47 protein-coding genes (2 of these 47 only partly in view) are annotated in these 57671 nt (G+C 69.0%); 37 read left to right on the top strand and 10 right to left on the bottom strand.

Translation table 11 applies throughout. The features are described 5' to 3' along the window. Positions 1 to 344, bottom strand: partial view of a cadherin-like domain-containing protein gene (locus A3M1_RS0110445; RefSeq protein ID WP_018388915.1) — the start only. The gene continues 5794 nt to the left of window position 1, outside the view; only the first 344 of its 6138 coding nucleotides appear in the window; its start codon is at positions 342 to 344; its stop codon lies beyond the left edge, outside the window. A 416-nt stretch (positions 345 to 760) separates the two neighbouring features. Between A3M1_RS0110445 and A3M1_RS0110440 the strand changes: the two genes are divergently transcribed. Beyond that, the gene (locus A3M1_RS0110440) at positions 761 to 1663 is read left to right on the top strand and encodes a LysR family transcriptional regulator (RefSeq protein WP_018388914.1); all 903 of its coding nucleotides are present in this window, start codon (positions 761 to 763) and stop codon (positions 1661 to 1663) included. On the opposite strand, the gene A3M1_RS0110435 is transcribed toward A3M1_RS0110440, so the two are convergent. From A3M1_RS0110435 to A3M1_RS0110420, 4 genes are all read right to left on the bottom strand, one after another. Beyond that, entirely contained in the window at positions 1617 to 2984 is a 1368-nt protein-coding gene (locus A3M1_RS0110435; protein WP_018388913.1) for an HlyD family type I secretion periplasmic adaptor subunit, read from the bottom strand. The two genes, A3M1_RS0110440 and A3M1_RS0110435, sit on opposite strands and share 47 nt — an antisense overlap. Then, entirely contained in the window at positions 2981 to 4687 is a 1707-nt protein-coding gene (locus tag A3M1_RS0110430; RefSeq protein ID WP_018388912.1) for a type I secretion system permease/ATPase, read from the bottom strand. Before A3M1_RS0110430 ends, A3M1_RS0110435 begins: the two co-directional genes overlap by 4 nt. A 250-nt stretch (positions 4688 to 4937) precedes the next feature. After that, positions 4938 to 10925, bottom strand: coding sequence for a cadherin-like domain-containing protein (locus tag A3M1_RS0110425; RefSeq protein ID WP_018388911.1), 5988 nt, complete (start codon positions 10923 to 10925; stop codon positions 4938 to 4940). A 279-nt stretch (positions 10926 to 11204) separates the two neighbouring features. Further along, positions 11205 to 12098 carry a LysR family transcriptional regulator ArgP gene (locus A3M1_RS0110420; protein WP_018388910.1) on the bottom strand — a complete coding sequence of 298 codons (894 nt, stop codon included), beginning with the start codon at positions 12096 to 12098 and terminating at the stop codon, positions 11205 to 11207. A 73-nt stretch (positions 12099 to 12171) separates the two neighbouring features. Between A3M1_RS0110420 and A3M1_RS0110415 the strand changes: the two genes are divergently transcribed. From A3M1_RS0110415 to A3M1_RS0110350, 14 genes are all read left to right on the top strand, one after another. After that, positions 12172 to 12801 carry a LysE/ArgO family amino acid transporter gene (locus tag A3M1_RS0110415; RefSeq protein ID WP_018388909.1) on the top strand — a complete coding sequence of 210 codons (630 nt, stop codon included), beginning with the start codon at positions 12172 to 12174 and terminating at the stop codon, positions 12799 to 12801. A 122-nt stretch (positions 12802 to 12923) separates the two neighbouring features. Continuing rightward, entirely contained in the window at positions 12924 to 14297 is a 1374-nt protein-coding gene (locus A3M1_RS0110410; RefSeq protein ID WP_018388908.1) for an ABC transporter substrate-binding protein, read from the top strand. Beyond that, complete coding sequence (locus tag A3M1_RS0110405) at positions 14294 to 16219, top strand: ATP-binding protein (protein ID WP_018388907.1); 1926 nt, start codon at positions 14294 to 14296, stop codon at positions 16217 to 16219. Before A3M1_RS0110410 ends, A3M1_RS0110405 begins: the two co-directional genes overlap by 4 nt. Beyond that, complete coding sequence (locus A3M1_RS0110400) at positions 16216 to 17577, top strand: sigma-54 dependent transcriptional regulator (protein WP_018388906.1); 1362 nt, start codon at positions 16216 to 16218, stop codon at positions 17575 to 17577. The genes A3M1_RS0110405 and A3M1_RS0110400 overlap by 4 nt, the downstream gene beginning before the upstream one ends. A 223-nt stretch (positions 17578 to 17800) precedes the next feature. Continuing rightward, complete coding sequence (locus tag A3M1_RS0110395) at positions 17801 to 19126, top strand: ABC transporter substrate-binding protein (RefSeq protein ID WP_018388905.1); 1326 nt, start codon at positions 17801 to 17803, stop codon at positions 19124 to 19126. Positions 19127 to 19217: 91 nt separating this feature from the next. Further along, the gene (locus A3M1_RS0110390) at positions 19218 to 20936 is read left to right on the top strand and encodes an iron ABC transporter permease (protein WP_018388904.1); all 1719 of its coding nucleotides are present in this window, start codon (positions 19218 to 19220) and stop codon (positions 20934 to 20936) included. Continuing rightward, on the top strand, positions 20933 to 22054 hold the full coding sequence (locus tag A3M1_RS0110385) for an ABC transporter ATP-binding protein (protein WP_018388903.1): 1122 nt from the start codon (positions 20933 to 20935) through the stop codon (positions 22052 to 22054). The genes A3M1_RS0110390 and A3M1_RS0110385 overlap by 4 nt, the downstream gene beginning before the upstream one ends. Before the next feature lie 517 nt (positions 22055 to 22571). Next, positions 22572 to 23474: a 3-hydroxyacyl-CoA dehydrogenase gene (locus A3M1_RS0110380; RefSeq protein ID WP_018388902.1), complete on the top strand. Its 903-nt coding sequence runs from the start codon at positions 22572 to 22574 to the stop codon at positions 23472 to 23474. Further along, positions 23471 to 24205 (top strand): FCD domain-containing protein, encoded by a 735-nt coding sequence (locus A3M1_RS0110375; protein ID WP_018388901.1) that lies wholly within the window; start codon positions 23471 to 23473, stop codon positions 24203 to 24205. Before A3M1_RS0110380 ends, A3M1_RS0110375 begins: the two co-directional genes overlap by 4 nt. A 42-nt stretch (positions 24206 to 24247) precedes the next feature. Then, a complete protein-coding gene (otnK, locus tag A3M1_RS0110370) occupies positions 24248 to 25510 on the top strand; it encodes a 3-oxo-tetronate kinase (RefSeq protein ID WP_018388900.1) in 1263 nt (420 codons plus the stop codon). Positions 25511 to 25584: 74 nt separating this feature from the next. Next, a complete protein-coding gene (locus tag A3M1_RS0110365) occupies positions 25585 to 26586 on the top strand; it encodes a TRAP transporter substrate-binding protein (protein ID WP_018388899.1) in 1002 nt (333 codons plus the stop codon). Positions 26587 to 26690: 104 nt separating this feature from the next. Then, the gene (locus A3M1_RS0110360) at positions 26691 to 27170 is read left to right on the top strand and encodes a TRAP transporter small permease (protein ID WP_018388898.1); all 480 of its coding nucleotides are present in this window, start codon (positions 26691 to 26693) and stop codon (positions 27168 to 27170) included. After that, positions 27167 to 28435, top strand: coding sequence for a TRAP transporter large permease (locus A3M1_RS0110355; protein WP_018388897.1), 1269 nt, complete (start codon positions 27167 to 27169; stop codon positions 28433 to 28435). The genes A3M1_RS0110360 and A3M1_RS0110355 overlap by 4 nt, the downstream gene beginning before the upstream one ends. A 58-nt stretch (positions 28436 to 28493) precedes the next feature. Continuing rightward, positions 28494 to 29132, top strand: coding sequence for an aldolase (locus A3M1_RS0110350; RefSeq protein ID WP_018388896.1), 639 nt, complete (start codon positions 28494 to 28496; stop codon positions 29130 to 29132). 77 nt (positions 29133 to 29209) lie between these two features. Here the strand turns inward: A3M1_RS0110350 and A3M1_RS0110345 are convergent, their stop codons facing one another. From A3M1_RS0110345 to A3M1_RS0110325, 5 genes are all read right to left on the bottom strand, one after another. Further along, a complete protein-coding gene (locus A3M1_RS0110345; RefSeq protein WP_018388895.1) occupies positions 29210 to 30223 on the bottom strand; it encodes a proline racemase family protein in 1014 nt (337 codons plus the stop codon). Positions 30224 to 30242: 19 nt separating this feature from the next. Further along, positions 30243 to 31037, bottom strand: coding sequence for an ABC transporter permease (locus tag A3M1_RS0110340; RefSeq protein WP_018388894.1), 795 nt, complete (start codon positions 31035 to 31037; stop codon positions 30243 to 30245). Next, a complete protein-coding gene (locus A3M1_RS0110335) occupies positions 31034 to 31858 on the bottom strand; it encodes an ABC transporter permease (protein WP_245261632.1) in 825 nt (274 codons plus the stop codon). The genes A3M1_RS0110340 and A3M1_RS0110335 overlap by 4 nt, the downstream gene beginning before the upstream one ends. 20 nt (positions 31859 to 31878) lie before the next feature. After that, positions 31879 to 33018 carry an ABC transporter ATP-binding protein gene (locus A3M1_RS0110330; RefSeq protein WP_018388892.1) on the bottom strand — a complete coding sequence of 380 codons (1140 nt, stop codon included), beginning with the start codon at positions 33016 to 33018 and terminating at the stop codon, positions 31879 to 31881. A gap of 105 nt (positions 33019 to 33123) precedes the next feature. After that, positions 33124 to 34164, bottom strand: a complete 1041-nt coding sequence (locus tag A3M1_RS0110325) for an ABC transporter substrate-binding protein (RefSeq protein WP_018388891.1) — start codon at positions 34162 to 34164, stop codon at positions 33124 to 33126. An 87-nt stretch (positions 34165 to 34251) separates the two neighbouring features. Between A3M1_RS0110325 and A3M1_RS0110320 the strand changes: the two genes are divergently transcribed. From A3M1_RS0110320 to A3M1_RS0110215, 22 genes are all read left to right on the top strand, one after another. Next, positions 34252 to 35307 carry a GlxA family transcriptional regulator gene (locus tag A3M1_RS0110320; RefSeq protein WP_018388890.1) on the top strand — a complete coding sequence of 352 codons (1056 nt, stop codon included), beginning with the start codon at positions 34252 to 34254 and terminating at the stop codon, positions 35305 to 35307. A 148-nt stretch (positions 35308 to 35455) separates the two neighbouring features. Then, positions 35456 to 37366, top strand: coding sequence for a methyl-accepting chemotaxis protein (locus A3M1_RS0110315; protein ID WP_018388889.1), 1911 nt, complete (start codon positions 35456 to 35458; stop codon positions 37364 to 37366). After that, positions 37359 to 38936: a chemotaxis protein CheW gene (locus A3M1_RS0110310; protein ID WP_018388888.1), complete on the top strand. Its 1578-nt coding sequence runs from the start codon at positions 37359 to 37361 to the stop codon at positions 38934 to 38936. The genes A3M1_RS0110315 and A3M1_RS0110310 overlap by 8 nt, the downstream gene beginning before the upstream one ends. Continuing rightward, entirely contained in the window at positions 38933 to 40030 is a 1098-nt protein-coding gene (gene cheB / locus A3M1_RS0110305; RefSeq protein ID WP_018388887.1) for a chemotaxis-specific protein-glutamate methyltransferase CheB, read from the top strand. The genes A3M1_RS0110310 and cheB overlap by 4 nt, the downstream gene beginning before the upstream one ends. A 16-nt stretch (positions 40031 to 40046) precedes the next feature. After that, the gene (locus A3M1_RS0110300) at positions 40047 to 40682 is read left to right on the top strand and encodes a HEAT repeat domain-containing protein (RefSeq protein WP_018388886.1); all 636 of its coding nucleotides are present in this window, start codon (positions 40047 to 40049) and stop codon (positions 40680 to 40682) included. An 8-nt stretch (positions 40683 to 40690) separates the two neighbouring features. Continuing rightward, on the top strand, positions 40691 to 41524 hold the full coding sequence (locus A3M1_RS0110295) for a protein-glutamate O-methyltransferase CheR (protein WP_018388885.1): 834 nt from the start codon (positions 40691 to 40693) through the stop codon (positions 41522 to 41524). Then, positions 41517 to 41906, top strand: coding sequence for a response regulator (locus A3M1_RS0110290; RefSeq protein ID WP_018388884.1), 390 nt, complete (start codon positions 41517 to 41519; stop codon positions 41904 to 41906). The genes A3M1_RS0110295 and A3M1_RS0110290 overlap by 8 nt, the downstream gene beginning before the upstream one ends. Further along, positions 41903 to 44170, top strand: a complete 2268-nt coding sequence (locus A3M1_RS0110285) for a chemotaxis protein CheA (RefSeq protein ID WP_245261631.1) — start codon at positions 41903 to 41905, stop codon at positions 44168 to 44170. The genes A3M1_RS0110290 and A3M1_RS0110285 overlap by 4 nt, the downstream gene beginning before the upstream one ends. A gap of 24 nt (positions 44171 to 44194) precedes the next feature. Next, positions 44195 to 44467: a hypothetical protein gene (locus A3M1_RS0110280; protein WP_018388882.1), complete on the top strand. Its 273-nt coding sequence runs from the start codon at positions 44195 to 44197 to the stop codon at positions 44465 to 44467. Between the two features lie 52 nt (positions 44468 to 44519). Beyond that, positions 44520 to 44897 carry a response regulator transcription factor gene (locus A3M1_RS0110275; protein WP_018388881.1) on the top strand — a complete coding sequence of 126 codons (378 nt, stop codon included), beginning with the start codon at positions 44520 to 44522 and terminating at the stop codon, positions 44895 to 44897. Then, on the top strand, positions 44894 to 45556 hold the full coding sequence (locus A3M1_RS0110270) for a hypothetical protein (protein WP_018388880.1): 663 nt from the start codon (positions 44894 to 44896) through the stop codon (positions 45554 to 45556). The genes A3M1_RS0110275 and A3M1_RS0110270 overlap by 4 nt, the downstream gene beginning before the upstream one ends. Then, entirely contained in the window at positions 45543 to 47882 is a 2340-nt protein-coding gene (locus A3M1_RS0110265; RefSeq protein ID WP_018388879.1) for a PAS domain S-box protein, read from the top strand. Before A3M1_RS0110270 ends, A3M1_RS0110265 begins: the two co-directional genes overlap by 14 nt. Positions 47883 to 47914: 32 nt before the next feature. Then, positions 47915 to 48811 (top strand): LysR family transcriptional regulator, encoded by an 897-nt coding sequence (locus A3M1_RS0110260; RefSeq protein ID WP_018388878.1) that lies wholly within the window; start codon positions 47915 to 47917, stop codon positions 48809 to 48811. A gap of 167 nt (positions 48812 to 48978) precedes the next feature. Then, positions 48979 to 49473, top strand: a complete 495-nt coding sequence (locus tag A3M1_RS0110255) for a RidA family protein (RefSeq protein WP_018388877.1) — start codon at positions 48979 to 48981, stop codon at positions 49471 to 49473. Positions 49474 to 49564: 91 nt separating this feature from the next. Then, the gene (locus A3M1_RS0110250; protein ID WP_018388876.1) at positions 49565 to 50686 is read left to right on the top strand and encodes an ABC transporter substrate-binding protein; all 1122 of its coding nucleotides are present in this window, start codon (positions 49565 to 49567) and stop codon (positions 50684 to 50686) included. 106 nt (positions 50687 to 50792) lie between these two features. After that, the gene (locus A3M1_RS0110245) at positions 50793 to 52826 is read left to right on the top strand and encodes a hypothetical protein (protein ID WP_018388875.1); all 2034 of its coding nucleotides are present in this window, start codon (positions 50793 to 50795) and stop codon (positions 52824 to 52826) included. After that, positions 52823 to 53617, top strand: a complete 795-nt coding sequence (locus tag A3M1_RS0110240; protein WP_018388874.1) for an ABC transporter ATP-binding protein — start codon at positions 52823 to 52825, stop codon at positions 53615 to 53617. Before A3M1_RS0110245 ends, A3M1_RS0110240 begins: the two co-directional genes overlap by 4 nt. A 5-nt stretch (positions 53618 to 53622) precedes the next feature. Further along, positions 53623 to 54390, top strand: coding sequence for an ABC transporter ATP-binding protein (locus A3M1_RS0110235; protein ID WP_051087042.1), 768 nt, complete (start codon positions 53623 to 53625; stop codon positions 54388 to 54390). After that, complete coding sequence (locus A3M1_RS0110230) at positions 54387 to 55337, top strand: arginase family protein (protein WP_245261630.1); 951 nt, start codon at positions 54387 to 54389, stop codon at positions 55335 to 55337. The genes A3M1_RS0110235 and A3M1_RS0110230 overlap by 4 nt, the downstream gene beginning before the upstream one ends. A gap of 12 nt (positions 55338 to 55349) precedes the next feature. Then, positions 55350 to 56507 (top strand): aromatic ring-hydroxylating dioxygenase subunit alpha, encoded by a 1158-nt coding sequence (locus A3M1_RS0110225; protein ID WP_018388871.1) that lies wholly within the window; start codon positions 55350 to 55352, stop codon positions 56505 to 56507. Continuing rightward, the gene (locus tag A3M1_RS0110220) at positions 56504 to 57502 is read left to right on the top strand and encodes a D-isomer specific 2-hydroxyacid dehydrogenase family protein (RefSeq protein WP_018388870.1); all 999 of its coding nucleotides are present in this window, start codon (positions 56504 to 56506) and stop codon (positions 57500 to 57502) included. The genes A3M1_RS0110225 and A3M1_RS0110220 overlap by 4 nt, the downstream gene beginning before the upstream one ends. Then, on the top strand, positions 57499 to 57671 hold the 5' portion of the coding sequence (locus A3M1_RS0110215; protein ID WP_018388869.1) for an amidohydrolase family protein. 712 nt of this gene lie beyond the right edge of the window; 173 of the gene's 885 nt are visible here — the first part of the coding sequence; its start codon is at positions 57499 to 57501; the stop codon falls past the right edge of the window. Before A3M1_RS0110220 ends, A3M1_RS0110215 begins: the two co-directional genes overlap by 4 nt.

The following is a 57671-nucleotide window of genomic DNA, read 5'->3' as shown; positions in this document are numbered from 1 at the left end:
CCCTTGAAGGTCTCGACACCGGCCGCGTTGGTGTAGTCCTGCGTGTCGGGCAGCACGGCGATGGTGTAGGCGTTCTCGCCGGTCACGCGCACCCGGACACTGTCGGTGACGCTGGAACCGCCGGCATCGGTGGCGGTGATCTTCAGGTCTGTGTGGCTCAGCGTCTCCAGGAAATCGATGGTCAGCTTGCCGTCGGCGATGGTCACAGCCGCCACCGAGGGGTCGCTGCTCTCGATCGTGTAGGTCAGGCCTTCGCCGGCAAACACCTCGTTCAGATCGATCACGCGGTCTTCCGAACCGCGCTTGGTCATGAAGTCGAGAATGGGATTGGTGATGGTGACCATGAGCCTTGATTCCTGTTTTTGCCGGCGCGTTTTCAGCCGGGCGCCTGCGCCGCAACGCGGCCCGCACATGCCGAAAGCCACAGCTTCAGCGGATGGTCGGCAGCAGTAAGCGGCGCACATGACAGGTTCTTAAAGCCGGGCCGGCCGCGGCCATCTCAAATAACAATGCCCTGTATGGAGATAACCGACATGCATGCCGCGCCTGTCCCGGCGCCCTTGTGAAGATTAGGAGGCCCCAGACTTTCGGTAACAAGGCACCTGTCACAATTCGGAATCTCTTGCCGCGCTAAACTGTCCTTCATCATGTGTTCCCGCGCCCACGATTCCCCCGTGCAGAACCGTCTGTCGATCTTCCGGCCTCCGCAGCTGCCGGCTACTCGGGGCAGGTTCTCATCCGCAGAAGGCCGCTGAGAAACATGTCGGTTACCCAGCTTCGCGCTTTCCATTTCGTCGCCGCCGCCGGCAGCTATTCCCAGGCCGCGCGCGGCATGGCGGTCAGCCAGTCGACCCTGTCCGGCCAGGTCCGCCAGCTGGAGGCGGCGTCCGGCATGGCGCTGTTCGAGCGCAAGGCGCGCGGGGTCACGCTCACCCCGGACGGGGAAGCGCTCTACAAGGTCACCTCGCGCCTGTTCGCCGCGCTGGCGGAAGCGCGCACCCTGCTCAAGAGCCGCACCAATGAGGGCGGGCGCCTGCGCATCGCCGCCGATGGCGTGGTGCATTCGCTGCCCATATTGCGAGCGCTGAAGCAGCAGCGGCCGCGGCTGGTGTTCTCGCTGATCGTGCAGAACTCCGACAGCGTGATCGAGCAATTGCTGGAATATCGCGCCGATATCGGCATCACCGCGCAGCTGCCCACCGATCCGCGGCTGCATGTGCGCCCGCTCTCCTCCATGAAGATCGGCATCTTCCTGCCCGAGCGGCACCCCTGGACCACACGCAAAGAGCTGTGCCTCGCCGATCTCAGCGGCTGCCCCTTCGTGCTGCGTGAGCGCGGCTCGCGCACCCGCGAGGTGTTCGAGCAGAATCTGGCGCTTCAGGACATTTCGCTCGGGCCGATCCTGGAGGTCTCGACCCGCGAGGGGGTGCGCGAGGCGGTGGCCGCCGGCTTCGGCGCCGGGGTGGTGGCGGATCTGGAATTCGGCTTCGACACGCGGCTGTGCTTCCTGCCGCTGCGCGACGCGCCGCTCGCCATCGACGAATATCTCGTCTGCCTCGACGAGCGGCGGCGGCTGCCCATCGTCACCGAATTCTTCGCCTGCGCCGCCGCGACCTTCACTCCTCCCGCATCGCCCGCGCGATCTGGTCCCGAAGCGGCTTGACGAGGTAGCTCAGCGCCGTGCGCTCGCCGGTCTGCAGGTGCACCTCGGCCGGCATGCCGGGCATCAGCTGCAGCCCGTTCAGCCGGGCGATCTCCTGCGCCGGCAGGGCCACCTGGGCGACATAAAAGCTGGTGCCGGCCTTCTCGTCCTTGGTGAGGTCGGCGGCGATGCGCGCCACCGTGCCGGCCAACTCAGGCGTGGTCTTCTGGCTGAAGGCGGAAAGCCGCACCATGGCCGGCTGGCCGATCAGCACCTGGTCGATATCGGCCGGGTTCACATGGATCTCGACCACCAGCCGGTCATGCTCGGGCACGATCAGCATCGCCGTCTCGCCGGGCGCGATCACCCCGCCCACCGTGTGGGTGGCGAGTTCGTGCACCACGCCGGAAATCGGCGCGATCAGTTCCACGCGGGTCAGCTTGTCCTGCGCGGCGATGCGGCGCTCCTGCAGCTCGGCCCATTTGCCCTCGATCTCGCGCAGCTCCTCGATCACCTCGGCGCGCATGTCCTGGCCGATCTGGATGATCTGCAGCTCGGTTTCGCTGGTGCGCCCGCGCGAGCGCGCCAGCTCGGCCTGGAGCTGCCCGCGCTCGCCCTCGATGCGCACCTGCTCGCGCTGGAGCGCGCGCAGCCGCGTCAGCGGCGTCAGCCCCTTGCCATGCAGCTGGGTGGCGCCGGCGATTTCCTCGGCGATATAGCCCAGCTCGGCGCTCTTCGCCGTGATCTGGGCGGAAAGGCCGGCGGCCTCGTCGACCAGCTGGTCGATCCGGGCGCGCATCTGCAGCACCTGGCCTTCCAGCGCGGCGCGGCGGGAGTTGAACAGGCTGACCTCGCCCTCGATCGCCCGGCCGGCATTCTCCTCCGCACGGCGCGCCAGCAGCGCGGCGGGGTAGTCTATGCTGTCCCGTGAATCGCGCTCGGCCTCCAGCCGGGCGCGGCGGGCGGCCAGTTCCACCAGCTGGGTGTCGACCACGGCGAGATTGGCGCGGGTGACGGTGTCGTCGAGCCGCAGCAGCACGTCCGCCGCCTCCACCTTCTGGCCGTTGCTCACCCGGATCTCGCCGACCACGCCGCCCTCGGGATGCTGGATGCGCTTGGCGTGGCTTTCCACCACCACCGTGCCCACCGCCAGAACCGCGCCGTTGAGCGCGGCTGTGGCGGCCCAGCCGCCGCAGCCGACGACGAGGAAGAGCGCGACGATGAAGGCCAGCCACAAATGGCGGTTGACCCCGTCATCGGCCACGCTGGCCGCCGGAAGCAGGCGGGAGAGCCGCGCGCGCAGGCGGGTGAACAGGGAATTTGTGGCGAGAGTGTCGGTCATGCGGCCACCGGCGTCTTGAGAACCTTGCCCAGAACCTGCTCCTTCGGGCCGAAGGCCTGCTGCTGGCCGGCGGCCATCATCAGCACGAGATCGACCGCCGCCAGCGCGCTCGGCCGGTGGGCGATGACCACCACCACCCGCTTGGCCTCGCGGGCCCACATGATCGCCCGCGTCAGCGCCGCCTCGCCATCGGCGTCGAGATTGGAATTTGGCTCGTCGAGCACGATGAGGAAGGGCTCGCCAAAAAGCGCCCGGGCCAGCGCCACACGCTGGCGCTCGCCGGCGGACAACGCTATCCCGCCCTCGCCGAGGCGCGTGTCATAGCCATTCGGCAGCTTCAGGATCAGCTCGTGCACCCCGGCCCGCTCGGCGGCGGCGATGATCGCGGCGGGCGCAGCATCGGCGCGGAAGCGGGCGATGTTCTCCGCCACGGTGCCGTCGAACAGCTCGATATCCTGCGGGAGATAGCCGATATGGGCGCCCAGCGCGTCGCGGTCCCATTGCTCGATCGCCGCGCCGTCGAGCCGCACGCCGCCCTTGGACGAGGGCCAGGCGCCGACCAGCCCGCGCGCCAGCGTCGACTTGCCCGAGCCGCTAGGACCGATGACGCCGATCGCGCTGCCCGCCTCCACGGCGAAGGACAGGCCGGCAATGGTCGCCTTGGCCTGGCCCGGGGGCGCGACGGCGAGCCCGGCGACATCGAGCCGCGCCTTCGGGGCCGGCAGCGGCATGGTCTGGGGCGCGGGAGGAAACTCCGCCGACAGCGCGGAGAGCCTGGCATGGGCCTGCCGCGCCGCGATAAAGCCGCGCCAGTTGGAGATGGCCAGCTCCACCGGCGCCAGCGCCCGCGACGACAGGATGGAGGAAGCGATCATTGCCCCCGACGAGGCCTCGCCCTCGATCACCAGCCAGGCGCCGGCCGCCAGCATCAGCGATTGCAGCAGGAAGCGGAACACCTTGCTGATCGAGGACAGGTCGCCCGCCACATTCACCGCGCGCTGGTTGTCGCTGAGATAGGCGGCATGCGCCTCGAACCAGCGCGCCCGCATGGTCGCGGTCAGGCCCATAGCGGTGATGGTCTCGGCATTGCGGCAATAGGTTTCCGCCAACCCGTTGCGGGTGGAGGAGCGACGGGCGGCGATGCGGGTCGGCGCCCGTGTGGCGAATTCGGTGATCAGCATGAAGGCGCAGAGCACGAGGATGCCGGCGAGCCCAACCAGCCCGAACACCGGGTGGAACAGGAACAGCACGCCGAGATAGAGCGGCATCCAGGGCAGGTCGAAAATCGCGACCGGTCCCTGCCCGGAGAGGAACTGGCGGATCTGGTCGAGATCGCGCACCGGCTGCTGGCCGTTGCCGTCGCGCCCGCGCTTCAGCACCAGGGCGGACATCAGGTCGAAGGAGAGCGGCCGCAGCTTGGCATCGAGCCGCATGCCCAGCCCCACCAGCACGCGGGCACGCAGCAGGTCGAGCACGCCCTGGAACGCATAGAGCACCAAGGCGAGCACCAGCAGCGCCACGAGGGTGGGCAGGCTCCGGCTCGCCAGCACCCGGTCATAGATCTGCAGCATGAAGAACGGGCCGGTCAGCATCAACAGATTGATGACGCAGCTCAGGGCGCCGATGCCGACCAGAACGCTCCGGCAGGAAGCGAAGGCGGCGGCGACGGGCGAGGCTGACGAGGGACCGCTCAGTGTTTTCATCGCTGGCACTCTTTAGGCTGGCACTCTTGGCTGGCACTCTTGGCGGGCACTATTGGGTCGACGGATCGGACCGGCACGGCGACCGATCGATCGCCGTGCTTAGTGCGGCGGGCTGACAGGTGCGTGACGCACACCACCCCGGTTGGCCGGCGGCAGGCCCCGCGACCGGCTGGGGGAGACCCCACCGGCAGCGCCTGCCGCCGGTGGGTGTCGCGCGGGAACGGTTCCAGCGCGGTCAGAAGCGGGCGGCTCAGACGAAGGCGAAATCGTCGGCGCCGAAGCCGCTGCGGGTGGTGTGCTCGATGAGCACATAGTTGTCGCCGCCCGCATCCAGCTGGAGAACCACGCCGTCCTGCGTGTCGACCATCGCCGCCAACACCTGGTCGAAGGTGTCGAAGGCGAGCCCCTGGAGCTCGATGCTGTCCTGGCCGGAACGGAAGTCGGTGATGATGTCCGCCCCCGACTGCGCGCCGAACACGAAGACATCGCGGCCGATGCCACCCGAAAGAACGTCCTCGCCCTCCCCGCCTTCAAGACGGTCGCGGCCGAGGCCCCCCTTCAGCTCGTCGTCGCCGCTGCCGCCGTCGAGAGTGTCATTGCCGATGCCACCTTCAAGGACATCCTCGCCGTCCCCACCTTCAAGCGTGTCGCTGCCGATGCCGCCGCGAAGCTCGTCGTCGCCTTCGCCGCCTTCCAGCCGGTCATTGCCGATCCCGCCTTCGAGCACGTCATCGCCGGCACCACCGGCAAGCCGGTCATTCCCGATGCCGCCGCGCAGGAGGTCCGAGCCCTCGCCGCCATCGAGCTGGTCGTCGCGAAGGCCGCCGCGAAGTGTGTCGTCGCCGGCATCGCCAAAGATGCGGACGCTTGTCGTGGACGGGCCGCCAAGCACGTCATCGCCCGTCGTGCCGTGCTGCCAGCCCTCATGGCCGGGCTCGTCGACCTCCTCCGCCTCGACGGTCAGCGAGACCGTCGCGGTCGAGGTGCCGCCCTTGCCGTCGGCGACGGTGTAGGTGAACGAAGCCGCGCCCTCATAGCCCGCCTCCGCCGTGAAGACGATCTTGCCGTCGACCAGCGCCACCGAGCCATGGGTCGCGCCCTGCACCGAGAGGATGCTGAGCGTATCGGCGTCGGCATCGGTGTCGTTGGCCAGCAGCGCCGCCGCCGCCAGCGAGAGGGCAAGGCCCGCCGTGACCGTGAAGCCGCCGTCATTCTGCGCCACCGGCGCGGTGTTCGGGCGCGGCTGGACGTTGACCACCACCTTCGCCGTGTCCTGGCCGCCCTTGCCGTCGGAGACGGTGTAGGTGAACGAAGCGGCCCCGGTGAAGCCGTCGGCCGGGGTGAACACTACCTTGCCGTCGACCAGCGCGACGGTGCCATGGGTCGCACCCTGCACCGAGACCAGGGTCAAGGTGTCGCCATCGGCGTCCGTGTCATTGGCGAGCAGGCTGGAGGCCGCCAGCGTCACCCCCGCCTCTTCCAGCACATAGAGCCGGTCGTCGAGCGCGTCGGGGTTCCGGTTGGCCGCCGCCTCCACATTCAGCGTGACCGTGGCCTTGTCCGTGCCGCCATTGCCGTCGGAAACGGTGTAGCTGAACGAGGCCGTTCCGGAGAAACCGGCGGTCGCCTTGAACAGCACGTTTCCGGCGTCGTCGAGTGCCACCGTGCCGCCGACCGCCTCCTGCACCGACACGATCGCGAGGTTATCGGCATCGGCATCGCTATCATTGGCCAGCAGCAGAGCCGCGGCCAGCATCAGCGAGGAACCCGCCGTCACCGCGAAGCCGTTATCGTTCGCCGCTTCCGGCGCGGCATTGTCGCCGGGCTGCACCGGCCCATCCGCCAGCGACACCACGCTCAGATTATCGAACGCGACGCCCGCGCTGCCCCAGGAATAGAGGCCGACCGTGCCGGCGTCGAGATTGTGGTCCTCGATGTCATAGGCGAAGACCGGCTCGCCATTGACATAGGCCTGCATCTTGCCGCCGGCGTTGTCGACGCGCAGATGGATCGGCTCGCCGCTGATATAGCGGCCCGGCACCTGGGCGAGGGTCTTCTCATAGCCGTCGACCATGCTGCGCAGCTGCCAGAGGCCGCCTTCGCGGTCGAGCTCCATCTTGTAGTAGTTCTGCGGGTCCTGGTAGTGCAGCAGGATGCCCAGGCCGTCATCGTCCGGGGTCACGATGGTGACTTCGACCGAATAGTCGCTCCACTCCGCCGCCTCGGGCGCGTTGTAGAGGGCGTAGGTGCCCTTGCGCAGCGCGTTGTAGCCATCGCCCAGCGGGCTCCAGCCACGGTTCCACGGGTCGGGATCGGAAGCGTTGCCGTTGGAAATCAGCTGGCGGGAGTGAATGTCCGACATCTGGTACAGCTTGCCGTCCCGCAGCTGCCAGTCGGAGGCGCCGCCCAGCGTGCCCTCGTCCACAATCGTCCAGCCGGCGAGCGTGCCGCCGGTAAAGCCCTCGCTCAGCAGCACCTTGTCGGCGCTGACGACATCGACCTTGACGTGATCGCGGGAGATCTTGCCGGCGGCGTCGGTGACTTCGAGCGTCACACCCTTGGTGCCGACGGGAAGAGAGAGGACAGCCTGCTTGCCGGTGCCGATCTCCTCGCCATCGAGCAGCCAGCGATAGGCCACGATGTCTTTCGGTCCGAAGGAGCCGGAGGCCGACAGCGCGACCGTGGCGAAGCCGTCGCCATCATGGTCGATGCTGCGCATGTCGCCGGCGCCATGCGCGGCCAGCGCCACCTCATTGACCGCGACATTGTCGAAAATCGCGCTCTTCTGATTGCTGGAGAGCACGCCGATGGTGCCGCCGGCGAGCGGAGCGCTGTCGATCACCGGCCCGCCGAAGACGTTGACGTCGTCAAGCAGCACGGTGATTTCGCCATTCACCACGGCGACGCGCAGTTCCATCTCGTCATTGAAGCGGTAGCCGCCCGTGGCCGTGGCGAGCACGGTCTCGACGCCTTCCTGCACCTTGATCAGCTGGCGGGAATAGCCCTCGCCGTCGAGTTCGAGCCGGTAATAATTGCTCTCGTCGGCGTAGTAAAACACCGTGCCGATCACATCGTCATCGGTGGAGCGGAGGGTGACGTCGAACACATAGTTCTTCCACGCCAGCGCGGCGGGATCGTTCCACACCAGAAGCTTGTCGGGATTGTCCTGCGAGTAGTAGAGCGCGCCTTCCGGGGCGTCGATCGACGCATCGTCATCCTTGCGCGAGTGAACGCTGCCCTTCACCTTCCAGAAGCCGGTGTCGGATTCATCCAGGAAGTCGAGCTGGGCATCGCCGAAGGTGGCGTCGAGCGTGCCGGAGAAGTCGAACTGCGTGGTGTTCGCGTCCGGCGCCTGCGTGAAGATGCCCCCGGCCTTGGCGCCGCCGAGCGCCGCGATCTGCTCGGCCGAGAGCACGCCCTGCGTGAACGACACGCTGTTCACATAGGCGTCGTTCATTTCGCCGTCCTCGTCGGCGAATAGCAGGAAACCCTTCTCGCCATCGAGCTTGAAGCGCTCGGCATCCACGACCCGCGAGCCGATGAGCGTGCCGTTCAGGTATTTATGGAGGGTGACGGTGCCGTCCGTGCCCTGGTCCACCACAAGGGCGATGCGCTGCCACTCGCCATAGGCGAAGGCGCCGTCATAGCCGCCGCCGCCGAGCTCGGCCAAGCCGGTGCCGTTGTTGCGGCGGATGAAGACGTCGCCGTCGCTGGTGTTGCTCGGGTCGGTCTGCAGCAGCGAGATGTAGCGGCCCTGGCCGTCGGGAACCAGCACGTCCATGACGAGGCTGTATTCGGTGATGACGTCGTCATCGCCAGCCGGCGTCACCACGAAGCCCTGCTTTTCCTTCGGCGCGGGGAAGAACATCACCTGGTCGTCGCCGCCCGGCAGCTCGGGAATGCCGTAGGAGGCGGCCGTGCCGAAAGTGGTCAGCGCCTCCAGGGCGTCGCCCTTCTTGTCGACGATGGCGATCGTGCCCGCGCCGAGGCTGGCGGCGGTGTCGCCATTGAAGTCGAACTGCACGGTGCGCCCGTCGCTCACGGCGGAGAGCGGCCCGGCGGCCTTGGCGCCGCCCATGTCGGCGATCTCGCTGGCGCTGAACACGCGGTCGGAGAACACGACGCTGTTGAGATGCCCATAGCCGCTTTCGCCATTGTCGTCGGCGAGCAGGTAGAAACCGCCCTCGCCGTCGATCTTCAGGCGATCCATCGCCACCACCTGCGAGCCGACGAAGCTGCCGTCGATGTACTTGCTCAGCGTCGCGGTGGCGTCGTCGATCTTCTCGACGGTCAGCGCGATGCGGTGCCACTGGCCATAGGTGATGGTGCCATGGGCCCCGCGCAGGATTTCCAGCGTGCCGGTGCCGTTGTTCTTGTTCTCGATGAAGATGACGCCGTCCTCGGCGTTTTCGAGGTCGTTCTGGAACAGCGAGAAATAGGAGCCCTGGCCGTCATAGACCATCAGGTCCATCATCAGCGTGTAGGATTCGAAGTCGTCGCCGGCGGACGGTTCGAAGCCCGGCTGCACATGGTAATACTGTGTGCCTTCGAGCGGCGGGAAGGAGAGCACGCCGGCATCGCCGCCCTCCAGCGCCGGGGCGCCGGCCTGCGAGGCGGTTTCAAGAATGGTCGTGTTCGCCAGCAGCGGCCGGACCGTGGTCCAGCCAGCGGCGTTGCCGTCGTTGAAATTGTCGACCAGCAAGGTGCGATCGCCGCTGACGACGACGCGGATCTCGTCGCGCGTCACCACGCCGGCGCGGTCCTCGACCTCAAGCGTCAGCTTGTGGCTGCCGACCTCGAAAGAGACGGTCGGCTTCTGGCCGGTGGCCACCACCTGGCCGCCCTTGTCGAGCCAGCGATATTCGACGATCGCGTCACCCGGGTTACGCGAGGCGCTCGCATCGAGGACCACCGCGCCCTCGTCGGCACCGGCCGTGGCGGTGGCGAAGATGTCGTCGCCAGCATCGGCCAGCGCCTGCGGCGTCACCGGGCCGAGATCGAGCCCGTCGAGCACCTGCTCGTGCTCCTTATAGTCGCCCTGCAGCTCGCCTTCGGTGCGCCCGCCGGTGAGGTAGCTGTCGAATTCGGTGAAATAGGTCTCGGTCGAGATGGTGCCGGCCTCCGGGTCGACCACGACCAGGCGGATGGCGCCATTGCCGCCGCGCCCGCCATTGATCTCGTTGGCGACGCCGTTCTGGTAATTCACCAGCATCTGGTGAACCGGCTGGCCATACTGGTTGTAGCTGGTCACGGTTTCGGCGCCGTCGCCAAAGATGTGGCCCGAGAACGTCATCGCGACATTGGGGTACTTGCTGGCCAGCTCGCGCCAGATGGTCTCGCCATCATTGGGGTTTTCGAGCGTGTTGCCCATGCCGTAGTCGTAGCCGGTGCCCTCGTTGAACAGCGGCGAGCCGAGCGGGTCGTGGCGGCCGGCGAAGTTGGTCATCGAATGGTTGGCGATGATGACGCGGTGATCGGCATGCGCCTCGATGACATCGCCGGCCCAGCGCAGCACGTCGTCGCGCACGCCGAATTCCATCGACATGACAAGCCACTTGGTGCCATCGGGCGCGGTGAAGGTGTGGTAGTTGTTCTTGGAGCTTTCCGGCTCCTGGTCATAGACGCCGCCAAAGGTGGGGCTGGTGGCAGCCTGCTTCTCCGGCGAGAACAGGTCGTCGAGATAGACCGAGCTGTGGTCGTTGGCGCGGCCCTGGTCGCTTTGGTCGTGGTTTCCCGGCAGCAGCGAATAGGGGATCTTGCCGTCGAGCTTGCGCAGCGCTTCCTCGGCGATCGCCCAGTTTTCCGCCGTGTTGCGCTGGGTGATGTCGCCGACATGGATGGCGAACTCGATGCCCAGGCTTTCCTGGTGATCGACCAGCCACTGGGTCATGTCGCCGAAAATGTGGTTGAGGTCGGCGTTGGAGGTGTAATCCTGCGTGTCGGGCATCACCGCAATGGTGAAGGCGCTCTCGCTGGCCACGCGCACCCGGACATTCTCCACCGCCGTGGCGCCCTCGGCATCGGTCGCGGTGATCTTGAGATCGGTGTAGCCGAGCGTCTCAAGAAAATCGATCGTCAGTTCGCTGCCCTCGATCCGGACCGCGGCGACCGCGGGATCGCTGCTCGCGATCGTGTAGGTGAGGCCGCTGCCGCCGAACACGCCGTTCAGATCGATGACACGATCTTCCGAGCCGCGCGTCGCCATGAAGTCGAGGATTGGGCTGACGATGCTGGTCATTGTTTTCAATTCCCATTGTATACGCGCCGCCTGGAGCGCATTGCATGGGCAACTGAAGTAGTTTTCCCTCGTGACAGATTGTTGAATAACTTGGCTGCCGCGCCATCCCTATAAACAATGGGCGGTATCGACATTCTCGATAAGACCCGCCTTCTGCTGTGTCGTTCGTCGATCCAGACATTGGACTGGCCGGAAGAAACACAACCCTCGGTAAGGCACGCCCTTGTGGGGAAGCGTTCGGCATGAAATTCCGGCGCGGCCGGGGCTCGCGACGCGAGGTCAGCGGCCGAGAACCGCGCCGGCCGCCGCACACACGGCCTGCGTCAACTGGCGCAACGCGCGGGTCTCAAGGCGGATCACCGTCCAGTGGAGCGGCACATCGACCCGCTGGCCCGGCACCAGCTCCACCAGGCGCCCGGCGGCGAGATGAGCGTCCACCATCATTGTGGGGTGCAGGCCCCAGCCCAGCCCGACCCGCGTCATGTCGAGAAAGCCATGGGTGGACGGCACCCAATGCACCGGGCCGACCCGCTCGGTGCCTAGCGCCGCCAACGCCCAGCGCGCCTGCAGAAAGTCCCGCCGGTCGAAGCGCAGGCAGGGCGCCGCGTGCAGCGCCTCCACGGTGACGCCTCGTGGAAAGTAGCGCGCGACAAAATCCGGGCTGGCGCAGGCGGCATAGCGCAGCGCGCCCAGCGACAGGGTGCGGCAACCTTGCACCGGCTCGCGCTCGGCGGTGACGGCGGCCAGCACCTCGCCCGCGCGTAGCCGGGTGGCGGTGTGGGCCTCATCGTCGAGGGCGAGGTCCAGCGACACCTGGGCCACCTGCGCGAAGGCGGCAGCGGCGGCCGGAAACCAGGTGGCGAGGCTGTCGGCATTCACCGCCACCGGAAGGGTCAGCCGCTCCCCCGTGCCGACAGCGCCGTGGCCGAGCGCCGGCGCCAGATCATGCTCCAGCAGCCGCACGCGATCGAGATGGGCGCAGAGGCTGCGGCCGAGCTCGGTCGCCTCGCAGGGCTGGCCGCGCACGATCAGGATCGCCCCGAGACGCTCCTCCAGCCCGCGCACCCGCTGCGACACGGCCGAAGGGGTGATGGCGAGCGTGGCGGCGGCGCGCTCGAACGAGCCTTCCCGCACCACGGCGGCGACAGCGGCAAGGGCGGGGTAATCCAGCATGGATGAAGTTCTGCTTCATCAGCCTTAGAAGAACAAGTTTTACTTCGGTCGCGCCGCCCGCCACCACGCCGGCATGACACACATCCTGCTGCCCCTCACCACCGGCTTCCTGCTCTCGGGCGCGCTCATCATCGCCATCGGGGCGCAGAACCTGTTCGTGCTGCGGCAGGGGCTGCGACGCGAGCATGTCGGCGCCATCGTGCTGTTCTGCGGCACCGCCGATGCGCTGCTGATCGCCGCCGGCGTCGCCGGCGTCGGGGCCTTCCTCGCCGCCCTGCCCCAGCTGGCGACCCTGCTGGCGCTGGGCGGCGCCGGCTTTCTCGGCTGGTATGGCGTGCAGGCGCTGCGGCGCATGGCGGCGCCCGAGGCGATGGCGGTGAGAGCGGCGGGCGAGACGACGCTCGCCCGCGCGCTGATGGCCACGGCCGGCTTCACCCTGCTCAATCCGCATGTCTATCTCGACACCGTGCTGCTGATGGGGGCGGCGGGTTCCGCCCAGCCCGAGGCGGTGCGGCCCGTCTTCGTCGCCGGGGCCGCGCTGGCGAGCTTTGCCTGGTTCGCCGCGCTCGGCTATGGCGCGCGGCTGCTGCGGCCATTCTTTGCCCGACCGGCCGCCTGGCGGGTGCTCGACGCCGGCGTCGGGCTCGTCATGCTCACCCTGGCCGCCTCGCTGGTGCTGCGCGCGCTGAACGGGCCGGGCTGAGCCGCCGATCGCCGGAGCCTGAAAAAGGGATTGCGGGGAAGGGATTGCCGGCAAAGCTTGCGGCGGCCGGGCTCTGCGGCGATGGTGGCGCAACAAGAAGCGTCACAATCCGGGAGAAGGCGGTGAAGCACCGCATCTGCGCTCTGGCCCTCATCGGCCTGTGCCTGCTGATCGCGCAGTCGGTGCCGGCCGCTGCCCGCCCGCTGCGGATCGTCACCTCATTCCCGCCCTCGATGATCGAGCTTTACCGCAAGGCGTTTCAACAGGCGCGGCCGGAGATCGAGGTCGAGTTCGTCCAGCGCAAGACCACCGCCGCCGTGGCGTTGATCACCGGCGGCGAGCGGCTGGAGGCCGACCTGTTCTGGGCCTCGGCGCCCGATGCGTTCGAACTGCTGAAGCTGGAGGGCCGGCTCGCCTCGCTCGCCCCGCGCGACACCGGCACCCCGGCCATCGTCGCCGGCTACCCGGTGAACGATCCGTCCGGCATGTATCTCGGCTTCGCCCTGTCCGGCTATGGCGTGGTATGGAACGAGGCCTATCTCGCCCGCCATGGGCTCAGCGTACCCAAGCGCTGGCGCGACCTGACCGCGCCGGTCTATCACGGCCATGTCGGCCTCTCCTCGCCGTCGCGCTCCGGCACCACCCACCTCATGGTCGAGGCGTTGCTGCAATCGGAAGGCTGGAGCACCGGCTGGGCGGTGTGGCGGCAGGTGGGCGGCAATCTGGCCACCGTCACCGCCCGCAGCTTCGGCGTGGCGGCCGGCGTGTCGCGCGGGCGTTTCGGGGTGGGCATCACCATCGATTTCCTCGCCCAGCCAACCGAGCTGGATGCCGGGCCGGTGCGGTTCAGCTTTCCCGAACAGAAAGTGTTCACTCCCGCCAGCATCGCCCTGCTCAAGGATGCGGTGAACCCGGCGGCGGCGAACGCCTTCGTCGATTTCCTGCTGTCGGTGCCCGGCCAGCGCCTGCTGCTCGACCCGCGTATCGACCGCCAGCCGATCCGCCCGGAATTCTATGCCGACGGCGCTACAGACGGCCCCAACCCCTTCGCGCTCAGCGACGAGGCGGCGACCTGGAGCTTCGATGCCGGCCGCTCGGCGCAGCGCTACGAGCTGATCAACATCCTGTTCGACGAACTCATCACCTTCCCGCTCAGCGACGCCGCCGATATCTGGCGCACCATCTATGAGGTGGAGGCCGCCCTGCTCGCCGCGCCCGACACCGACGCCGCCCGCGAGGTGACGCGGGCACGGGCGCTGCTGGCGCAGATGCCGTTCAACGAGGCGGAAGCCACGCGCCTCGCCGCCGGGGTGAAGCTTCTGCGCGTGCCGCGCGGCCTGCCGGCCTCGGCGGAGCAGACGGCGCTGACCGCGCGCATCCAGACATGGACGGCGCAGAATCTGGGCGAGGCGCGCGCCGCCGCCGAGGCCGGGCGGCGGCATCTGGTCGATCGCGGGCGGCTGCCGGCGCTGCGGGCCGGGAAGGCCGCGCCATGAAAGCGGAAAGAACCCGCTTCGGCATAGGCGGGCGCCTGCTGGTCGCCTTCATCGGCGTCGGCGCGCTCGCGGTCATCGCCTGCGGCGTCGGCTGGCTGTCCTATGCGCGGCTGTCGTCGGAGCTCGATTCGATCGCACGCGGCCATGTGCCGGCGCTGGTGTTCGCCGCCCAGCTGTCACAGGCCGGCGGACGCCTGACGGCGGCGGCGACCGAGCTGGCCACCGCCGAGCGCCGCGACGCCCATGATCTGGCGATGGAGCGCGCGCACGGCCGGCTCGGCGCTCTCGGCAACCTGCTGGAAACCGCGCCGAAGGGCGAGGGCTCGCAGGGATTCGGCGCGCTGCGCCGCCTGGTGGACGCGCTCGGCAGCACGCTCGACGCCGTGGACGAGGCCGCCCGCCGGCGCTTCGACATCGAGGCCCGCACCCGCGCCTTCGTCGACGAGCTGCGCTGGCTGCAGGCGGACCTGGTGGACGAGGTCGAGCCGCTGGTGGAAGACGCGCGCTTCAACATCAACGCCGCCCTGGCCCAGGCGGGACAGGCGGGCGAGGTCGGCCAGGCGGCCCAGCGCATCCTGCGCGACGAGACCTCAAAGACCGAGGCCATCCTCGCCTTGAGCGCGCAGGCGCATCTGTCCATCGGCCTGCTCGGGCAGGTCGCCAGCGTGCGGGTGCCGGAGGATCTGCGCCAAACCGGGCACTTCCTCGGCGAGGCGGTGGACGAGCTGGTGGTCGAGGCCAAGCGGCTGCAGGGCTGGGCCGACAGCATCACCGTGCGCCAGATCGTCGGTCGCCTCGCCGCGCTGGCCGATGCGGATAGCGGCCTGCCGGGGCTGCGCATGGCGGAGATCGCGGCATCCGAGGAAGGGCAGAAACGGCTCGGCACCAGCCGCGATCTCGCCGCCGAACTCGGTGGCAGCATCGGCACGGTGGCGCGGCAGATCGAGACCGATGCGCGCGCCGCCGCCGCCCGCGCGGCGGAGGCCATCGTCGTCGGCCGCAGCCTGCTGCTCGCCATCGCCCTGCTCTCGCTCGGCGTCGCCGTGCTGGTGGGCTGGTTCTATATCAGGCGCAGCCTGATCGCCCGGCTGGAGCGGCTGACCCTCGCCGCCGGCGCCATTGCCAGCGGCGGCACGGTGGACCTGCCGCCGCCGCAGGCGCAGGGCTATTTCGGCGCCGACGAGCTGGACGAGCTTTCCCGCGCGCTCGCCATCTTCCGGCAGACGCGGGACGAGCTGGTGCAGTCCGCCAAGCTCGCCGCGCTCGGCCAGATGGCGGCCGGCATCGGCCATGAGTTGAACCAGCCCCTCGCCGCCCTGCGCTCTCATGCCCATAATGGCGCCGTGCTGCTGAAGCGCGGGCGCACCGAGGACGCGGCGGAAAGCCTCGCCCGCATCGAGGGGCTCACCGTCCGCATGGCGCGCAGCATCGCCCATCTCAAGCGCTTTGCCCGCCGCCCGGAGCCCGACATGGGCGCGGTCAGCCTCGATGGCGTGGTCGAGGGCGCGCTGTCGCTGTTCGCCCAGCGCATTGCCGACGAGCGGATCGAGGTGCTACGCGCCATCCCGCCGGGGCTGCACGTCCTTGCCGAGGAGGTGCGGCTGGAGCAGGTGCTGGTCAATCTCATCGCTAACGCGATGGACGCGGTGCACGGCGCCCCGCAGCGCCGGATCGCGATCCGGGCCCACCGCGGCGCGGAACATGTGAGCATCGAGATCAGCGACACCGGCGCGGGGATAGGGGACGGCATGCACACCGACATTTTCGACCCGTTCTTCACCACCAAGCCGCCGGGCTCGGGGCTTGGCCTCGGCCTGTCGCTGTCGTTCAACATCATCCGCGATTTCGGCGGCCGCCTGCTCTTGAGAGAAAGCTCGCCTTCGGGGAGCACCTTCGCCATCGAACTCAGCGAGGCCGCATGAGCGATACGCCCGACATTGTCCTGGTGGACGACGACGCCGAGGTCCGCCGCGCCTATGGCCAGACGCTGGAACTTGACGGGCTCAGCGTCGCCGCCCTCGGCAGTTCCGCCACGGCGCTCAAGGCGCTGTCGCCGGCTTTCGAGGGGGTCGTCGTCTCCGATGTGCGCATGCCCGGCATGGACGGCTTCGCCTTTCTCGACGAGGTGCGCCGGCTCGATCCCGACATTCCCGTGCTGCTGATCACCGGCCATGGCGACGTGCCGATGGCGCTGCGCGCCTTGCGGGCCGGGGCGTGGGACTTCATCGAGAAGCCGGCCGACCCGGTGCTGCTGGTGGAGACGGTGCGGCGCGCGCTGGAGCAGCGCCGGCTGGTGCTGGAAAACCGGGCGCTGCGCGACGAGGCTACGCGCGACGACGCGGCGGCGGAGGATGTGTGGGCCGCCCGGCTCATCGGCCGCGCCGAGCCGATGCAGCGCCTGCGCCGCACGCTGGCCGTGCTGGCCGACACCCGCACCGACGTGCTGATCTTCGGCGAAACCGGCACCGGCAAGGAAATGGCGGCCCGGGCCCTGCACGATTTCGGCCGCCGACGGGCCGGGCGTTTTGTGGCGGTGAACTGCGCCGCCATCCCCGAGAACATGATCGAGAGCGAATTGTTCGGCCATGAGGCCGGCGCCTTCACCGGCGCGCGCGAGCGGCGCATCGGCAAGATCGAGCACGCGCACAAGGGCACGCTGTTCCTCGACGAGATCGAATCCATGCCGCTGGCGGCGCAGACGCGCCTGCTCCGGGCCTTGCAGGAGCGCAGCATCGAGCGGCTGGGCTCGAATGCGGAGATCAAGGTCGATATCCGCGTGCTCGCCGCCACCAAGGTCGACCTGCTGGCGCTGGCGGGCGAGGGGCGGTTCCGCGAGGATCTCGTCTACCGGCTCAACACGGTGACGGTGCGCCTGCCGCCGCTGCGCGACCGGCGCGAGGACATTCCCGCGCTGTTCCGGCATTTCGTCGCCACGGTGGCCGCGCGCGACGGCGTGCCGGCCCGCCCGGTGGAGGCTGGAACGCTCAGCGAGCTGATGCGCCGGCCCTGGCCGGGCAATGTGCGCGAACTGCGTAACGCGGCCGAACGTCATGTGCTGGGGCTGGAGGAGGCGCCCGCCGCCTCCCCCGCACCGGCGCCAATGGACGGGCCGTCGCTGGAAGCGATGATGGACGCCGCCGAACGCCACCTCCTCGCCGAGGCGCTGGTCCGCCATGGCGGGCGAGTTGGCCAGTGCGCGGATGCGCTCGGCATCTCGCGCAAGACGCTCTACCTCAAGATGCGCAAGCACGGGCTGGAGCGCGACGCGGTCGAGGACTGACACGCGCACCGGAAACGGCGCGCCGCGATGTTACCGTGATGACCCATGCGCCCGCCCGGCAGCGTTACCGCGATGACCCATGGCCGCGCGGCGGCACGGCAGCGCCGCCCGCAAATACGATAGAGATCAATACCTTACCCCTAAGTCGCCGTTCTGGCACGCGCGTTGCGGAGAGGCTTGCGCAGCCTTCGGGCCGCCAAACAGACTGTTGGGAGAAAACGCCATGATCCGTTCCGCCGCCCTCGCGGCCACCCTTGCGCTCGCCTCGTTCACCGCCATTCCGGCGGCACTGGCGCAGTCCGGCAAGGTCACCGTCGTCACCTCCTTCTCCAAGGACGTTACCGACCCGATCAAGGCCGCGTTCGAGAAGGCCAATCCCGGCGTCATGCTCGACGTCCAGAATCGCAACACCAATGCGGGCGTGAAATATCTCGACGAGACCCGCTCCAACCCGCAGACCGACCTGTTCTGGGCCTCGGCGCCTGACGCCTTCGAGGTGCTGAAGTCCAAGCAGCTGCTGCAGAAGTTCACCCCCACCGCCGAGGGCATTCCCGACAAGATCGGCGCCTACCCGATCAATGACCCCGACGGCTATTATTTCGGCTTCGCGGCGTCCGGCTACGGCATCATGTGGAACACCCGCTATGTCGGCGCCAATGAACTGCCCGAGCCGAAGGAGTGGGGCGACCTCGCCGCCGCGCCCTATTACGACCATGTCGCCATCGCCTCGCCCGCCCGCTCGGGCACCACGCACCTGACCATCGAGACGATCCTGCAGGGCGAAGGCTGGGACAAGGGCTGGCAGACCATCAAGAACATGGCCGGCAACTTCCAGACCATCACCGACCGCTCCTTCGGCGTGCCGGAGGCAGTGAATTCCGGCCAGGTCGGCTATGGCATCGTCATCGACTTCTTCGCCTTCTCCGCCCAGGGCTCGGGCTTCCCGGTGAAGTTCGTCTATCCCACCGTCACCACCGTGGTGCCGGCCAATGTCGGCATCGTCGCCAACGCGCCGAACACCGAAAACGCGAAGAAATTCGTCAACTTCCTGCTCTCGCCCGCCGGCCAGGAAGTGCTGCTGGAACCCAGCATCCGCCGCCTGCCGGTCAACCCCGCCGTCTACGCCAAGGCGCCCGAGGGCTACCCGAACCCCTTCACGGACCCGCGCTTCAAGTCGATGACGATGTTCGACGTCGACAAATCAGGCAAGCGCACGGCCGTGGTCGATACGCTGTTCGACCAGCTGATCTCCTTCCAGCTGGACGACCTGAAGTCGGTCACCAAGTCGATCCATGAGGTGGAGGGCAAGCTCAAGGCCAAGGACAATCCGCAGGCCCGCGCCCTGATCAAGGAAGCGCGCGCGCTGATCGGCGCCGTCCCCGTCACCGAGGAGCAGGCGTCGAGCGCGGAAGTGCGCGCGGCGTTCAGCGGCGGTAAGGAAAAGGGCGCCCGCCAGGCCGAGATCGAGCAGCAATGGGCCTCCTTCGCCAAGGACAACTACGCCAAGGCGAAGGCCAAGGTCGCGGAAGCCGCCACGCTCGCCAACTGAGCCGCCGCGCCGACTGATCATCCCTCGCGGAGGGCGCGGCCGAGGTTTCGCCGCGCCCCTTTTTCACCACGCCATAGCTGGAGCGTGTTGCATGTCGCTCGCCTTCACCCAGGCCCCGGCGCGCCGCCGGCGCGTGCCTGGAACCACTGGCCAGATCGCCCTTGCGCTCGGGCTCGCGGCCTTCCTGCTGGCCTTCCTTTTGGTGCCGGTCGGGTCCGTCATCTATGTCGCGTTCACCGAAAAGGGCAGCGGCAGCTTCACCCTGATCAACTTCGCCGACTTCTTCCGCACCGACCTGTTCATGCGGTCGTTCTGGAACTCGGCCTATGTCTCGGCGATGACGGTGGTGCTGGCCTCGCTGTTCGCGCTGCCGCTGGCCTACATCACCACGCGGTTCGAGTTTCGCGGCGCGCTCATCATCCAGACGCTCGGCTTCGTGCCGCTGATCATGCCGCCCTTTGTCGGCGCGGTGGCGATGCAGCTGCTGTTCGGCCGCAACGGCTCGGTCAACCTGCTGCTGAACGAGTATTTCGGCTTCCGCATTCCCTTCATGGAAGGGCTGAACGGCGTCATCTTCGTCCAGGCCATCCATTATTTCCCGTTCATCCTGATCAACCTCTCCACCGCGCTGCGCAATATCGACCGCTCGATGGAAGAGGCGGCGCAGAACCTTGGTTCGTCCGGCATGCGGATGTTCCGGCGCATCGTGCTGCCGCTCGCCATGCCCGGCTATGTCGCCGGCGCCTCGCTGGTGTTCGTCAAGGTGTTCGACGACCTCGCCACGCCGCTGCTGCTGAATGTGAAGGACATGCTGGCGCCGCAGGCCTATCTGCGTGTCACCTCGATCGGCCTCACCGATCCGATGGGCTATGTCATCGCCGTGGTGCTGATCGTGGTGTCGGTGCTCGCCATGTGGGTGTCGGCGCTGGCGCTCAAGGGGCGTGACTACGCCACCACCCAGCGCGGTGGCGGCGGCCTCGCCAAGCGCACGATGCGCCCGTGGGAGCAGGTGGTCGCCTATGGCGTCGTCGGCCTCATCCTGGCGCTGGTGCTGGCGCCCCATCTCGGCCTGCTGCTGCTGTCCTTCGCCACCATCTGGTCGTTCAGCCCGCTGCCGGACGGCTTTACCCTGGCGCATTACTCCAGGGTGTTCGGCGAAAGCTCCGTCTACATCAAGAACACGCTGATCTACGCCTCGATCGCCGGCGGCATCGACGTGGTGGTCGGCACCGCCATCGCCTATCTGGTGCTGCGCACCAAGCTGATCGGCCGCCACTGGCTGGACTGGGCCGCCACCGCCGCGCTGGCCGTGCCGGGCGTGGTGCTGGGCATCGGCTATCTGCGCACCTTCTACGACATCCGCCTGCCGGACGGCACGCCGCTGGCGACGATGTGGATCGTGCTGGTCATCGCTCTGGCGATCCGCCGCCTGCCCTACGCGCTGCGTGCCTGCTACGCCGCGCTGCAGCAGATTTCGGTCTCGCTGGAAGAGGCGGCGGAAAATCTCGGCGCCACCAAGCCGCGCACCGTGCGGCGCATCGTGGTGCCGCTGATGATGGGCGGCATCCTCGCCGGCTTTGTCACCAGCTTCGCCACGGCGGCGGTGGAACTCTCCGCCACGCTGATGCTGGTGCAGTCCAACGCCGACGCGCCGCTGGCCTATGGGTTGTATGTCTTCATGCAGTCCGCCGCCGGTCGCGGGCCCGGCGCGGCGCTCGGCGTCATCGCCGTGGTGCTGGTCGCCGCCTGCACCCTGCTCTCGCAATACATCATTGATCGCAACCAGAAGACCACGGGGGCCGCCCGATGAACGCTCACGCCATCACCGACGACGCCGCGGCCGTCCTGCACACGGCGGCGGTCGATCTGCACATTGAGGGGGTGAACCTCTCCTATGGCAGCAACCATGTGCTGAAGAACGTCTCCCTCGACATCAGGCCGGGTGAGTTCTTCGCCTTTCTCGGCCCCTCCGGCTGCGGCAAGACCACGCTGCTGCGCCTCATCGCCGGCTTCAACACCGCCGATACCGGCCGTGTGGTGGTGGGCGGGCGCGACATCAGCGACCTGCCGCCCTGGAAGCGCGATGTCGGGCTGGTGTTCCAGAGCTATGCGCTATGGCCGCACATGACGGTCGCGAAGAACGTCGCCTTCGGGCTGGAGGAGCGCGGCGTGAAGCGGGCGGAGATCCAGCGCCGGGTCGCGGCGGCGCTGGAGATCGTCGGGCTCAGCCATCTCGCCGAGCGCCGGCCCTCCCAGCTTTCCGGCGGGCAGCAGCAGCGCGTGGCGCTGGCGCGTACCGTCGTCATCGAGCCGAAGGTGCTGCTGCTCGACGAGCCGCTGTCCAATCTCGACGCCAAGATGCGGGTGCAGGTGCGCCGCGAGCTGCGCGATCTGCAGCAGCGGCTCGGCCTCACCACCATCTTCGTCACCCATGACCAGGAAGAGGCCAACACCGTCTGCGACCGCATCGCTGTGATGAATGACGGCGTGGTGCAGCAGGTCGGCACGCCGGTGGAGCTGTATGAGCGGCCGGCCAATCTGTTCGTCGCCACCTTCCTCGGCACCGCCAATGTGCTGGAGGGCAAGGTCGTCACCTCGGGCAAGGAGCGCCATTTCGAGAGCCTGGGCGGCCTGCGCATCGGCATTGCCCGCGACGCCGTGCTGCCGGCCGAGGCACGGCTGGTGTTCCGCCCGCAGGTGGCGAGGCTGTCGAAGGAGAAGCCCGCCAGCGCCAGCGCCTTCGAGGGCGAGATCATGCGCCGCGAGTTCCTCGGCAGCGTCATCCGCTTCGGCATTCTCATCGCCGGGCAGGAGATCACCGTCGACGAGGTGTTCCACCCCGGCGCCCGCGCGCCGCATGAGATCGGCGATCGCGTCTGGGTGGAAATTCCGGCCTCCTCCGCCCTCTGGCTCGGCCCCGGCACCTAGGCGCCGCCGGTCGGCCGCCACCCGCAAGATCGTCATCCCGGCCGAAGCCGCAGGCGCAGAGCCGGGATCGCGCGCCATATTCCCCGTGCGGATCCCGGATCGGCCTGCGGCCCTTCCGGGATGGCGCGGGTGAACGAGCGATCTGAACCTCCGGGGCGGGAGCCCTCGCCTCCCCCCGGCCCGGCGGGTCGGCCTTGAGCCCGGCCCGCGCCTTTGTGCCGCCAGCCGCTGCGCTCGTCGGCGGACGCCCCAGCCCCAGCTTCCTCCTTTCCTAACGGCCAATGCGCCCCGCTCCGCTCCCCGCAGGGTTTTTCCGGCGGGGAATTGCCGGCGGCTGCGCCGCGCGCTTCGGGGGTGTGGAATTGGTATGCAGGACAGGTTGACGATCAGTCTATCAACCTGTCATACCAGACCAGATGATTATGCGGCGGTACGAATGTTCGCGCGCGCTCCCCGCGTGGGGGCGATCCGGACAGGGGACCGGCCGTCGCTGCGAACCGTTAGAGGGCTGTGAGACATGAAGATTGCGATCGTCGGCTGTGGCGTGGTGGGTTCGTCCTGGTCTCTGGTCTTCGCCCGTGCCGGGCATGATCTGGCCATTTATGACCGCACCCCTGCGGCGGCCGAGGCGGCGCTCGCCTTTGTCCGCGCCGCCGATGCCGCCCTCGCCGACCGCTGCCGCATCGCCACGAGCCTCGCCGACGCGCTTGATGGCGCCGACTATGTGCAGGAGAGCGCCCCGGAGCGGCTGCCGATCAAGCAGGCGCTCTATCGCGAGATGGACGCGCTGCTGTGGCCGGCGACCATTGTCGGCAGCTCGACCTCGGGCTTTCCCGCCTCGGTCTTCACCGAAGGGCTGGCGAACGCCGCCCGCTGCCTGGTGGCGCACCCGATCAACCCGCCGCATTTGATCCCGCTGGTCGAGCTGATCCCGGCCCCCTGGACCGCCCCGGAGACGCTCGACTTCACCCGCGCGCTGATGGCCGGCGTCGGCCAGAGCCCGATCACCCTCACCCGCGAGATCAACGGCTTCGTCGTCAACCGCCTGCAGAGCGCGCTGCTGGGCGAAGCCTTCCGGCTGGTCGAGGACGGCATCTGCACGCCGGCCGAGGTCGACGCGGCGGTGGCCGACGGGCTGGGCCTGCGCTGGTGCTTCATGGGCCCCTTCGCCACCATCGACCTCAACGCCGCCAAGGGTGTCGCCGAATACTGCGCCAATCTCGGCCCGATGTATTACGGGCTGGCCAAGGAGCAGGCCGACCCGCGCGAGTGGACGCCCGAACTCGTCGCCACCATTGAGGCGAAGATGCGCGCCGATGTGCCGGCCGAAGACCTCGCCGCCCGGCGCAAATGGCGTGACGGCTTCCTGGCGGCGATCGTCGACGCCAAGCGCGAGATCACAGGGAAACTCGGCGCATGAGTGGCTTCGGCACTCCCGCACATCTGCGCCGCGACCGGCTGTCCGACAAGATCGCCAAGGACATCGAGGAGCGGGTGCTGTCGGGCGAGCTCAGCGTGGGCGACCAGTTGCCGTCCGAGCGCGAGCTGATGGCGCATTACGGCGTCGGCCGCCCGGCCGTGCGCGAGGCGCTGCTCTGGCTCAGCAAGACCGGCATGCTCTCGGTGGCCAATGGCGACCGCACCCGGGTGACGGAGCCGGACCCGCGCGAGCTGCTGCAGCTTCTGTCGGGGGCGGCCAAGATGCTGGTCGCCCGCCCCGAAGGCATCCGCCAGTTCCAGAAGACCCGCATCTTCGTCGAGGTCGCGCTGGTGCGCGAGGCGGTGCGGCTGGCCACCGACCGCGATATCGCCGATCTCGAAGCGCTGCTGGTGCGTAACGAGGCCAGCGCTGGCGATATTCCGGCGTTCTCCGCCAGCGACGACGCCTTCCATCACCGCATCGCCAGCATCGGGCAGGATCCGCTGCTCGATACGCTCTATCACGTCGTGCTGGAATTGCTGGAGGAGCAGCGCCGCTTCTCGCTCAGCCATCCCGACGGGCTGGGCAAGGCGATGGCGGCCCATCGCCATATCTTCGAGGCCATTCGCGACCGCGACGCCGACCGCGCCGAAGCGGCGATGCGCGCGCATCTCGAAACGGTGATCCAGACCTATTGGGACATGCGCGCGCAAACCCTGGACGCCCCCTGAGCGGGCGCCCCTCCGGACCGAACATCTGCAAAGGCTCTGACCATGCTTCTCGGCTGCATTGGCGACGACTTCACCGGCTCCAGCGACCTGGCCAACACCCTGTCGAAGCAGGGCATGCGCGTCACCCAATATTCCGGCGTGCCAACCGCACCGGCCGATCCGTCGGTCGAGGCCGGCGTGGTGGCGCTCAAATCGCGCAGCATTCCGGCAGGCGAGGCCATCGCCCAGTCGCTGGCGGCGCTGGACTGGCTGAAGGCGCAGGGCTGCACCCAGTTCCTGTTCAAATATTGCTCGACCTTCGACAGCACCCCTGAAGGCAATATCGGCCCGGTGGCGGCGGCGCTGGCTGAGGCGCTGGACGCGCGCAAGGTGGTGGTCTGCCCGGTGTTTCCCGGCGCCGGACGCACCCTCTATCAGGGCCATCTGTTCGTGCATGACCGGCTGCTGAATGAGAGCGGCCTCGAACACCACCCGCTGAACCCGATGACGGATGCCGATATCCGCCGCTGGCTGGCGCAGCAGACCGACATGACGGTCGGCCATGTCGGCTTCGCCGAGGTGCGCAAGGGCGCCGCCGCCATCGCCGAGGCGCTCACCCGCACGGATGCGGAAGGGGCGCGGCTGATCGTGGTGGACGCGCTGTCCGACGCTGATCTGATGGAAATCGGCGCGGCGCTGGACGGCGCCCCGCTCCTAACAGGCGGCTCAGGCATCGCCATGGGGCTGCCGGAGAATTTCCGCCGCAAGGGCCTGTTGTCGGGCGAAGGCAGCGCCTGGCAGGGCGTCGAGGGCCCGTGCGTCGTGCTCTCCGGCTCGTGCTCCACCGCCACGCGCGGCCAGGTCGCACGGCATCGCACGGACGGCCTGCCGGTGTTCGAGATCGCCGCCGATGACGCCGTCGCCGGCCGGCTGGACCCGCAGGCAATCGCCGACTGGGCGCTGGCGCAGACCGCGCGCCCGCTGGTGTTCTCCTCGGCTGACCCCGAGGAGGTGCGGCGCGCCCAGAACACCCATGGCCGCGAGACCGTCGCGGCGGCCATCGAGACGCTCTTCGCCGCTATCGCCCGAGCCCTGGTCGCCGGCGGCGTGGGGCGTCTCGTCGTGGCCGGCGGCGAGACCTCGGGCGCCGTCGTCGAGGGGCTGGACCTGACCTCACTGGAAATCGGCCCGGAAATCGCGCCCGGCGCCCCCGCGCTGCGCGCCGTCCCGGCCGGGGGGCGGCCGGTGGCACTCGCCCTGAAATCGGGAAATTTCGGCGGGGTGAACTTCTTCGCCGAGGCCGATGCCGTCCTGCGCGGCCACTGAACGCGCGGCCTGAAGCTGGCAAACCATGTCGGCACAGGCCGCAAATCACAAGACCAAAAGGAGGATATGATTTGTTGAACAACACCGTGAAGATGCTGAAGCTGGCGGTCTTCTCCGCCGTTTCCGCCCTCGCCCTCTCCTCGGCGCCGACGCCCGTCCTCGCCCAGGACGTGCTGAACCTCAAGCTCGGCCACATCCAGTCCGAGCAGGACCTCTGGCATCTCGGCGCCCAGAAGTTCAAGGAGGAGCTGGAAAAGCGCTCCAACGGCGCCATCACGCTGACCATCTACCCGAACTCGACGCTCGGCGGCGACCGCGACCTCGTCGAGGGCATGCAGATGGGCACGGTCGATTTCGGCCTCATCGCCGGCGTGCTCGGCAATTTCGCGCCCTCGATCCAGCTGCTGGAACTGCCCTATCTGTTCAAGTCGCAGGATGAGTTCAACAAGGTCGTCAAGGGCAAGATCGGCGAGGAAATCGCTGGCAAGGTGGTGGAAACCGCCAATGTCCGCATTCTGGACTGGTGGGAGCGCGGCTCGCGCCAGGTGACAGCGAACAAGCCGATCAACGGCATCGATGACCTCAAGGGCCTGAAGATCCGCGTGCCCGAAATCCCCGCCATGGTCACCACCTGGCGCGCCATCGGCGCCAACCCGACCCCGATGGCCTGGAGCGAGGTCTATACCGGCCTTGAGCAGGGCGTCATCTCGGCGCAGGAAAACCCGATCCCGTTCATCTTCGGCGGCCGGATCAACGAAGTGCAGTCGAACCTGTCCTTCACCAACCACAAATATGAATATGTCACACTGTCGATCAGCGAGATGCGCTGGAAGCAGCTGACCCCCGAGCAGCAGAAGATCGTGGTCGAGGCGGCCAATGCCGCCACGGCGTTCGAGAACGAGCAGGTCCGCACCAAGACCGACGAGATGCTGAAGAAGATGGAGGCCGCCGGCCTCAAGGTCAGCCATCCCGACACCGCGCCGATCGCCGCTGCGGCGAAGTCCGCGCATGACGCCTTCGGCGCCAAGGTCGACCCCGACCTCTACAACCGCATCAAGCAGGAACTCGGGCGCTAGCACGCCGGCCTGCGCGGCCTTTAACTGCCACGCTCCCGGAACGGTGGGAACCAGCCTTCCCTTCCGTTCCGGGTTTCGGCGCGCCGCCTGAGGGAGAAACGAGCTTGGACAAGCTGGATCGGCTGATACACATATTTCTGCTTTGGGCCATCGGCGCGCTGATGTTCGCCATGATGGGCGTGACCTTCGCGCAGGTGATCTCCCGTTATGTCTTCGAGAATTCACTGAGCTGGTCCGAAGAACTGGGCCGCTACATCTTTGTATGGATCACCTTCCTCGGCATGGCCGCCGCCTTCCAGTCCAAGGCGCATATCGCGCTGGACTTCCTGGTGTCGCTGCTGCCGGCCAAGCCCTCGCGCGGGCTGGTGGTGCTGAACACCTTGCTGGTCGGCGTGGTCGGGCTGGCGCTGGTTGTCGGCGGCCTGTCGCTGATCAAGTTCGGCCTGCACCAGCGCAGCGCCGCGCTCGGGCTGCCCATGTACTATGTCTACACGGTCATCCCGTTCAGCGGCGCCGCGTTGCTGTATTTCGCTTTGCGCGCGACATGGAAAAACGTGACCTCCGGCGGAGAGATCGCCTCATGATTGCCCTTCTCCTCTTCGGCGGCTTCGCGCTGTTCCTCATTCTCGGCGTTCCCGTCGCCTTCGGCATCGCCCTCGCCGCGCTGGGCGCCATCCTCTACCAGGGCTACCCGATGGCGCTGTTCGGCCAGCGGCTGTTCACCTCGGTGGATTCCTTCCCGCTGATGGCGATCCCGCTGTTCATGCTGGCCGGCTCGCTGATGGGCCATGGCGGCATCACACGGCGCATCATCAATCTGGCGCTGGCGCTGGTCGGCAATATCCGGGGCAGCCTCGCCCATGTCGTCACCACAAGCGGCGTCATCATGGGCGGCGTCTCCGGCTCGGGCGTGGCCGATGTCGCGGCGCTCGGCTCGGTGATGATCCCGGAGATGAAGAAGCGCAATTACGATGCCGGCTTCTCCGCCGCGCTCGTGGCGTCCTCGGGCAGCCTGGCGCTGATCCTGCCGCCGAGCATCGCCATCATCATCTATGGCGTGTCCAACCAGGCCTCGATCGGCGACCTGTTCCTCGCCGCCATCGCCCCGGGCATCGTCATCGGCCTCGGCTTCGCGCTCTATTCCTATTTCTACGCCGTCCGGCACGGCTATCCCATTGAGGGCCGCGTGAGCGGGGCCGAGAAATGGAAGCGCTTCAAGGAGGCGAGCTGGGCGCTGATGATGCCGGTCATCATCATTGGCGGCATCCGCATGGGCGTGTTCACCCCCACCGAGGGCGGCGCCGTGGTCGCGGTCTATGCCTTCCTGGTCGGGCTGTTCGTCTACAAGGAATTCACCCTCGCCGACATTCCCAAGATCTGCATCGAGGCCGCCATCGCCACGGCGGTGATCGCCGCCATCATCGCCGCCACCTCGCTGTTCGGCTGGCTGCTGACCAATGCCCGGCTGCCGCAGACCATCGCCGGGGCCATTCTCGGGCTCACCGAGAACAAGATCCTGCTGCTGCTGCTGATCAATGTCATGCTGCTGGTGGTCGGCATGTTCCTCGACAGCGGCCCGGCGATCCTGTTGATGACGCCGATCCTCGGCCCGGTGGCGGCGCATCTGGGCGTCGACCCGGTGCAGTTCGGCCTCGTCATGGTGATCAACCTCACCATCGGCCTGCTGACGCCACCCGTGGGCACCGCGCTCTATCTCGCCAGCAGCATCTCCGGCGTGCCTGTGATGAAGCTGTCCAAGGCCATGCTTCCCTTCATCGGCATCATGCTGGTGGTGCTGGCGCTTGTCACCTATGTGCCCGGCTTCACCAGCTGGGCGCTGTCGAACTAACGCCCTGAGGGCCGGTGCTGCGGCGCCGGTCCTCGTTCATCGCGCGTGGAGGAAGAAAATGAGCCGGAACTCCAGGGCCGAACAGCTCTGCGCCCTCTGCAAGAGCCTGTTCGATCGCGGCTATTCCGTCGGCGGCGCCGGCAATGTGTCGGTGCGGCTGGAGGAAGGCGGCTTTCTGGTCACGCCGACGGGCGGCAGCCTCGGGCGGCTGACGCCGGACAACCTCGCGCAGATCGACGCGGCGGGCACCCCGGTGCCGGGGCCGAAGCCGTCGAAGGAATTTGCCTTCCATCTCGCTTTGTTCGAGGCGCGGCCGGAGGCGGGGGCGATCGTGCACCTGCACTCCACCTATCTCACCGCCTTGTCCTGCCTGGAAGACCTGCCGACCGACAACGCCCTGCGCCCCTTCACGCCCTATTACGTGATGCGCGCCGGCTATATGCCGGTCATTCCCTATTACCGGCCGGGCGCGGCGGAAATCGCCCGCGACCTCGCCATCGCGGCCCGGGCGCACCCGGTCAACGCCTTCCTGCTCGCCTCGCATGGCGTGGTGGTGCTGGGCAAGGACCTCGAAGACGCGGTCAACAATGCCGAGGAACTGGAAGAAACCGCCCGGCTCGCCTTCCTGCTGCGCGGCGAGAAGATCCGTTACCTGACGGAAGCCGAGATCGCCGAACTGCGCGCCATGGCCCGCTAGAGCGCCTTATCAATAAGCCGGCAAAAGACCGGCGCCGCGTGGCGCCGGTCTCCTCATTTCCGGAACCGTCGTGAGCGTCAGGCGACCAGGAAGCCGGCGCCGACCGGGTCCTTGCGGTCGATCAGCCAGCGCGCGGTGCCGAGCAGGCCGGCGGTGCCCTTCACCGTCGGGCGCACGGCGCGCACATCGTTGAGACGGGTCTCGCCGATCAGTTCGCCCTCGAACGTGCCGGTGCCGAGCAGCCCCTCGGAGGTGATCGGCTGATGCAGCCCGATCACGCCCCGCGCCTCGAACATCGCCATCATCGCGCTGGTGCCGGTGCCGCCGGGGGAACGGTCGAGCTGGCCGGCGCTGAACACATGCACGTTCTTGTAGAGCGCGCCCTCGATGGTCGGCTCGTGCCAGAAGGTGACGAAGTTGAAATTGTTGATGTGCCCGGCGGTCGGGTGCTGGATCTTCACCTTCTCGCGGATCGCCTCGCGGGCGAGAATGCCGAGGCGGGAGAGCTCCGAGCCGTTTTCCGGGCCGATCTTCAGCGCCGTGCCGCGCAGGTCGATGATGCCGAAATAATTACCGCCCCAGACGATGTCGGCCTTAAGCGCGCCGACGCCCGGCAGGTCGAACGCCACATCCTGCGCCGCGACATAGGCCGGCACGTTCTCGAAGCGCGTCCAAAGCACCTCGTCGCCCTGCGTGGCCACTTCCGCCTGCACCAGCCCGGCGGTGGTCTCGAAGCGGATCTTGGTGATGCCGTCTTCCGAACGGCGCACGAAGCCGTGCGCGACCATCGCCATGGCGACCGCGATCGTGCCGTGACCGCACATGTGGGAGTACTGCGTGCCGTCGATATAGATCAGGCCGGCATCATAATCGGGCGAGGAAGGCGGGGTCAGGAACACGCCGAACATGTCGCGATGGCCGCGCGGCTCGCGCATCAGCGCGGTGCGCACCCAGTCGTAATTGGCCTCCAGGAAGGCGCGCTTCTCCAGGATTGTGGAGCCTGCGGGATAGGGAATGCCGCTATGGATGATGCAGAGCGGCTCACCCTCGGTGTGGGTGTAGATGACGTCGAAACTATCCTGCTTGCGCATCGCGAAGGCTCCGTTGGACTTAGGGCTGTTGGCGCTCGGACAGCATGTCGAGGCCGATCAGCAGATCGAGAAGGATGATGACGAGCGCAGCCGCGACGATGGTGATCGCGGACACCGCCGCGATCGTGGGATCGATCGTGTACTGCACGTAGTTGAACATCTTCACCGGGATGGTGTTGAGCGCCGACGTCGTGTTGAAGATCGACAGCTCGACATTGATCCAGGAGGAGATGAAGGCGAGAAGCGCGCCCGAGACGATGCCGCCGCGTATCTGCGGCAGCACCACCAGGAAGAAGGTGGCGAGCGGGGTGCCGCCGAGGTCCATCGAGGCCTCTTCCAGCGCCCGCTGCTCCGGCGTCAGCAGCGGCAGCACCGAGCGCAGCACGAAGGGCATGACGATGACCACATGGCCGACGAGCAGTGCCTCGAAGGAGCGCGCCAGCCCGAAATCGGTGCCGAACTGCAGCAGCGCGGCGCCGAGCACCACATAGGGCAGCACGAGCGGCGACATCAGCAGCGAGGCCGCCGCCGCTCGCCCGGCGAAGACATAGCGCGCCAAAGCGAGGCTTGCCGGCACCGCCAGCAGCACCGCCACCCCGGTCGCCGCCAGCGCCAGCAGGGTCGAGGTGATGAAGGCCGAGACATAGGACGGGTCGTCGAACAGCACGCCGAACCATTTCAGCGTCAGCCCCTGCGGGGGAAAGGCGAGATAGCTCGTCTCCGTCAGCGACGCGCCGATGATCACCACCAGCGGCAGCACCAGATAGGCCATGGCGGCGAGCGCGATGATGCGGATGAGAAGGCGCGCGATCATGCCGCCCTCCTTCCGCGCTCGCCGATGCGCCCGGCGAGGGTGACGAGAACCAGCGTCAGCACCAGCAGCGTCACGCTCAGCGCGCCGCCATAATGGAAGTCGAATACCGAGGAATATTGCTGGAAGATCAGCATGGAAAAGACGGTGATCTGCCCGCCCGAGAGCAGCGCTGGCGTCACATAGGCGCTCACCGCTAAGGCGAACACCATGATGGCGCCTGATACCGCGCCCGGCAGGCACAGTGGCAGGGTGACGAACCAGAAGGTGCGCGCCGGCCCGACGCCGAGATCGGCCGAGGCATCCTCCAGCGCGGTGTCGATCTTGGCGAGCGCATTGCCGACCGAGAGCACCACGAAGGGCATGAGAATGTAGACCATGCCGATCAAAATGCCGGTCTCGGTGCCGAGAAAGCGGATCGGCCGCTCGGTGAGGCCCATGCCCATCAGCCCCTGATTGACAAGGCCGGTGCGGCCCAGCAGCACCATCCAGCCGAAGGAGCGCACGATGTTGGAGGTGAACAGCGGCACCACGATGAGAATGACGCAGGCCCGCCGCCAGCTGCGCCAGCGCACGATCCGCACCAGATACCAGGCGAGCGGAAAGCCGATCAGCAGGCACAGCGCCGTGGTGGCGAGCGCGATGCGGAACGTCACCCACAGCACGTCCCAATGGTACTGGTCGAGCAGGATGCGGGCATAATGGGCGAAGGTCAGCCCGCCCTCGTCAGTGGTGAGGCTGGCGAGCGCCACCACCGCCATCGGCGCCAGGAAGAAGGCGGCGAAAAAGGCGAGCGGCGCGAACAGCAGCGGGGCTAATGTCATGCGCGGCGCGGTCACGACGCTCACTCCGCGATCAGGTGCAGCGCGGCGGGGCGCAGGCCAAGTGTGACGGCGCTTCCGGGCGCAAGCTCGGCGCCGGACATGCCGAGCCGCGCCACTTTCAGCAGCACCGCGCCGCAGCGCACGAACAGCGTGGTGAGCGGGCCGATCGCCAGCACCTCCTCGACGATGCCGGGAAAGGTCGCGACATCGTCCGGCACCGGCCCGTCGACAAGGACGATGTCCTCCGGCCGGGCCATGGCGAAGCGCATGCCGGACGCGGCGGGCAGCTCCGCCCCGCCAAGGGCGAGCCGCGCCCGGCCCGGCCCGGCCGGCTCCAGTGGAATGAGGTTCGGCTCGCCGACGAATTCGGCGACGAAGCGGGTCGCCGGCGCGCGGTAGATCGCCTCCGGCGTGCCGGTCTGCTCGATGCGCCCGGCATTCATCACCACGATCCGGTCGGCCATCGCCATGGCCTCCTCCTGGTCGTGGGTGACGAAGATGAAGGCGATGCCGAGCTTTTCCTGGATGTGCTTGAGCTCGATCTGCATGCGCCGGCGCAGCTTCAAATCGAGCGCGGAGAGCGGCTCGTCGAGCAGCAGCAGCTTCGGCCGGTTGACGATGGCGCGGGCCAGCGCCACGCGCTGCTGCTGGCCACCGGAAAGCGCGCGCGGCAGCCGCGTGCCCATCTCCTCCAGCCCGACCAGCGCCAAGGCCTCGCGCGCCCTCGCCTGCGCCTCGCGGCGGCCCACCCCGGCGCGGCGCGGGCCATAGGCGACGTTGTCGGCGACGCTCATATGCGGAAACAGCGCGTAGCTCTGGAACACCGTGTTCAGCGGCCGGCGATAGGGCGGGGCGCGGGTGATGTCTTCGTCCTCGATGCGGATGCGGCCGGCATCGGGGGTGAGAAAGCCGGCGATGCAGCGCAGCAGCGTGGTCTTGCCGCAGCCGCTCGGCCCGAGCAGGGCGATGAACTCGCCGGGCTCGACCGCGAGGTCGACCTCGGCCAGCGCCCGGTGCGCGGCGAAGTTCTTCGAGACGGCGTCGATGGACAGAAGTGGCGGCACGGGGGTGTCCTCGCGGGAGAGCGGACGGCGCGGCAAAGGGTGGCCGTCCGAGGTCGGCGAAGCCAGATTACGCCAGAGCCGGCGCGCGGCGACCATCACGGCCGCCCTGCGCGAAAAGGCTCGGCATCGGTGAGGAGAAGGGCCCGCCCGGAAGCCGCGTTTGGAAGCTTGCCCGGGCGGGTCGGTGCGTGGGTTCGCGCGCTATTTGCGGGCGATCTCGCGGTTCCAGGTGTCGACCAGCTCGGCGCGCTTGGCGTTCACCTCGGTCCAGTTCAGCAGATAGAGGTTCTCCACCGAGCCCTTCGCGCCCCAGGGCAGCTTGGCGGCGGTCTCGGGCGAGACGCTCACGCCCTTCACCGACGGGCCGAGGAACAGCTTCTCGGCCAGGCACTGCGAGGCGGCCGGTGTCAGCGCGGTGTCGATGAACTTCTGCGCCATTTCCGCACGCGGCGCGTTCTTCACGAGGTGCAGGCGGGCATCGGTGGCCCACACGCCTTCCTTCGGCACGGTGAAGCCGATCGGCAGGCCCTTGGCGGCAAGGTCGAAGGCGCCGACGTTGAAATGCGCGCCGATGATCGCCTCGCTGCTCTGGAAGGCGTTGGACGCCGCGCCCGAGGAATCGAAGAACAGCGCCGGCTTCAGCTCCTTGATCTTGGCGAAGACCGGGGCGAAATCACCCGCCGGGGCGTTCCAGATCTTGTGCAGGAAAAACAGGAACGGCACGCCGGAGGAATTGGCCGGCGAGGGGATCGTCACCGCGTCGGCATATTCCGGCTTCCAGAGGTCGTTCCAGGAGGTCGGCGCCTGCGGAATTTCCTTGGTGTTGTAGGTCAGGCCCAGCGAGTAATAGCCGGTGCCGACGGCATAGGTGCCGCTGGCGTTGCTATAGACCGCCTGCGGCAGGGCGTCCTTCAGGTTGGGCACGCCCTTTTCGGTGATCGGCGCCAGCACGCCGGCGGCTTCCGCCAGTTCGCTCACGCCGCCATCCATCCAGGCGACGTCGATGGTGGGGGCGTCCTTCTGCTGCTGCAGCTTGGCGAGGGTGACGGTGGAGGTGCCGACCTCAGGCACAACCGCGACACCCGTCGCCTTGGTGAAGGGATCGGCGACGCAGGCTTTGAAGGCGTCGCCCCAATTGCCGCCATACCAGGCGACATGGAGCGCCTCCTGCGCCGATGCCGGCGCGATGGCGGCGGCCAGCGCGAGCGCCGAGGCCGTAACAAGACCGGATAAGCGTGCCATGTTGTTATCTCCCCTCATGTGCAGGCAAGGGCCAGTGTCGTCGCCTGACGCAGCGTTGGCTTGCAGGATCGGGCCAGAAACTTTGATATGAGCGACATGACCTCCGCGCCATCCCTCGCCCCGCGCCCCGACGACGAGCCCCCCGCCGTGCCCGGCCGGCTGTCGCCGCTGCGGGTCGGCTTCGTGCTGCTCGACCAGTTCACCCTGGCGGCGTTTGGAGGCCTTATCGACGCGCTGCGGCTCGCCGCCGACCATGGCGGGCGCAGCCGGCAGATCCACGCCTCCTGGACGGTGATGAGCCTCGACGGCACCCCGCGCCGGGCCAGCTGCGGCGTGGTGATCTCCGACAGCGCGCCGCTGCTCGATCCGGCCCAGTTCGACTATATCGCGGTGTGCGGCGGCAATGACTATCTCAACGAGCACCCGCCGGCGGCGCTGCTGGACTATCTGCGCCGCGCCGCCGCCTGCCGGGCGCGGCTGATCGGCGTGTGCACCGGCACCTTCGCCATCGCCCAGGCCGGGCTGGCGGAAAGGCGCACCGTGTGCATCCACTGGAACGTGCTGGAGGCGTTCCAGGCGCAGTTTCCCACGCTCAACGCCGTGACCGACAAGCTGTTCGTCGACGAGGGCGACCTGCTCTCCTGCGCCGGTTCCACGGCCGCGATCGATCTCGGCCTCTATCTTGTCACCCGCCATTGCGGGGCGACCAAGGCCAACCAGGCGGTGCGGCACATGATGCTGCAGGGCATGCGCCCGCCCTCGCTGCCGCAGCCGCATTTCGTCGCCGATCTCGCCCGCGTCACCGATGCGCGGGTGCACCAGGCAGTGCATTTCATGGAGCAGCGGCTGGACGATCCCCCGTCGATGGACGCGATCGCCCGCTATGTCGGCTGTTCCACCCGCCAGCTGGAACGGGCGTTTGGCGCGACGCTCGGCATCGCCCCGGCGGCCTTCCAGCGGCAGCTGCGCACGCATTATGCCCGCTGGATGCTGGAGAACAGCCCGCGCAGCATCACCGAAATCGCCTTTGATTGCGGCTTCTCGGATGCGGCGCATTTCTCCCGCGAGTTCCGCAATGCCCTGGGCGCCTCGCCGAGGCAGTACCGCAGCGCGCGGCTGGCGGCGCGCCAGGTCTCCGCCTGACTCTGTGTGGAACCCTTTGCCGCCCGCCGACTTGAACCCTCTGGCGCGATCATCGGCGGCCACGTCAGGCGGCGCCGTTGCGCCCGCCGGTGGGCCATCGCACAGTGCGGGCCGCAACGAAAATTGGGCCGACGATCCAGAGGGCGGCATGGCGCTTGTGAAATCTACCAAACTGACCCCGGCCTCCAGCAAGGACGGGGAGCCGCCGGCGCGCGGGGCGGTGAAGCCCGCCCCGGCCCGCCGCGCCGCCGCGCCGCTGGACAAGGTGTCCGAACGCCTCGCGGCGGCGACCGAGGAACTGGCCAGCGGACTGATGGAGGCCTCGGCCGCCGCCGAGGAACTGCGCCGGTCCATGGAGCTGATCGCCGCCGGTGCCGACGAGGCCGCCGGCGGGTCGCAGGAACAGCTCACCGCGATCAAGGCGGTGGCGGCCACGCTGGTGAGCGCCCGCGCCGAGGTCGATGCCGGGCGCCGGCGCACCGAGGCGGTGCAGCTGGTGGTGGCCGAAACCGCGCTGCAGATCACCGCCTCCATCCGCTCCATCGAGCGCAATGCCGACCGCCAGCAGGCCTCGGTGGCGCGGATCGACGAGTTGGAGCGCCGGGCGCGCGACATCGGTGCCATCACCGAGACGGTGGGGCGGATTTCCGACCAGACCAACCTGCTCGCGCTGAACGCCGCCATCGAGGCGGCGCGGGCCGGCGACAAGGGGCGCGGCTTCGCCGTGGTGGCGGAAGAGGTCCGGGCGCTGGCGGAAGTCTCGGAGGCGAGCGCCGGCGAGGTGCAGGGCCTTGCCGAAACCATCCAGGCGCAGGTCCGCTCCGTCGCCGAAGGCGTCAAGCAGGGCGCCGAGGCGGCGCGGGCGCAGGCCCGGGCCGGCGCCGCCATCGTCGTCGCGCTGGAAGCGCTGCGCGCCGATATGGGGCAGCTGACCGAAGGCAGTGACCAGATCGCCACAGCCGCGCTGGAGGCGGAGCGCGCCGCGGCCGAAGCCCAGCGCGGCGCCGCCCAGATCGCCCGCGTGGCGGAAACGCAGGCGGCGGCCGCCACCCAGGCCCAGACCGCCATCCACCAGCAGGCCTTGTCGCTCGAACAGGGCCAGGTCGCCGCCCAGGCGCTGGCGCGCGTGACCGATGGCCTGCGCGCGGGCACGACGGCGCAGGCGCAGGTCGAGCAGATCGCCACCACCGCCGAGGAGCTTTCCGCCACCATCCAGGAGCTCTCCAGCGCCGCCGCGCAGATCATGGCGGCGATCGAGCAGATCGATCGCGGCTTCCAGCAGCAGGCCGGCGCCACCCAGCAGACCTCCGCCGCGCTGACGCAGATCGAGGCCGGCGCCGGCCTCGCCCGCGACAAGGCGACCGCCGCGAGCGACCGTGTCGCGGCGGTGGAGGCCGGGCTGGGCGAGAGCCGCGCCGCGCTGGAGCGGCTGATGGACGGGGTCGAGGCGACCCTGGCCGGCACCCGCGCCGGGCTCGCCACCCTGCAGGAGCTCGAAGAGCTGGGGCGCCGGATCGAGAAGATCGTCGATGCCACCGCGCTGGTTGCGGTGCAGATCACCATGCTCGCCGTCAGCGGCTCGGTGGAGGCCGCCCGCACCGGCGAGGCCGGGCGCGGCTTCGCCCTCGTCTCCGCCGACATCCGCAGCCTCGCCCGCGACGCGTCCGAGAGTGTCGGTGGCATCAAGGACCGGGTGCGCGCCATTCTGGAGCAGATCGGTGCGCTGCGCCGCGACAGCGAGCAGGCCATTCTCGCCGCCGAGGCCGAGATCCAGGCCAATCGTGGCCTGTTCGGCGCGCTGGAAAAGCTCGATGGCGATGTCGCCGCCCTGAGCGCGGTCAACCGGGCGATTCTTCTCGGGGCGAAGGACATTCTCACCGCCGCCGGCCAGTGCGCGCTGGCGGCGCGCGAGATCGCCGCGACGGCGGAACAGGCCAGCGCCGCCTCGCAGCAGGCGGCGACGGCCTCCTCGCAGCAGGCGGAAGGCGCGGACGACCTTGCCGCCGCCATCGAGGAGATCGCCTCGCTCGCCGACGAGCTGCAGCAGCCCGATGTCTGAGCCAGACCCCGCCGCCGGCCGCGCGCCGCTGCGCTTCCTCACCTTCCGGGTCGAAGCGGCCCATTATGCGCTGCCGGCCGAGGCGGTGGCGGAGGTGGTGCGGGTGCCCGCGCTCGCCCGCCTGCCGCAGGCGCCGGTCGGTCTTCTCGGCATCGGCAATCTGCGCGGCACGGCTCTGCCGGTCGCCAGCGCCCGCGCTTTGCTCGGCCGGGCCGAGGCGCCCGCCCCGCTCGCCAGCGCGCGCGCCATCGTACTGCGCGGCGAGAGCCCGGTGGCGCTGGCGGTGGATGGCGTGGGCGAACTGGTGGCGATCGATCCCGACCATCTGGAAGACGCGCAGGCGAGCGCCCTGGTGCGCCCCGGCGAAAGGCTCACCGGCGCCTTCCGCTTCCATGGCGCGCGCGACGTCGCGCTTGTGCTGGATATCGTCCCGCTGCTGGCCACCGCCTTCGCCCCGCGCGCCCGGCCGCCCCGCCGCCCCGCCCCGGGTGCCGCGAGCGCGCCGGCCGCCCCGGCCATGGAAGCGAGCGCCGGCAAGCTCGTCAGCTTCGAGGCCGATGGCCAGGAATACGCCCTGCCGATCGAGGAGGTGCGCGAGGTGGTGCCGCTGCCCGAGGCCGTGACCACGCTGCCGCTCGGCGAAGCGCGAGCCTCCCCCACGGAGGCGATAGAACGCGGCGTCATGGTCTATCGCGACCGGCTGCTGCCGCTGTTCGCGCTGCGGGCGCTGCTCGGCCTGCCGCCGGCCACCGCGACACGCACGGCCAAGGTGGTGGTGGTGAAGCACGGCGCGCTGTGGGTCGGGCTGGTTGTCGACCGCATCACCGCCGTGCTGCCGCTCGATCCCGCGCGGGTCGAGCCGATCCCGCCGGCACTGGCGGCGCGGGTGGGCGGCGAGGCGCGGCTGAAGGCGATCTTCCGTGCCGGCGATGGCAGCCGGCTGGTGTCGATCCTCGATTCACACAGGCTGTTCCGGGAGGAGGTCATGCAGCGCCTCGACACGCATGACGCGGCCGAGGCCGCGACCGCCCCGGCAGAGGGCGAGGAGGATGCGTCCTTCCTGGTGTTCAGCCTCGGCGGCGACGAATATGGCCTGCCGATCGCGGCGGTGGACGAGGTGATGAAGGTGCCTGACACCCTCACCCGGATCCCGAAGACCCCCGCCTTCCTGGAAGGCGTGATCAATCTGCGCGGCGCGGTGCTGCCGGTGATCGACCAGCGCCGCCGCTTCGACATGCCACCGCTGACGCAGGGCCGGCGCCGCCGGCTGATCGTGCTGCGCAGCGGCCAGCACCGCGCCGGCATCCTCGTCGACGGGGTGAGCGAAATCCTGCGCCGCCCGCCGGACGACATCGCGCCGGCGCCCGACCTCGCCGGCGAGCCGACGCGGCTGGTGTCGGGCATCCTCAATCTCGAACAGGCCGGACGGATCATTCTCCTGCTCGACCCCGCCGAATTGCTGACCCGCACCGAGCGCGGCCTGCTCGACGCCTTCGCCAAAGCCGAGCCCAAGCCGGCAACCCGTCCGGCAACCCGTCCGGCTGGCAAAGCCGGGCCGAAAAAGGCGTGATCAAGCTTCTGGTGGTCGACGACTCGGCACTGCTGCGCAAGCTGCTCGGCGAGGTATTCACCCAGGCCGGCGATTTCGAGCTGCGCTTCGCCCGCGACGGGCTGGAGGCGCTGGAGCAGAACCGCGCCTTCGCCCCCGATGTGATCACGCTGGATCTCAACATGCCGCGCCTCGACGGCCTCGCCTGCCTCGACCAGCTGATGGTCGAGCGGCCCTGCCCGGTGGTGATGGTGTCCTCGCACACGGAAGCGGGCGCCGAGGCGACGCTGAAAGGGCTGCAGCTCGGCGCGGTGGACTTCGTGCCGAAGCCCGCCGGCGCGGTGTCTCTGCACCTTCGCGAATGGGCGCCGGCTCTGGTGGAAGCGGTGCGCGGCGCTGCCCGCGCCCGGGTGCGGCCGAGCCTGCGCCTGCGTGAGCGGGTGCGCCACCGCATCGGCCGCGCCGCCGCTTCCCCCCGTCCGGACCTCGTGCCCGCTGCCGCCACCGGCGCGGCACACTTTCCCAGCGAGGCGCCGCTCCCCGGCGAGGGGCTGGTGCTGGTCGGCACCTCCACCGGCGGCCCGCCGGCGCTGGAGGCGCTGCTGGTGCCGCTGCCGGCCGATTTTCCCTGGCCGATCCTGGTGGCGCAGCACATGCCGGGTAGCTTCACCGGCCCGCTGGCGCGCCGGCTCGACGCGCTGTGCGCGCTCACTGTGGTGGAGGTGCGCCGGCCGGTGCCGCTGCAGCCCGGCACGGTCTATATCGGCGCCGGCGATGCCGACTTGATCGTCTCGCGCCGCGCCGGCGGGCTGGTGGCGATGGCCGCCCCGGCACAGGCAACCTATCTCTGGCACCCCTCGACCGACCGGCTGGTGCGCAGCGCGCTGGAGCATCTGCCGCCCCGCCAGCTGGTGGGGGTGCTGATGACCGGCATGGGCAATGATGGCGCGCAGGCAATGGCGACGCTGCGGGCGCAGGGCGGGCACACCATTGCCGAGGCCGAGGAAACCGCCATTGTATGGGGCATGCCCGGCGAGCTGGTGAAGGCCGGCGGCGCCGAATTCGTCGAGCCGCTGCCGGACATCGCCGCCCGCCTCGAAAAAATGGTGCCCTGATGAATGGTGCCCCGACATGCCGCTGATCCGCGCCGGAGCCGGCGAGGCCGCCGCGCCGGCCGCCGATCACGCCGCCGACCGCGCCGCCCTCGTCGCCGCGCTGGAAGGCGGCAGCGCCGGGGAGCGGCTCCACGCCGCCCGCGCGCTAGCTGTCCTGCCGGGCGCGCTGGCGCCGCTGAGCGCCGCGCTGCAAATGGAGGCCGAGCCGGCGGTGCGCGAGGTGATCTTCACCGCCCTCGCCCGCCTCGCCTGCGAGGAGGCCGCCGACGCGCTGCTGCCGCTGCTGCGCGCGGAGGAGGCAGGCCTGCGCAATGGTGCGCTCGCCGCGCTCGCCGCCATGCCGGCCCGGCTTCCCGCCCGGCTGCCGGCGCTGCTCGCCGACCCTGATCCCGACATCAGGCTGCTGGCCTGCGAACTGGCGCGCGCCCTGCCCGCGCCCGAGGCGACCACGCTGCTTTGCGCCGCGGTGGAACGCGAGAGCGAGCCGAACGTTTGCGCCGCAGCGCTTGACGTTCTCACCGATCTGGGTGGGCCGCAGGCGCTGCCCGTGCTGGAGCGCGCGGCCCGGCGTTTCGACGCCACGCCGTTCCTGCGTTTCGCCTTTGAGGTCGCCATCGGGCGGATCAGGGCCTCCACCGCCATCGACCCGTGAGCGCGCCCGTGAACGACGAGGATTTCCGGCGCCTGTGCGAGTTCCTCTACCGCCGCAGCGGCATGGTGTTCACCGAGGCCAAGCGCTATTTTGTCGAGCGCCGCCTCGCTGAGCGCATGCGCGCCACCGGCGCCACCTCCTTCGCCAGCTATTTCGCCCGCCTGCGCAGCGACCAGCCCGGCGAGGTCGAGCCCTTCATCAACGCCTTCACCGTCAACGAGACCTATTTCTTCCGCGAGGAGCACCAGCTCCAGTGCCTCAGCACCGATCTCCTCGCCGCGCGCCTCAGGGAGCGCCCGGCGGGCGGGCCGCTGCGCATCTGGTCGGTGCCGTGCTCGACCGGCGAGGAGCCCTATTCCATCGCCATCTGGCTGCTGGAACACTGGCCGCAGGTCGACGCCTACGAGATCGAGATCGTCGGTTCCGACATCGACACAAGGGCGCTGGAGGCGGCGCGGGCCGGGCTTTTCGGCCGCCGGGCGCTGATGCGGCTGCCCGAGGCGCTGATCGGCAAATATTTCGAGCCGGTGGATGACGAGCACTGGCGGCTGATCGCCGATCTCAGGCAGTCGATCCATTTTTCCACCGTCAATCTGGTGGATCTGGCGCAAACCCGCGCCCATGGCCGCTTCGATGTCATTTTCTGCCGCAACGTGCTCATCTATTTCGACGAGGCCTCGCGGCGCATGGCGGCGGAGAACCTGTATGAAAACCTGCTGCCGGGCGGCTTCATCTGTCTGGGCCACAGTGAATCGATGAGCCGGATCTCGCCGCTGTTCGAGGTGCGCCGCTTTGCCGACGCCATCATCTACCAGCGGCCGGGGGAGCGCGGCGATGGCTGAGGCGGGGCGCGCGCGCATTCTGGTGGTCGACGATGCCGGCCTCGTCAGGCTCTATTACCGGCAGGCGCTGGAGGCCGCCGGCTTTGTGGTCGACGAGGCGCTGAACGGGGTCGAGGCGCTGGAAAAGCTGCTTCAGGCGCCGGCCGATCTCGTCATCGTTGATGTCAACATGCCGCTGATGGACGGCATCAGCTTCCTGCGGGCGCTGCGCCGCCAGCCCCTGCCGCTTGCCGCGCTGCCGGCGCTCGTCACCAGCACCGAGGCCGGCGCGGGCGATGTCGCGGCCGCCCGGGCGGCGGGGGCCAATCTCTATCTGGTCAAGCCGCTGGAGCCGGCAACGCTGGTGCTCCACGCCCGGCTGCTGTGCGGGGTGCCGGCGTGAACGAGTTCATCGAGCAGTTCCTCATCGAGGCGCGCGAGCTGGTGGCGCAGGGCACGGCCGATCTGCTGGCGGCGGAGGAGCGCCCACGCGACGCGGCGGCGATCGACGGCGCGTTCCGCGCCTTCCACACGCTCAAGGGTTCGGCCGGCATCATCGATTTCGCCGCCATGGCCCGCGCCCTGCACGCGGCGGAGGACGCGCTGTCGCAGGTGCGCAGCGGCGCCGTCCCCCTCACCGGCGAGCTGATCGGCCGGTGCCTCACCTGCCTCGACCAGGTGGTGCGCTGGCTCGACGCCATCGAAGCCACCGGCGAGCCGCCGACCGACGCCGAGCCCGCCGCCGGGGCGATGATCGCGCTGTTTGCGCAAGGCGATTCTGCCGCGCCGCCTGCGGCCGGGCCCATTGCCGCGGGCGCGCGCGAGGCCGCGCCCGCGGCGTTCGAGAGCTGGCTGGAGCGGTGTCTCGCGACGGCGTCGGCAAGCAAGGCGCGCTGCGCCCTCGCCTACACCCCGGCGGAAGACGCCTTCTTTCGCGGCGAGGACCCGCTCGCCACGGTGGAGGCGCTGCCCGGCCTGCTGGCCCTCGACCTCGTCCTTGACGCGGCCTCGCCGGCGCCCGAGGAGATCGACCCGTTCCGATGCCGGCTAACCCTTTTCATCGCCAGCTCAGAACCGCGCTCCCAGCTGGCGCCGGTCTTTGCCGGCCTGTCCGGCGCGGTGGAATGGCGCGATCTCGCCCCGCCGGCGGCGGATCCCGGCGAAGCGGCGCCCGACGCCGCCACCCTTCTGATCGAGGCGCAGATCGCGCTGCTGCGCGGGCCGCGCGACGGGGGCTTCGAGGGCCGGCGGGCGAGCGCCCTGCACGCCGCGTGGCAGGTGCTGCGGGCCAGCGGCCGCGCGCTTGAGGCCGACGCGCTGGAGCGCCTCGCCGCGAGCGGCGCCACGCCGGAACGTCTCGCCGAAACGCTTTCCGGCATGCTCGCCGGGGCGCCCGCCGCTTCTGCCGCTGCAGCGCCAGCCCCGCCGCCGGAGCCGGTGATCGCCGATATCGGGGCGCGCTCGCTGCGGGTCGATGTCGAGCGCGTCGACGCGCTGGTCCGCCTCACCGGCGAGTTCACCGTGCTGAAGACGCAGGCCGCCCATCATGCCCGGCTGGCGGCGGCGCCGGCCGGCAGCGGTGAGGCGGCCCGTGAACTCGCCGCCCGTGAACTCGCCGCACGGCTGAAATCCCATCACGAGGCGCTGGAGCGGCTGGTCGGCGAGCTGCAGCATGCGGTGCTCGGCCTGCGCGTGCTGCCGCTGCGCCATGTGTTCCAGCGCCTGCCGCGGCTGGTGCGCGACATGTCGGAGGCGCTGGGCAAGCCGATCCGCCTCGTCAGCGAGGGCGAGGAGACGCAGGCCGACAAGGCGATCGTCGAAGCGCTGTTCGAGCCGCTGCTGCACATTCTGCGCAACGCCGCCGATCATGGCATCGAGCCGGCGGCCGCCCGCGCCGCCGCCGGCAAGCCGGAAACCGGCATCGTCGTGGTGCGGGCCCGCCGGGTCGAGGACCGGCTCGCCATCGACATCGAGGATGACGGCGCCGGCATCGACACCGCCCGCCTGCGCGCCCGCGCCGCCGCCCGCGGGCTGGCCACGCCGGACGCGCTGGCGGCGCTGAGCGAGGAGGAGGCGCTGGAGCTGATCTTCGCCCCCGGCTTCTCCACCCGTGACGAAGTCACCGGCTATTCCGGGCGCGGGGTGGGCATGGACGCGGTGCGCGTCGCCCTGGCGCGCCTCGGCGGCCGGGTCAGCGTCCACAGCCGCCCGGGCGAGGGCACGCGCCTGGCGCTGAGCCTGCCGGTCAGCATCCTGAAAAGCGACGTCCTCTCGGTGGAAGCCGGCGGGCAGGTGCTGGGCCTGCCGCTGGAGGCGGTGGTGGAGACGGTGCGGCTGCCGCGCAGCGCCATCTCCCGCATCGGCGCGGCGCGGGCCTTTGTCTGGCGCGCCCGCACCGTGCCGCTGATCAATCTGTCGCAGTCCATGGGCCTTGCCCCGGCCCCGTCTCCCGCCCCCGCGCCAGCCGGCGAGGGCGAGGCGCTGGTCGTCATCACCCGCCTCGATGGCCAGTATGGCGGGCTGGAGGTGGAGCGGCTCGGCGCCCGCATGGAGGTGATGCTGCGGCCGCTGGAAGGGCTGCTCGCCGGCCTGCCCTGCCTCGGCACCACCCTGCTCGGCGATGGCCGCGTGCTCATCGTGCTCGATCTCGAAGCGTTGCAGCCATGAAGGCAAAGTCATGAGGGTGCGAACATGACGGTGCGGATTGCCGGCGACGGCACCCTCCATCTCGACGGCCTCTGCGGCAGCGAGGAGGCGGAGGCGCTGCTGGCGCGGCTCATCGCCACCCCCGGCGCCACCGTCGACTGGCAGGGCTGCACCGGCGCCCACACGGCGGTGGTGCAGGTGCTGCTCGCCCTGCGGCCAAAGCTGCGCGGCGTGCCGGCCAGCGCCTTCCTCGCCCGCCATGTCGCGCCCCTGCTGAACCGCCCGCCCGCTGGCGGCGCGGCCCGGCTTGAGGCATAAGATGCACTTTGAATACCAAGGGTGCGCCGTCGCCCGCCGGAGCCGTCCCCCCATGCCGTTTCAAGTTCTCATTGTCGACGACAGCAAGCTCGCCCGCATGGCGATTGCCAAGGCCATGAACAAGCTCCACCCCGACTGGGTGCGGACCGAGGCCGCCAATGCCGACGACGCCCTCGCCCTTGCCCACCAGCAGCCCTTCGACATCGCCCTTTTGGACTTCAACATGCCCGGCCGCGACGGGCTTGAGCTGGCGGGCGAGCTGCGCGCGCTGATGCCGGGCCTCGCCATGGCCATCATCTCCGCCAATCACCAGAAGGAAATCGTCGCCCAGGCGCATGATGTCGGCGCGATATTTCTCTCCAAGCCCTTGACGGAAGACGAGTTGGGCCGATTTCTCACTCAGGTTCAGCTGTCCAAGGGCCCCATGTGAGCGACCAGAGCCGCCTTGCCCTCAGCGAGCTGCAGATCGACGCGCTGACCGAGCTGGTCAATCTCGGCGTCAGCCGGGCGGCGGCGAGCCTGCGCGAGCTGGTCGGCCAGCAGGTCCTGCTCTCCGTTCCCCGGGTGACGCTGCTCAGCCGCGACGACGCGATTGATGTCGTCGGTGCCACCGAGGAAAAGCAGCTGGTCGCCGTGCACCAGCTGTTCGAGGGCGACATCACCGGCCGCGCCTTGCTGATTTTTCCGGAGATCAACAGCCTCGAACTGGTTCGCGCCGTCACCGGCGGCGGGCTGCCGCTGGAAGACATCATCGAGCTGGAACAGGAAGCGCTGGCGGAAACCGGCAACATCATCCTCAATGGCTGCCTGGCGACCATCGCCAACATGCTGCACCGCAGCCTCAAAATGTCGCTGCCGGAAATCCTGCGCGGCGACAGCCGCGACCTGTTCGAGCTGGCGCCGCCACCGGAATCCGGCGATGTGGTGCTGTTCCTCTACATCAACTTCGCCGTCCGCGAGCGCGACATTCGCGGCTATATCGCGATGCTGATGGACATGCCCTCGCTGGCCGCGCTGGAAGGGCTGCTCGACGAGTTCATCGAACGCACAGCCGGCGGAATGACGCCTGAGGCCGATGCCCCTGTCTGACCAACATCTGGCGCATGCCATTGTCGACGGGCTGGATGGCGGTGTCATCGTCGTCGATCGCGCCGGGCGCGTGGTGGTGTGGAACGAGTGGATCGCCGCCGGCACCCGCCGCCCCGCCGCCGAGTGTGTCGGCCAGAGCCTGCCGGCGCTGTTTCCCGCCCTTCCGGCGCGCTTCCACTCCGCCCTGGCCGAGAGCTTCGCCTCCGGCGCCGCCAGCCTGCTCACCCATTCGCTGCATCCCGCCGTGTTGCCGCTGCGCACCCGCGCCGGCCTGCCGATGGTGCACAACACCTCGATCCGGGCGCTGGGCGGCAAGCCGCACGACTTCTGCCTGGTGCAGGTGGTCGACGTCACCGCCAGCGCCAATCGCGAGCGGGTGCTGCGCGAGCGGCAGAATGCCCGCTACCACGCCGTCGTCGACAGCGCCCATGACGCGATATTGACGCTCGACGCCGACGGGGTGGTCCAGCTGGCCAATCCTTCCGCCGCCCACCAGTTCGGCGCCGCGCCGGAGGCGCTGGTCGGCGCCACCCTTTCGGCGCTGCTGGAAGAACAGGAGGCCTGGCGCACCGCCTGGGAGAGCGTGCGCGCCGGCACGCCCCTCACCCGCCCGGTGGAAGTCACCGCCCGCCGGCGCGACGGCTCGCCAAGCCATCTGGAGCTGACCGCCTCGCGCTGGTCGAGCGATGGGCGTTTCTTCGTCACCGCCATCCTGCGCGACGTCAATGAGCGCAAGGCGGCCGAGGCGGAGCTGCGCAGCCTCAACCTCACGCTGGAGCGGCGCGTGGCCGAGCGCACCGCCGACCGCGACCGCATGTGGCGCCTGTCCACCGACATCATGGTGGTGGGCCGGCTCGACGGCGTGGTCAATGCCACCAACCCGGCCTGGACCCGCATCCTCGGCTGGGAAGCCGAAGATCTCGCCGGCGCCAACCTGCTCGATTTCATCCTGCCCACCGACCGGCCGCGCTTCCGCGAGATACTGGCCGCGCTGAGCCAGGAGACGGCGCCGCAGCTGTTCGCGCTGCAGCTGCGGGCCAGGGATGGCGAGGTGCGCTGCATCGAATGGAGCGCGGTGGCGGCCGACGATTTGCTGCAGGCGGTGGGCCGCGACATCACCGCCGAGCGCGCGGCCGAGGAAGCGCTGCGCCGCACCGAGGAAGCGCTGCGGCAGGCGCAGAAGATGGAGGCCGTCGGCCAGCTCACCGGTGGCATCGCGCACGACTTCAACAACATGCTGACCGGCGTCATCGGCGCCGTCGACATCATGAAGCGCCGCCTCGCCTCCGGTCGCTTCGACGATCTCGACCGCTTCCTTGAGGTCGCCTCGGTCTCGGCCCAGCGCGCGGCGGCGCTGACGCAGCGCCTGCTCGCCTTCTCCCGCCGGCAGTCGCTGGATTCGCGGCCCGTCCACATCAATGCGCTGGTCGGCTCGCTGCACGACCTTTTGAGCCGCACGCTGGGTGAAACGATCGCGCTCGACATCGCCTGCGACGAGCGCGTGGGCTGGGGCACCGCCGACGCCAACCAGCTGGAAAGCGCGATCCTCAACCTCGTCATCAATGCCCGCGACGCCATGCCCACTGGCGGCCGCCTCACCCTCGCCACCCGCCCGGTGGTGCTGAAGGCGCAGGACGCCGCCGGCACGCCCGAGGCCAAGCCGGGCCGCTATGTCGTCATCGCCGTCACCGATACCGGCACCGGCATGACGCCTGACGTGCTGAGCAAGGTGTTCGAGCCGTTCTTCACCACCAAGCCGGTGGGGCTGGGCACCGGGCTCGGCCTGTCCATGGTCTATGGCTTCGCCCGCCAGAGCGAGGGCCATGTCGCCATCACCAGCGCGCCGGGCGAGGGCACGACGGTGGAGCTTTTCCTGCCCGCCGCCGAGCCGCCCGGCGAGACCGATGCCGACCTGCCGGCAATGGCGGCCGGGGGCGAGGGACAGACCGTGCTGCTGGTCGAGGACGACGCCTCGGTGCGGGTGCTGGTGGCCGACATTCTCGCCGAGCTTGGCTATGCCGCCATCGAGACCTCGGACGCGCCGGGCGCCATCGTCGAGCTCGCCTCCGGCCGCGATATCAAGTTGATGATCTCCGATGTCGGCCTGCCCGGCATGAATGGGCGCGAACTGGCCGAGGTGGCGCGCCGCCACCGGCCGGACCTGCCGATCCTGTTCCTCACCGGCTATGCCGGGGATACGGTGGCGCGCTCGCACGTGCTCGGCACCCATATGGAAATGCTGACCAAGCCCTTCGCCATCGAGACGCTCGCCGCCAAGATCGAGGAAATGATGGCCGCCGCCGTCGCCCGGACCGGCCGGCGCTAGAGTCCTTGCGCGACACTTGCTAGAGGTGAGCGATGGATACCCGCCATCTCGAAGCCTTCCGCGCCGTCTATGAGAACGGCTCGATGAGCGCCGCCGCCGTGCTGCTGGGCAAGTCGCAGCCGGCGATCAGCAACCTCATCGCCCGGCTGGAGGACGAGATCGGGCTGAAGCTGTTCCACCGCGCCCATGGCAGGCTGGAGGCGACGCCGGAGGCCGAGACCTTCTTCGCCGCCATTGTCCGCACGCTCGACGCGATGGACCGCACGCTGGCCATCTCCCGCAACCTCAAGGGCCTGTCCTCGGCGACGCTGCAGATCGCCAGCCCGCCGGGCCTCGCCACCTATCTGCTGCCGCCGATCATCGCCGATGTGCTGAGGGAGAATGCGGGCGCCACCGCCCGCTTCATCACCCGCTCCTCCTATGCGGTGCGCGACCTCGGCACGATCGGCGCCTTCGATGTCGGCTTCGCGGAACTGCCGATCGACATCCATGTCGCCTCGCTGGAGCTGTTCGAGGTGGCGTGCATGTGCGTGATGCGGGGCGACCACCCTCTGGCGCAGGAGCGCTGCGTCGGGCCGGAGCAGCTCGATTCCCAGCCCTTCGTCACGCTGTTTCCCGAGCACATCACCCATATCGCCGCCGCCGAGGCCTTCTTCGAGGCGCACGCCCACTGGAATGTGGTGGCGGAGGTGGAGTTCTTCGGCACCGCCTGCGTGCTGGTGCAGCAGCTCGGCGCGGTGACGCTGGTCGATCCCGCCACCGCCCGCTTCTTCCAAGCGATGGGGCTGGTGGCGATCCCCTTCCGCCCGCTCGTGCCCTACCGCTTCGGCATGTTCCGCCCCAGCACCCGCCCACCCTCGCGCATCTCGGTCGCCTTCATGGAGCGCTTCCGCCGCGCTGTGGCGCCTGATCTCGCCGCGCCGCGCTGAAAGCGGCGGCAGGCCCCCACCCGCCCGCTCAATCCTGAGGCAAAGGGGCCCCGGCGGAGCGCAGGCCATAACTTTGCTTTATGGATTCCCCGCTATTTCCCGTTTGACCTTGGCGCCAAATAGAACGGAGATCAGCGGGTGAGAATGGCCTGCTTGAGGGAGCCAGCATGACCCACTCGGCGACGCGGCGCGTGGCGGAACTTGGCCTCGTCCTGCCCAGCGCGGGCGGCGGGGCGGACTATTACGGCACGCTCTACGGCAAGATGAAGCCGCATTATCTCAGCGACAAGCTGTTGTTCCTCTCCGGCCAGACGGCCGGCGTCGATGCGGAGGGCAAGGTGCTGTTTCCCGGCCGGCTCGGGCGCGATCTCACCGTCGAACAGGGCTATGAGGCGGCGCGGCTCACCGCGCTGAACTGCCTGGGCTGCATCAAGGACGCGGTCGGCGATCTCGACCGGGTGAAGGGGCTGGTGCGCTCGCTCAACTTCATCGCCTGCGACCCCTCTTTCACCCAGCCGCATTTGGTGGCGAGCGGGCTTTCCGACCTGTTCGAGCAGGTGTTCGGCCCCGAAATCGGCGTTGGCGGCCGCGCCTCCATCGGCGTGATGTCGCTGGCCGACGATTATTGCTTTGAAACCTGGGTGACGGTGGAACTCCACTGATCCCGACGCCGACCCAACCAACCACACGGCCAGAAGGCCGGAACCTTCCGCAGCGTGCAGCACGCCCCGTCTCTTCCAGAGGAGAACTCGCATGACGACCCATCGCCTTGCCGCTGCCGTGCTCGGCATCGGCCTTCTCGCCTCCCCGGGCCTCGCGCGGGCGGAGGAGATCACCATCGGCTTCACCGCCGCGCTATCCGGCGACTTCGCCGCCTTCGGCCTCAACATGCGCAAGGGCCTCGACCTCGCGGTGGAGGCGTTGAACAAGAAGGGCGGCAACACCTACAAGATTGACGCGGTGGATGATCGCGGCGAGGCCCGCGAGGGCGTGCTGATCGCCCAGCGTTTCTGCTCCGACAAGAATGTCGACGTGGTGATGGGCTATTCCTTCTCCTCCATCGCGCTCGCCGCCATCCCGGTGTTCAACGAGTGCAAGCTCCCGGTTCTGGCCTCCGCCGTCACCAGCCCGGCGCTGTCCAATGTCAGCCCCTATTTCCGCCGCAACGTGCTCACCGACGCGGTGCAGGGCGCGATGATGGGCGACTATGCCGCCAAGACGCTGGGGCTGAAGTCGATCTATGTGCTGAACCAGCAGGATGATTACGGCATCGGCGTCGCCAAGGCGTTCTCCGCCGCGGCCGAGAAGGACGGCGCCAAGATCCTCGGCACCGAATCCTACCTGCTCGGCTCCAAGGATTTCCGCACCCTTCTGACCAAGGTGCGCGCCGCCAAGCCGGACGCCATCTTCATCGGCGGCTTCTACACCGAAGCGGCGAAGATCGCCGAGCAGGCGCGCGCGCTCGGCATCAAGGCGCAGCTGCTCTCCACCGATGGCGCGCTCAATGTCGAACTGATGAAGCTCGGCCGCAGCGCGGCGGAAGGCATGATCGTCTACGGCATGTTCGATCCGGCGGTGGCCACCCCGGCGACGGAGAGCTTCCTCACCGCCTACAAGGCGACCTTCAAGGAAGACCCGAGCGCCTGGGCGGCGCTGGGCTATGACGCCGGCATGGCGCTCGGCGCGGCGGTCGATCTCGCCGCCAAGGACGGCCCGGTCACCCGCGAGAGCCTGAACACCGCCTTCGGCAAGCTCAAGGACGTGCCCGGCGTCACCGGCCCCACCACCTTCGACGCCTCGGGCGACCGCGCCGGCGCGCTGTATTTCCTTGAGGTGAAGGACGGCAAGTTCGGCCTCGCCCCCAAGCAGCCCTGAAGCCGTCCGTCTCCCTCTCCCCCGCGGGGAGAAGGTAAACGCGAAGCACGTCGCCGGCCCGGCTTTCGCCGGACCGGCATGACCCGGAAGGCAACGCAGGCAGGCAATGGACTATCTCGGACAGCTGCTGGCGAACGGACTGGTGCTCGGGGCGATCTACGCCCTCGCCGCCGTGGCCTTCACCCTGGTGTACGGCGTGGTGCGCCTGGTGAACTTCGCCTTCGGCGAACTGTTCATGCTCGGCGCCTTCCTCACCGCGTCGCTGATGCTGCCCGAGGTGCGCCTGCTCGGCACCATCGTGCCGATGCCGGGGTTCTCGCTGCCCGTGGCGGCGGCGGGAGCCATCGCGCTCACCGCCGCGCTCGGCGTGCTGGTGGACCGCATCGCCTATCGCCCGCTGCGCAACGCCCCGCGCCTTGCCCCGCTCATCACCTCCATCGCCGTCTCCGTAGTGCTGCAGAGCCTCGCCCAGACGGTGTGGGGCGCCGAGGAGCTACGCTTCCCGGAATTCCACCTCGCCACCCTGCCGCCGGTGGTGCTGTTCGATTCGATCTATCTCTCGGTGATGGACCTGGTGGTGATGGCGACCGCGCTCGCCGCCATGCTCGGGCTTTCCGCCTTTATCGCCCGCTCCTCGCTCGGCCGGGCGATGCGGGCGAGCGCGGAAGACCAGATGGCGGCGACGCTGGTCGGCATCCCGGTCAACCGGGTGGTGGCCGCCGCCTTCGCCATCGGCTCGGGCTTTGCCGCGCTGGCCGGGCTGCTCTATGCCCAGACCTATGGCTTCGCCCATTCCAGCATGGGCTTTCTGCCCGGGCTGAAGGCGCTCACCGCCGCCGTGCTGGGCGGCATCGGCTCCATTCCCGGCGCGGCGCTGGGCGGGCTGATCCTCGGCCTCGTCGAGGCGCTGGGATCCGGCTATCTGCCCAACGGCACCGCCTGGAAGGACGCGATCAGCTTCGTGCTGCTGGTCGGGCTGCTGTATCTGCGGCCGCAGGGATTGCTGGGTAAGCCGGAGCTGAATGCCGCCGGGCGCGGCAGCCTGCTCGGCGGCGCCTCGGAGTTTGGCGCCGCCTGGCTGCGCGCCGCCTTCGCCAAGGTCGACGGAGGGCTGACCCGCGCCGCCGCCGCCGGCCCGCGCGCGGCACTCGCCCTGCTCGCGCTCGCCATCCTGGTCGGGCTGGTGGTGCCGTCGGACTATTGGCTGCGCATCCTCACCATGGTGGTGATCTACGGCATGCTGGCGAGCGGGCTGAACGTCATCGTCGGCTTTGCCGGCCTGCTGGATCTCGGCTTCGTCGCCTTCTGGGCGGTGGGCTCCTACCTCACCTCGATCCTGTTCGTGCTGGTGCTCAAAGACCAGTTCGGCGTCGCCCCGGCCGATATCTGGTGGCTGCTCTATCTCAATCTGCCGCTGGCCGGCCTGCTCGCCGCCGGCTTCGCCGTGCTGCTCGGCACGCCGACCCTGCGGCTGCGCGGCGATTATCTCGCCATCATGACGCTGGGCTTCGGCGAGATCGTCCGCGTGGTCGCCATCAACTGGATGGACCTGACCAACGGGCCGATGGGCATTCGCGGCATTCCGGCGCCGAACCTGTTCGGCATCGCGCTCGGTTCGCCGCGCGCGCAGTTCTTCTTCGCCCTGGCGCTGGCCGTGCTTGTCGTGTTCGCCATCGCCCGGCTGGTGCGCTCCTATGTCGGGCGCGCCTGGGTGGCGATCCGCGAGGATGAGGAAGCGGCGGAGGCGATGGGCGTGCCCACCGCCCGCTACAAGCTCTATGCCTATGCCGCCAGCGGCTTTGTCGGCGGCTTCGTCGGCGTGTTCTATGCCCACTCCCAGCAATATATCAGCCCGCTGAACTTCTCGCTGTTCGAGAACATCCTGCTCTTGATGCTGGTGGTGCTCGGCGGGCTCGGCACTTTTGTCGGGCCGTTCATCGGCGCGCTGATCTGGATCGTGTTCCTGCAGCTGGCGCTCGACCTGCCCTTCGTGCAGGCCTATCCCGAAACCCGCTTCGCCCTGCTCGGCGTGGTGCTGATCGTGCTGATGGTGTTCCGCCCGCAGGGGCTGGCCGCCAGCGCCCGCGTCGCCCTCACCATGCCCGGCGCGCGGCCCGCTAACGCGAAGGAGGCGGCATGAAACCGCTGACCGGCGCGCCTTCCCCCGCGCCGCTCCTGGAAGCCCGCGCCATCACCGTGCGCTTCGGCGGTCTGGAGGCGGTCGGCGGCCTCGACATGGCCGTCGCCCGCGACGCCATCCACGGGCTGATCGGCCCCAATGGCGCCGGCAAGACCACCGTTCTCAACGTGCTGACCGGCTTCATACGCCCCACCGAAGGCGAACTCGTCTTCGATGGCGCGGAGATCGGCGGGCTCGGCGTCAACGGCTTCGCCCGGCGCGGCCTTGCCCGCACCTTCCAGAACATCCGGCTGTTCGGCGCCATGACGGTGCTGGAGAGCGTGCTGGTCGGCGCCCATCAGCGCTTTTCCGCCAATGCGCTGTCGCTCGTCTTCGCCCGGCGTTCCGCCCGCGCGGCGGAAGCGGCGATGATCGCGCGTGCCTATGAGCTGCTGGAGTTCGTCGGGCTGGGGGCTGATGTGGCCGACCGCGTCGCCACCACCCTCTCCTATGGCCACCAGCGCCGGGTCGAGATCGCCCGCGCCCTGATCTCCGCGCCGAAGCTGCTGCTGCTCGACGAGCCGCTCGCCGGCATGAACGCGGTGGAGAAAAGCGAGATCGCCGACCTCGTCCGGCAGGTGCGGGCGCAGGGCATCGCCGTGCTGCTGATCGAGCACGACATGCAGGTGGTGCGCCGGCTGTGCGATCACCTCACGGTGCTGGAATACGGCCGCAAGCTGGCGGACGGCCCGCCGGAGGATGTGCTGGCCGACCCGGCGGTGCAGGCCGCCTATCTCGGCCGGGCGAGGTGATCGAGATGAGCCACACTGCACCGATCGTCCATCCCACTGCACTGACACTCCACCCGGCGGAGCCCCTACTTCAGGTTGCAGGTCTCGCCGTTTCCTATGGCCGCATCCGCGCCGTGGACGGCATCGACCTCACCGTGGAACCCGGCCGGATCGTCTCCTTGGTCGGCTCCAACGGCGCGGGCAAGACCACGACGCTGATGGCGATGTCCGGCCTGCTGCCGCTGGCGGCGGGCCGGATCCGCTTCGCCGGCGAGGACATCACCACCCTGGCGCCGGAGCTGCGTGTGGCGCGCGGCATCGCCCATGTGCCGGAGCGCCGCCGCGTTTTCGCCGGCATGAGCGTGCGCGAGAACCTGGTGCTCGGCGCCTATTCGCGCGGCGATGCCGTTGATATCGCAAGCGATCTTGAGCGGATGGTGGCGCTGTTCCCCAGGCTTGGCGAGCGCGTGGCCCAGCTGGCCGGCACCCTGTCGGGCGGCGAGCAGCAGATGCTGGCGATCGCGCGCGGGCTGATGTCGCGCCCGTCCTTGCTCATCATGGACGAGCCCACCATGGGCCTCGCCCCGCAGATGATCGACCTGATCCTCGACACGGTGCTGGAAATCCGCAAGCAGGGCATGACGGTTCTTCTCGTCGAGCAGAACGCCGTCGAGGCGATGCGCCTGTCCGACCACGTCTACATCATGCGCCTGGGCCGTATCGTCCATGAGGATAGCGGCGCGAATATCGACCCGGAGCGCGTGAAGTCTTTCTATCTAGGAGCCGATTCATGACGGAACACCTTGGCGCTGCGCCCCGGATGCGGCTCGGAACCTTTCTCGGCGTGCCTCAGGCCGCCTCGGCCACTGCCGGGCAGATCGCCGTCATCGGCCTGCCCTTCGATTGCGGCACCAACGCCACCCGCATCGGCTCGCGCCAGGGACCGGCCTCGTTCCGCGCCATGTCGAGCGAGGTGCGCCCGTTCTATCCCCCGCTGGCCGATGTCGACCCCCGCGCCGGCGGACGGGTGGTCGATCTCGGCGATGTCGACGTGGTCGCCTCCGATCTCGGCCCCTCCATGGCGGCGATGGAAGCCGCGATCTCAGACGTGGTGCAGGCCGATGCCGTGCCGCTCTGCGTCGGTGGCGACGGCACGGTGACGCTCCCCGTTTTGCGTGCCCTGGCAAAGCGTTATCCCGAACTGGTGCTGATCCATATCGACGCTCATACCGACGCCTATCCCGGCGAGGAACTCAACACCGGCACCACGTTCACCCTGGCGGCGCAGGAGGGGCTGGTCGACACCAAGCGCTCCTTCCACATCGGCGCGCGCGGGACGATGCTGGTCGGCGGGGCCTATGACCACACGCGGGCGCTCGGCTACCGGCTGATCCCCGGCGAGGAGGTCCGCCGGCGCGGGCCCGAGGCGATCGCCGCCGAGGTGCGCGAGGTGGTCGGCACGCGCCCCGTTCACCTGTCCTTCGACATGGATTATTTCGACCCTTCCGCCGCGCCCGGCGTCGCCACCCCTACCTGGGGCGGCCCGCCCGTGGCGGAAGTGTTCGATCTTCTGCACGGGCTCAAGGGGTTGGACCTGGTCGGCGTTGATATCAACACGCTCAGCCCGCCGCATGACGTGCAGGGCATGTCGGCCATGCTGGCCGGCCATGTCGCGGTCATCGCCCTTCATCTCGTCCAGCTCGGCCAGGCGGAACACCGCCTGAATGCCGGGCATCGCTGAACGGAGGCCGTCATGAGCCTGGAAACAACGCTGGTTCCCGAACCCTATGTCTGGTCCGAACCGCCGCTTGGCGACGCCAAGAGCGCGCCGACGCGGTTCTACACCGACCCGGCCGTGTTCAAGGCCGAGGTGGACCACATCCACATGAAGAGCTGGTTCTTCGCCGGGCGGGTGGAAGAGGTGGCGAACCCGGGTGACTTCAAGGCGCTCGACAGTGTCGGCGGGCCGGCGCTGCTGGTGCGCGGCGAGGATGGCGTGCTGCGCGCCTTCGCCAATGTCTGCCGCCACCGCGCCTCCATCCTCATGGAAGGCTGCGGCAACGCCAAGAACCTCACCTGCCCCTACCACGCCTGGAACTACCGGCTCGACGGCACGCTGGCCGGCGCGCCGGGCATGCGCGAAGTGCCGAAATTCGAGAAGCCGCCGCACGGCCTCATCCCCATCCGCATGGAGGTGTGGGAAGGCTCGGTCTTCCTCAACTATGACGACAACGCTCCCGGCCTGATGACCCATCTCGGCAACATGCCGGAGCTGGTGGGCAGCCACCGCCTGGCTGAGATGGTCAAGACCTGGCACATGGAAATTGAGACCAGGTGCAACTGGAAGCTGCTGCTCGAAAACGCCATGGAGACCTACCACACCGGCATCGTCCATGCCGCGACGGTAGGGGCCCAGCGCTCGGTGAGTTTCCCCACCCAGGGCAATTGGCACGTCATCCAGGTGCAGGCCAAACGGTCTATCGCCGTGCTCGGGCAGGAGCCGCCTTTCCCGGCCATTGAGGGCCTGTCGGAGCAGGCGCAACAGGGCACATTCTTCACGGTGATCGAGCCCAGCGTGCAGTTCGTCTACGCGCAGGACTGCATGTGGTGGCTGGCCGTGCGGCCGATTTCAGTTGATCGCTCCGTGCTCTCCGTCGGCGGCTGCTTCCCCAGGGCCTATACCGAGCTGCCCGATTTCGAGGAGCGCGCCGCGCCCTATTACAAGCGCTGGGAAGCGGTGGCGATGGAGGATGTCGATATCCTTCAGAAGCAGCAGGTGGGCCTGTCCTCCTGCCTCGCCCGCCCCGGCCCGCTCTCCTGGCGCGACGACATGGTGCTGGCGATGAACCGCTGGGTGATGGCGCAGCTGCCGGCCGACATCGTCGCCGGCATGACCGACGGAAACGGATGACCGACATGCGCGTGCTGCTCACCCATAACCGCGACCTGCTCAAGCATTTCTACGGGTACAGGGCGGTCGACGCCCTGAAGGCACTGCCGATCGAGCTGGTGATGAACGACAGTAATGAGCCCCTGTCGGGAGACACCCTCGTAAAGGCAGCGGAGGGCTGCGAGGTGGTCATCTCCGACCGCCTCGCAGCCGGCCCGCGCGCGGTGATGGAGCGGCTGAAGAATGTGAAGCTGTTCACCCGCTGCGCCGTCGACATGCGCAATATCGACGTCGATGCCGCCTCCGCAGCCGGCATCCTCGTCTGCAACTGCTCCTCGGGCTATGCCGACGCGGTGGCCGAGCACGCGCTGGCCCTCATGCTCGACCTCGCCCGCAACATCACGCGGGATGCCGAGCGCTACCATGCCGGCGACGCCTCCCACACCATGGTGTTCGGCCGGCAGCTGGCCGGCGCCCATGTCGGCGTCATCGGCTATGGCTCGATCGGCCGGCGCATTGTCGAGCTGGCGCTGGCCTTCAAGATGAAGGTCACGGTGCATGATCCCTATGCCCGCTTCGACAATGGCGCGGTGATCCCGGTGGGGCTGGACGAGGTGCTCTCCCAGCCGGATTTCGTCGTCTGTGCCGCCTATGCGACGCCGGAAACCGAGCGGATGATGAATGAGGGCGCCTTTACGAAGATGCGCCGCGACGCCTTCTTCATCAACATCTCGCGCGGCATACTGGTGGATGAGGACGCGCTGGAAGCGGCGCTGACATCGGGCACCATCGCCGGAGCCGGGCTCGATGTCGGCGACGGGCCGGACCAGCAGCCCTCGCTGCGGCTCGCCCGCCTGCCGAATGTCATCGCCACCCCGCATTCGGCGGCGCTGATGATCGAGCCCTCGGAGTTCCAGGCGATGGAGACCGTCGAGCAGGTGAAGGCGATGCTGGCGGGCCGGCTGCCGATCCATGCCCGGAACCCGCACCGCATCCCCAACTGGCTGTCGCGATGAGCGCGCTCCTGCCGGTGCGGGCGCCGGTCTTCACGCCTCCCCCGGGCGCGTGCGACTGCCACATGCACATCTATGGCCCGGAGGAGCTCTATCCGCCGGCCCCGGCTTCGCCGTTTCCCCCGGTCGCGGGCGGCGACATCGCCGCCTATCTGAAGGTGCGCGCCACGCT

The organism is Ancylobacter sp. FA202 (assembly GCF_000380205.1).
Classification (GTDB): domain Bacteria; phylum Pseudomonadota; class Alphaproteobacteria; order Rhizobiales; family Xanthobacteraceae; genus Ancylobacter.
Note: the sequence above shows the minus strand (reverse complement) of the source record. Positions and strands in the feature narration are given on the sequence as shown.

Bases quoted from the DNA above. Each gene is read 5' to 3' on its own strand.
- A3M1_RS0110440 (WP_018388914.1), top strand. From the start codon at position 761: ATGTCGGTTACCCAGCTTCGCGCTTTCCATTTCGTCGCCGCCGCCGGC.
- A3M1_RS0110435 (WP_018388913.1), bottom strand. From the start codon at position 2,984: ATGACCGACACTCTCGCCACAAATTCCCTGTTCACCCGCCTGCGCGCG.
- A3M1_RS0110430 (WP_018388912.1), bottom strand. From the start codon at position 4,687: ATGAAAACACTGAGCGGTCCCTCGTCAGCCTCGCCCGTCGCCGCCGCC.
- A3M1_RS0110425 (WP_018388911.1), bottom strand. From the start codon at position 10,925: ATGACCAGCATCGTCAGCCCAATCCTCGACTTCATGGCGACGCGCGGC.
- A3M1_RS0110420 (WP_018388910.1), bottom strand. From the start codon at position 12,098: ATGCTGGATTACCCCGCCCTTGCCGCTGTCGCCGCCGTGGTGCGGGAA.
- A3M1_RS0110415 (WP_018388909.1), top strand. From the start codon at position 12,172: ATGACACACATCCTGCTGCCCCTCACCACCGGCTTCCTGCTCTCGGGC.
- A3M1_RS0110405 (WP_018388907.1), top strand. From the start codon at position 14,294: ATGAAAGCGGAAAGAACCCGCTTCGGCATAGGCGGGCGCCTGCTGGTC.
- A3M1_RS0110400 (WP_018388906.1), top strand. From the start codon at position 16,216: ATGAGCGATACGCCCGACATTGTCCTGGTGGACGACGACGCCGAGGTC.
- A3M1_RS0110395 (WP_018388905.1), top strand. From the start codon at position 17,801: ATGATCCGTTCCGCCGCCCTCGCGGCCACCCTTGCGCTCGCCTCGTTC.
- A3M1_RS0110390 (WP_018388904.1), top strand. From the start codon at position 19,218: ATGTCGCTCGCCTTCACCCAGGCCCCGGCGCGCCGCCGGCGCGTGCCT.
- A3M1_RS0110385 (WP_018388903.1), top strand. From the start codon at position 20,933: ATGAACGCTCACGCCATCACCGACGACGCCGCGGCCGTCCTGCACACG.
- A3M1_RS0110380 (WP_018388902.1), top strand. From the start codon at position 22,572: ATGAAGATTGCGATCGTCGGCTGTGGCGTGGTGGGTTCGTCCTGGTCT.
- A3M1_RS0110375 (WP_018388901.1), top strand. From the start codon at position 23,471: ATGAGTGGCTTCGGCACTCCCGCACATCTGCGCCGCGACCGGCTGTCC.
- otnK (WP_018388900.1), top strand. From the start codon at position 24,248: ATGCTTCTCGGCTGCATTGGCGACGACTTCACCGGCTCCAGCGACCTG.
- A3M1_RS0110355 (WP_018388897.1), top strand. From the start codon at position 27,167: ATGATTGCCCTTCTCCTCTTCGGCGGCTTCGCGCTGTTCCTCATTCTC.
- A3M1_RS0110350 (WP_018388896.1), top strand. From the start codon at position 28,494: ATGAGCCGGAACTCCAGGGCCGAACAGCTCTGCGCCCTCTGCAAGAGC.
- A3M1_RS0110345 (WP_018388895.1), bottom strand. From the start codon at position 30,223: ATGCGCAAGCAGGATAGTTTCGACGTCATCTACACCCACACCGAGGGT.
- A3M1_RS0110340 (WP_018388894.1), bottom strand. From the start codon at position 31,037: ATGATCGCGCGCCTTCTCATCCGCATCATCGCGCTCGCCGCCATGGCC.
- A3M1_RS0110335 (WP_245261632.1), bottom strand. From the start codon at position 31,858: ATGACATTAGCCCCGCTGCTGTTCGCGCCGCTCGCCTTTTTCGCCGCC.
- A3M1_RS0110330 (WP_018388892.1), bottom strand. From the start codon at position 33,018: ATGGTCGCCGCGCGCCGGCTCTGGCGTAATCTGGCTTCGCCGACCTCG.
- A3M1_RS0110325 (WP_018388891.1), bottom strand. From the start codon at position 34,164: ATGGCACGCTTATCCGGTCTTGTTACGGCCTCGGCGCTCGCGCTGGCC.
- A3M1_RS0110320 (WP_018388890.1), top strand. From the start codon at position 34,252: ATGAGCGACATGACCTCCGCGCCATCCCTCGCCCCGCGCCCCGACGAC.
- A3M1_RS0110315 (WP_018388889.1), top strand. From the start codon at position 35,456: ATGGCGCTTGTGAAATCTACCAAACTGACCCCGGCCTCCAGCAAGGAC.
- A3M1_RS0110310 (WP_018388888.1), top strand. From the start codon at position 37,359: ATGTCTGAGCCAGACCCCGCCGCCGGCCGCGCGCCGCTGCGCTTCCTC.
- A3M1_RS0110300 (WP_018388886.1), top strand. From the start codon at position 40,047: ATGCCGCTGATCCGCGCCGGAGCCGGCGAGGCCGCCGCGCCGGCCGCC.
- A3M1_RS0110290 (WP_018388884.1), top strand. From the start codon at position 41,517: ATGGCTGAGGCGGGGCGCGCGCGCATTCTGGTGGTCGACGATGCCGGC.
- A3M1_RS0110280 (WP_018388882.1), top strand. From the start codon at position 44,195: ATGACGGTGCGGATTGCCGGCGACGGCACCCTCCATCTCGACGGCCTC.
- A3M1_RS0110275 (WP_018388881.1), top strand. From the start codon at position 44,520: ATGCCGTTTCAAGTTCTCATTGTCGACGACAGCAAGCTCGCCCGCATG.
- A3M1_RS0110265 (WP_018388879.1), top strand. From the start codon at position 45,543: ATGCCCCTGTCTGACCAACATCTGGCGCATGCCATTGTCGACGGGCTG.
- A3M1_RS0110260 (WP_018388878.1), top strand. From the start codon at position 47,915: ATGGATACCCGCCATCTCGAAGCCTTCCGCGCCGTCTATGAGAACGGC.
- A3M1_RS0110255 (WP_018388877.1), top strand. From the start codon at position 48,979: ATGACCCACTCGGCGACGCGGCGCGTGGCGGAACTTGGCCTCGTCCTG.
- A3M1_RS0110250 (WP_018388876.1), top strand. From the start codon at position 49,565: ATGACGACCCATCGCCTTGCCGCTGCCGTGCTCGGCATCGGCCTTCTC.
- A3M1_RS0110245 (WP_018388875.1), top strand. From the start codon at position 50,793: ATGGACTATCTCGGACAGCTGCTGGCGAACGGACTGGTGCTCGGGGCG.
- A3M1_RS0110240 (WP_018388874.1), top strand. From the start codon at position 52,823: ATGAAACCGCTGACCGGCGCGCCTTCCCCCGCGCCGCTCCTGGAAGCC.
- A3M1_RS0110235 (WP_051087042.1), top strand. From the start codon at position 53,623: ATGAGCCACACTGCACCGATCGTCCATCCCACTGCACTGACACTCCAC.
- A3M1_RS0110230 (WP_245261630.1), top strand. From the start codon at position 54,387: ATGACGGAACACCTTGGCGCTGCGCCCCGGATGCGGCTCGGAACCTTT.
- A3M1_RS0110225 (WP_018388871.1), top strand. From the start codon at position 55,350: ATGAGCCTGGAAACAACGCTGGTTCCCGAACCCTATGTCTGGTCCGAA.
- A3M1_RS0110220 (WP_018388870.1), top strand. From the start codon at position 56,504: ATGACCGACATGCGCGTGCTGCTCACCCATAACCGCGACCTGCTCAAG.